General features: G+C 56.4%; 57 protein-coding genes and 1 tRNA gene (2 of these 58 only partly in view). 28 read left to right on the top strand and 30 right to left on the bottom strand.

Annotation, left to right across the window (positions count from 1 at the left end):
• From IEW66_RS04700 to IEW66_RS04750, 11 genes are all read left to right on the top strand, one after another.
• Positions 1 to 481, top strand: the 3' portion of a protein-coding gene (locus IEW66_RS04700; protein WP_188680724.1) for a gamma carbonic anhydrase family protein. Its footprint begins 32 nt before the window's first position; 481 of the gene's 513 nt are visible here — the last part of the coding sequence; its start codon lies beyond the left edge, outside the window; it ends in the stop codon at positions 479 to 481.
• Positions 482 to 571: 90 nt separating this feature from the next.
• Positions 572 to 1,333, top strand: coding sequence for a flagellin (locus tag IEW66_RS04705; RefSeq protein ID WP_188680726.1), 762 nt, complete (start codon positions 572 to 574; stop codon positions 1,331 to 1,333).
• Positions 1,334 to 1,363: 30 nt separating this feature from the next.
• On the top strand, positions 1,364 to 1,846 hold the full coding sequence (locus IEW66_RS04710) for a flagella accessory protein C (RefSeq protein WP_188680728.1): 483 nt from the start codon (positions 1,364 to 1,366) through the stop codon (positions 1,844 to 1,846).
• Entirely contained in the window at positions 1,836 to 2,528 is a 693-nt protein-coding gene (locus IEW66_RS04715; protein ID WP_075056378.1) for a FlaD/FlaE family flagellar protein, read from the top strand. Before IEW66_RS04710 ends, IEW66_RS04715 begins: the two co-directional genes overlap by 11 nt.
• 22 nt (positions 2,529 to 2,550) lie before the next feature.
• The gene (locus IEW66_RS04720) at positions 2,551 to 2,934 is read left to right on the top strand and encodes a hypothetical protein (RefSeq protein ID WP_188680729.1); all 384 of its coding nucleotides are present in this window, start codon (positions 2,551 to 2,553) and stop codon (positions 2,932 to 2,934) included.
• Between the two features lies 1 nt (position 2,935).
• Positions 2,936 to 3,379, top strand: coding sequence for a flagellar protein G (locus IEW66_RS04725; RefSeq protein WP_188680731.1), 444 nt, complete (start codon positions 2,936 to 2,938; stop codon positions 3,377 to 3,379).
• Positions 3,380 to 3,382: 3 nt separating this feature from the next.
• Complete coding sequence (locus IEW66_RS04730) at positions 3,383 to 4,054, top strand: ATPase domain-containing protein (protein ID WP_188680733.1); 672 nt, start codon at positions 3,383 to 3,385, stop codon at positions 4,052 to 4,054.
• A gap of 9 nt (positions 4,055 to 4,063) precedes the next feature.
• Entirely contained in the window at positions 4,064 to 5,683 is a 1,620-nt protein-coding gene (locus IEW66_RS04735) for a type II/IV secretion system ATPase subunit (protein WP_188680735.1), read from the top strand.
• Positions 5,684 to 5,689: 6 nt separating this feature from the next.
• On the top strand, positions 5,690 to 7,345 hold the full coding sequence (locus IEW66_RS04740; RefSeq protein ID WP_188680737.1) for a type II secretion system F family protein: 1,656 nt from the start codon (positions 5,690 to 5,692) through the stop codon (positions 7,343 to 7,345).
• Positions 7,346 to 7,463: 118 nt separating this feature from the next.
• Positions 7,464 to 11,003: a tetratricopeptide repeat protein gene (locus IEW66_RS04745; RefSeq protein ID WP_188680738.1), complete on the top strand. Its 3,540-nt coding sequence runs from the start codon at positions 7,464 to 7,466 to the stop codon at positions 11,001 to 11,003.
• The gene (locus IEW66_RS04750; RefSeq protein ID WP_188680740.1) at positions 11,003 to 11,599 is read left to right on the top strand and encodes a site-2 protease family protein; all 597 of its coding nucleotides are present in this window, start codon (positions 11,003 to 11,005) and stop codon (positions 11,597 to 11,599) included. Before IEW66_RS04745 ends, IEW66_RS04750 begins: the two co-directional genes overlap by 1 nt.
• Here the strand turns inward: IEW66_RS04750 and IEW66_RS04755 are convergent.
• On the bottom strand, positions 11,571 to 11,876 hold the full coding sequence (locus IEW66_RS04755) for a hypothetical protein (protein ID WP_188680742.1): 306 nt from the start codon (positions 11,874 to 11,876) through the stop codon (positions 11,571 to 11,573). The two genes, IEW66_RS04750 and IEW66_RS04755, sit on opposite strands and share 29 nt — an antisense overlap.
• Positions 11,877 to 11,940: 64 nt before the next feature.
• Between IEW66_RS04755 and IEW66_RS04760 the strand changes: the two genes are divergently transcribed.
• Genes IEW66_RS04760 through glmM form a run of 4 tightly spaced genes read left to right on the top strand, consistent with a single transcriptional unit; the run spans position 11,941 to position 14,865 of the window.
• Positions 11,941 to 12,108, top strand: a complete 168-nt coding sequence (locus IEW66_RS04760) for a zinc finger domain-containing protein (protein WP_075056388.1) — start codon at positions 11,941 to 11,943, stop codon at positions 12,106 to 12,108.
• 1 nt (position 12,109) lies between these two features.
• Positions 12,110 to 12,385, top strand: a complete 276-nt coding sequence (locus IEW66_RS04765) for an elongation factor 1-beta (RefSeq protein WP_229657493.1) — start codon at positions 12,110 to 12,112, stop codon at positions 12,383 to 12,385.
• 1 nt (position 12,386) lies between these two features.
• Positions 12,387 to 13,466: a glycosyltransferase gene (locus tag IEW66_RS04770; RefSeq protein WP_188680744.1), complete on the top strand. Its 1,080-nt coding sequence runs from the start codon at positions 12,387 to 12,389 to the stop codon at positions 13,464 to 13,466.
• 40 nt (positions 13,467 to 13,506) lie between these two features.
• Positions 13,507 to 14,865 carry a phosphoglucosamine mutase gene (glmM, locus tag IEW66_RS04775; protein WP_188680746.1) on the top strand — a complete coding sequence of 453 codons (1,359 nt, stop codon included), beginning with the start codon at positions 13,507 to 13,509 and terminating at the stop codon, positions 14,863 to 14,865.
• On the opposite strand, the gene IEW66_RS04780 is transcribed toward glmM, so the two are convergent.
• The 6 genes from IEW66_RS04780 to IEW66_RS04805 form a co-directional block, all read right to left on the bottom strand.
• Complete coding sequence (locus IEW66_RS04780) at positions 14,862 to 15,470, bottom strand: CDP-alcohol phosphatidyltransferase family protein (RefSeq protein WP_188680748.1); 609 nt, start codon at positions 15,468 to 15,470, stop codon at positions 14,862 to 14,864. The genes glmM and IEW66_RS04780 overlap by 4 nt on opposite strands.
• 24 nt (positions 15,471 to 15,494) lie before the next feature.
• The gene (locus IEW66_RS04785; protein ID WP_188680750.1) at positions 15,495 to 15,941 is read right to left on the bottom strand and encodes an AAA family ATPase; all 447 of its coding nucleotides are present in this window, start codon (positions 15,939 to 15,941) and stop codon (positions 15,495 to 15,497) included.
• A 101-nt stretch (positions 15,942 to 16,042) separates the two neighbouring features.
• Positions 16,043 to 17,320 (bottom strand): tRNA(Ile)(2)-agmatinylcytidine synthase, encoded by a 1,278-nt coding sequence (locus tag IEW66_RS04790; RefSeq protein WP_188680752.1) that lies wholly within the window; start codon positions 17,318 to 17,320, stop codon positions 16,043 to 16,045.
• A gap of 1 nt (position 17,321) precedes the next feature.
• A complete protein-coding gene (gene uppS / locus IEW66_RS04795; RefSeq protein ID WP_188681237.1) occupies positions 17,322 to 18,098 on the bottom strand; it encodes a polyprenyl diphosphate synthase in 777 nt (258 codons plus the stop codon).
• Between the two features lie 59 nt (positions 18,099 to 18,157).
• Positions 18,158 to 19,066 carry a class I SAM-dependent methyltransferase gene (locus IEW66_RS04800; protein ID WP_188681239.1) on the bottom strand — a complete coding sequence of 303 codons (909 nt, stop codon included), beginning with the start codon at positions 19,064 to 19,066 and terminating at the stop codon, positions 18,158 to 18,160.
• Positions 19,067 to 19,089: 23 nt separating this feature from the next.
• On the bottom strand, positions 19,090 to 21,144 hold the full coding sequence (locus tag IEW66_RS04805) for a DEAD/DEAH box helicase (protein ID WP_188680754.1): 2,055 nt from the start codon (positions 21,142 to 21,144) through the stop codon (positions 19,090 to 19,092).
• A gap of 67 nt (positions 21,145 to 21,211) precedes the next feature.
• On the opposite strand from IEW66_RS04805, the gene IEW66_RS04810 reads away from it, so the two are divergent.
• The 5 genes from IEW66_RS04810 to serS all read left to right on the top strand — a co-directional run bounded on the left by IEW66_RS04810 (position 21,212) and on the right by serS (position 26,400).
• Complete coding sequence (locus tag IEW66_RS04810) at positions 21,212 to 21,838, top strand: RibD family protein (protein ID WP_188680756.1); 627 nt, start codon at positions 21,212 to 21,214, stop codon at positions 21,836 to 21,838.
• Between the two features lie 69 nt (positions 21,839 to 21,907).
• A complete protein-coding gene (locus IEW66_RS04815; protein ID WP_188680758.1) occupies positions 21,908 to 23,164 on the top strand; it encodes an adenosylhomocysteinase in 1,257 nt (418 codons plus the stop codon).
• Positions 23,161 to 24,381, top strand: coding sequence for a 2,3-bisphosphoglycerate-independent phosphoglycerate mutase (locus IEW66_RS04820; protein WP_188680761.1), 1,221 nt, complete (start codon positions 23,161 to 23,163; stop codon positions 24,379 to 24,381). The genes IEW66_RS04815 and IEW66_RS04820 overlap by 4 nt, the downstream gene beginning before the upstream one ends.
• A 48-nt stretch (positions 24,382 to 24,429) precedes the next feature.
• A complete protein-coding gene (locus IEW66_RS04825) occupies positions 24,430 to 25,035 on the top strand; it encodes a hypothetical protein (protein ID WP_194446413.1) in 606 nt (201 codons plus the stop codon).
• A 39-nt stretch (positions 25,036 to 25,074) separates the two neighbouring features.
• A complete protein-coding gene (gene serS / locus IEW66_RS04830) occupies positions 25,075 to 26,400 on the top strand; it encodes a serine--tRNA ligase (protein WP_188680764.1) in 1,326 nt (441 codons plus the stop codon).
• Positions 26,401 to 26,488: 88 nt separating this feature from the next.
• Here the strand turns inward: serS and IEW66_RS04835 are convergent, their stop codons facing one another.
• From IEW66_RS04835 to IEW66_RS04845, 3 genes are read right to left on the bottom strand one after another with little or no spacing between them, the layout of a single operon-like run.
• Complete coding sequence (locus IEW66_RS04835; protein WP_188680767.1) at positions 26,489 to 27,943, bottom strand: FAD-dependent oxidoreductase; 1,455 nt, start codon at positions 27,941 to 27,943, stop codon at positions 26,489 to 26,491.
• Between the two features lie 47 nt (positions 27,944 to 27,990).
• The gene (locus tag IEW66_RS04840) at positions 27,991 to 28,374 is read right to left on the bottom strand and encodes a DUF1634 domain-containing protein (protein ID WP_188680769.1); all 384 of its coding nucleotides are present in this window, start codon (positions 28,372 to 28,374) and stop codon (positions 27,991 to 27,993) included.
• Positions 28,374 to 29,357 (bottom strand): sulfite exporter TauE/SafE family protein, encoded by a 984-nt coding sequence (locus tag IEW66_RS04845; protein WP_188680771.1) that lies wholly within the window; start codon positions 29,355 to 29,357, stop codon positions 28,374 to 28,376. The genes IEW66_RS04840 and IEW66_RS04845 overlap by 1 nt, the downstream gene beginning before the upstream one ends.
• A gap of 241 nt (positions 29,358 to 29,598) precedes the next feature.
• On the opposite strand from IEW66_RS04845, the gene pdxS reads away from it, so the two are divergent.
• Positions 29,599 to 30,609: a pyridoxal 5'-phosphate synthase lyase subunit PdxS gene (gene pdxS / locus IEW66_RS04850; RefSeq protein WP_188680773.1), complete on the top strand. Its 1,011-nt coding sequence runs from the start codon at positions 29,599 to 29,601 to the stop codon at positions 30,607 to 30,609.
• A gap of 51 nt (positions 30,610 to 30,660) precedes the next feature.
• The gene (locus tag IEW66_RS04855) at positions 30,661 to 31,329 is read left to right on the top strand and encodes a DUF92 domain-containing protein (protein ID WP_306789767.1); all 669 of its coding nucleotides are present in this window, start codon (positions 30,661 to 30,663) and stop codon (positions 31,327 to 31,329) included.
• Positions 31,330 to 31,331: 2 nt separating this feature from the next.
• Here the strand turns inward: IEW66_RS04855 and IEW66_RS04860 are convergent, their stop codons facing one another.
• The 3 genes from IEW66_RS04860 to IEW66_RS04870 are packed head-to-tail and all read right to left on the bottom strand — an operon-like array spanning position 31,332 to position 34,402.
• The gene (locus IEW66_RS04860; RefSeq protein WP_188680775.1) at positions 31,332 to 31,955 is read right to left on the bottom strand and encodes an enoyl-CoA hydratase/isomerase family protein; all 624 of its coding nucleotides are present in this window, start codon (positions 31,953 to 31,955) and stop codon (positions 31,332 to 31,334) included.
• The gene (locus tag IEW66_RS04865) at positions 31,948 to 33,621 is read right to left on the bottom strand and encodes a cytochrome b (protein WP_188680777.1); all 1,674 of its coding nucleotides are present in this window, start codon (positions 33,619 to 33,621) and stop codon (positions 31,948 to 31,950) included. The genes IEW66_RS04860 and IEW66_RS04865 overlap by 8 nt, the downstream gene beginning before the upstream one ends.
• Positions 33,622 to 33,634: 13 nt before the next feature.
• Positions 33,635 to 34,402, bottom strand: a complete 768-nt coding sequence (locus tag IEW66_RS04870; protein ID WP_188680779.1) for a Rieske 2Fe-2S domain-containing protein — start codon at positions 34,400 to 34,402, stop codon at positions 33,635 to 33,637.
• Positions 34,403 to 34,558: 156 nt separating this feature from the next.
• On the opposite strand from IEW66_RS04870, the gene IEW66_RS04875 reads away from it, so the two are divergent.
• Positions 34,559 to 34,631 (top strand) — tRNA-Val (locus IEW66_RS04875).
• A gap of 22 nt (positions 34,632 to 34,653) precedes the next feature.
• On the opposite strand, the gene IEW66_RS04880 is transcribed toward IEW66_RS04875, so the two are convergent.
• From IEW66_RS04880 to IEW66_RS04890, 3 genes are all read right to left on the bottom strand, one after another.
• Entirely contained in the window at positions 34,654 to 35,658 is a 1,005-nt protein-coding gene (locus IEW66_RS04880) for a BadF/BadG/BcrA/BcrD ATPase family protein (protein ID WP_188680781.1), read from the bottom strand.
• A gap of 33 nt (positions 35,659 to 35,691) precedes the next feature.
• The gene (locus tag IEW66_RS04885; protein WP_188680783.1) at positions 35,692 to 36,195 is read right to left on the bottom strand and encodes a hypothetical protein; all 504 of its coding nucleotides are present in this window, start codon (positions 36,193 to 36,195) and stop codon (positions 35,692 to 35,694) included.
• A gap of 94 nt (positions 36,196 to 36,289) precedes the next feature.
• Entirely contained in the window at positions 36,290 to 37,666 is a 1,377-nt protein-coding gene (locus IEW66_RS04890; RefSeq protein ID WP_188680785.1) for a glycosyltransferase family 2 protein, read from the bottom strand.
• Between the two features lie 200 nt (positions 37,667 to 37,866).
• Here IEW66_RS04890 and IEW66_RS04895 point away from each other — a divergent pair, with 200 nt between their 5' ends.
• Entirely contained in the window at positions 37,867 to 38,370 is a 504-nt protein-coding gene (locus IEW66_RS04895) for a deoxycytidylate deaminase (protein WP_188680788.1), read from the top strand.
• Positions 38,370 to 39,014 (top strand): DedA family protein, encoded by a 645-nt coding sequence (locus IEW66_RS04900; RefSeq protein WP_188680790.1) that lies wholly within the window; start codon positions 38,370 to 38,372, stop codon positions 39,012 to 39,014. Before IEW66_RS04895 ends, IEW66_RS04900 begins: the two co-directional genes overlap by 1 nt.
• Positions 39,015 to 39,323: 309 nt before the next feature.
• Here IEW66_RS04900 and IEW66_RS04905 read toward each other — a convergent pair whose 3' ends face one another.
• Genes IEW66_RS04905 through IEW66_RS04920 form a run of 4 tightly spaced genes read right to left on the bottom strand, consistent with a single transcriptional unit; the run spans position 39,324 to position 42,763 of the window.
• Entirely contained in the window at positions 39,324 to 39,494 is a 171-nt protein-coding gene (locus tag IEW66_RS04905; RefSeq protein WP_171823337.1) for a hypothetical protein, read from the bottom strand.
• A gap of 10 nt (positions 39,495 to 39,504) precedes the next feature.
• On the bottom strand, positions 39,505 to 40,263 hold the full coding sequence (locus IEW66_RS04910) for a hypothetical protein (protein ID WP_188680792.1): 759 nt from the start codon (positions 40,261 to 40,263) through the stop codon (positions 39,505 to 39,507).
• Positions 40,260 to 41,051 (bottom strand): succinate dehydrogenase/fumarate reductase iron-sulfur subunit, encoded by a 792-nt coding sequence (locus IEW66_RS04915; protein ID WP_188680794.1) that lies wholly within the window; start codon positions 41,049 to 41,051, stop codon positions 40,260 to 40,262. Before IEW66_RS04915 ends, IEW66_RS04910 begins: the two co-directional genes overlap by 4 nt.
• Positions 41,051 to 42,763 carry an FAD-binding protein gene (locus IEW66_RS04920; RefSeq protein ID WP_188680796.1) on the bottom strand — a complete coding sequence of 571 codons (1,713 nt, stop codon included), beginning with the start codon at positions 42,761 to 42,763 and terminating at the stop codon, positions 41,051 to 41,053. Before IEW66_RS04920 ends, IEW66_RS04915 begins: the two co-directional genes overlap by 1 nt.
• A gap of 237 nt (positions 42,764 to 43,000) precedes the next feature.
• Between IEW66_RS04920 and hsp20 the strand changes: the two genes are divergently transcribed.
• Positions 43,001 to 43,555, top strand: a complete 555-nt coding sequence (hsp20, locus tag IEW66_RS04925; protein WP_188680798.1) for an archaeal heat shock protein Hsp20 — start codon at positions 43,001 to 43,003, stop codon at positions 43,553 to 43,555.
• Positions 43,556 to 43,561: 6 nt separating this feature from the next.
• Positions 43,562 to 44,161 (top strand): ArsR/SmtB family transcription factor, encoded by a 600-nt coding sequence (locus IEW66_RS04930; RefSeq protein WP_188680800.1) that lies wholly within the window; start codon positions 43,562 to 43,564, stop codon positions 44,159 to 44,161.
• Here the strand turns inward: IEW66_RS04930 and dph5 are convergent.
• From dph5 to IEW66_RS04960, 6 genes are all read right to left on the bottom strand, one after another.
• A complete protein-coding gene (dph5, locus tag IEW66_RS04935; protein WP_188680802.1) occupies positions 44,153 to 44,923 on the bottom strand; it encodes a diphthine synthase in 771 nt (256 codons plus the stop codon). The genes IEW66_RS04930 and dph5 overlap by 9 nt on opposite strands.
• On the bottom strand, positions 44,920 to 46,134 hold the full coding sequence (gene eno, locus IEW66_RS04940; protein WP_188680804.1) for a phosphopyruvate hydratase: 1,215 nt from the start codon (positions 46,132 to 46,134) through the stop codon (positions 44,920 to 44,922). The genes dph5 and eno overlap by 4 nt, the downstream gene beginning before the upstream one ends.
• A 148-nt stretch (positions 46,135 to 46,282) precedes the next feature.
• The gene (locus tag IEW66_RS04945) at positions 46,283 to 47,161 is read right to left on the bottom strand and encodes a carbohydrate kinase family protein (protein WP_188680806.1); all 879 of its coding nucleotides are present in this window, start codon (positions 47,159 to 47,161) and stop codon (positions 46,283 to 46,285) included.
• Entirely contained in the window at positions 47,158 to 47,568 is a 411-nt protein-coding gene (locus IEW66_RS04950; protein ID WP_075056420.1) for a hypothetical protein, read from the bottom strand. Before IEW66_RS04950 ends, IEW66_RS04945 begins: the two co-directional genes overlap by 4 nt.
• Positions 47,561 to 49,528 carry an ATP-dependent protease LonB gene (lonB, locus tag IEW66_RS04955; protein ID WP_188680808.1) on the bottom strand — a complete coding sequence of 656 codons (1,968 nt, stop codon included), beginning with the start codon at positions 49,526 to 49,528 and terminating at the stop codon, positions 47,561 to 47,563. The genes IEW66_RS04950 and lonB overlap by 8 nt, the downstream gene beginning before the upstream one ends.
• 56 nt (positions 49,529 to 49,584) lie before the next feature.
• Positions 49,585 to 49,926 (bottom strand): putative transcriptional regulator, encoded by a 342-nt coding sequence (locus IEW66_RS04960; RefSeq protein WP_188680811.1) that lies wholly within the window; start codon positions 49,924 to 49,926, stop codon positions 49,585 to 49,587.
• A gap of 127 nt (positions 49,927 to 50,053) precedes the next feature.
• Here IEW66_RS04960 and aroC point away from each other — a divergent pair, with 127 nt between their 5' ends.
• On the top strand, positions 50,054 to 51,172 hold the full coding sequence (aroC, locus tag IEW66_RS04965; protein WP_188680813.1) for a chorismate synthase: 1,119 nt from the start codon (positions 50,054 to 50,056) through the stop codon (positions 51,170 to 51,172).
• Here aroC and IEW66_RS04970 read toward each other — a convergent pair.
• The 4 genes from IEW66_RS04970 to IEW66_RS04985 all read right to left on the bottom strand — a co-directional run.
• Positions 51,140 to 52,873, bottom strand: coding sequence for a DUF2070 family protein (locus IEW66_RS04970; protein WP_188680815.1), 1,734 nt, complete (start codon positions 52,871 to 52,873; stop codon positions 51,140 to 51,142). The genes aroC and IEW66_RS04970 overlap by 33 nt on opposite strands.
• Positions 52,874 to 52,954: 81 nt before the next feature.
• Complete coding sequence (locus IEW66_RS04975) at positions 52,955 to 54,061, bottom strand: glycosyltransferase (RefSeq protein WP_188680817.1); 1,107 nt, start codon at positions 54,059 to 54,061, stop codon at positions 52,955 to 52,957.
• A 1-nt stretch (position 54,062) separates the two neighbouring features.
• A complete protein-coding gene (locus IEW66_RS04980; protein WP_188680819.1) occupies positions 54,063 to 55,130 on the bottom strand; it encodes an ATP-NAD kinase family protein in 1,068 nt (355 codons plus the stop codon).
• Positions 55,131 to 55,170: 40 nt separating this feature from the next.
• A protein-coding gene (locus IEW66_RS04985) for a site-2 protease family protein (protein ID WP_188680821.1) crosses the window boundary here: on the bottom strand, positions 55,171 to 56,580 show its 3' portion. 303 nt of this gene lie beyond the right edge of the window; only the last 1,410 of its 1,713 coding nucleotides appear in the window; its start codon lies beyond the right edge, outside the window; the stop codon is at positions 55,171 to 55,173.

A 56,580-nucleotide genomic window follows, 5' to 3' on the forward strand; every position in this document is an offset into this window, starting at 1 on the left:
GGACACCGCGGTGCTGATAGGGGATGTGCAGATCGAGGACGGGGTCGCCATATTCGACCACGTCGTGATCAGGGGGGACCAGGCCACCATAAAGGTTGGGAAGAACTCGAACATCCAGGACAATGCGGTCATACATGCGGACGAGCACTTTCCCACGACCATCGGTCAGATGGTCTCTGTGGGGCACAACGCAATAGTCCACGGATCCAATGTGGGTGATGAGGTGATTGTAGGGATGGGTGCAATACTCCTCAACGGCTCAAAGATTGGGAGTGGCTCTGTTGTTGCGGCCGGTGCCGTTGTCACAGAGGGGTTCGAGGCGCCGGAGAACTCGCTGGTTGCAGGCGTCCCAGCAACTGTGAAGAGGGTGGACGGGAAGTTCAGGGAGTACGCCAGGAGGAATGCCCAGACCTACATGGCCCTGCGGGACCGCTACATATCTGGCTCGATCCAGAGGGTCAGGGGCCTGGACCTGAGGTGAGGTGCACTCATACCTACACAGGATCAGATATCATGTTGTGCAAAAAACCAATATAAGGATTCGGGGGGCTACGTGTGGCTGAGGTGTCTAATGAATAGAGCCATACGTAGAGGTGTAAAGGCCCTCCAGAGGGTTTTTAGCCTCAAGAGCGACAGCAAAGCGGAGACGGGTATCGGCACCCTGATTGTTTTTATAGCCATGGTGCTGGTAGCCGCAGTGGCCGCCACTGTGCTGATCCACACCGCTGGATCGCTGCAGCAGGCGGCACAGAGCACAGGCAGTGCGACACAGAAGCAGGTGGCCTCCGGCCTGTCAGTGCAGTCGATAGCAGGCCTGGACAGCAACGCATCGGACCCTGAGGCCGGCACGGTCATGTGGATAGCCATATACATTGTACCGAACTCCGGGAGCAGCGGCATAAACCTGGCCAATGTGACCCTTGACCTAGTCTACAACGGGTACTCCGCCTCTCTCAGGTACATAGGGCCCAGCGGATTCAACGTCGCAACCGGCGGAACGCAGAACGTGTTTGACAATTCCTACTTCAGCACGATAAACGCCGGACAGTATACAAAGAACACAGCACAGTACAACGATACACTGGCGAACAGCACTGACCACTTCGCCATACTGGACCTGCTCGACCCGAACCACTCAATGACGGGCAAGTACCCGGTGCTCACCGCCGGTGGGGAGGTTGCCCTGCTGGTTAACGTGACCGCTGTCTTCGGTACTGGCATATCCCAGGGTACTACCGTGACGGGAAGCGTGAACCCGACCGTTGGCTCACCTGGAGTGATAGACTTCACTGCTCCTCTGGCCTACACAACGAGAGTGGTACAGCTTCAATAAGCAGTATCACATGGTGAGGCAGTGAGAACAATGGGTCTCTTGGACAACATCGTGGGCAGGAGGAAGAAAGAGACCACAGTGAACGTAACTAACCCGCAGCCCGTTGCGCAGCAGGGGGTTCAGCCGCAACCCCCACAGTCATTTGACACGAAGTTCATCGACGGCGTCACGCAGAAGATGACAGCGCTGGAGAACGACATTAACAAGCTTAACATGGGACTGGAAAGCCTCAAAAGGAGCATGTCCGAGATGAAAACGGATCTTGACACGATCAGGGAGAACGTGAGGCTCGTTGTCTCACTCTACGAGATGGTGTCCAAGGAATTTAACCCCTTCATGGACACAACACCCGAGGAGATCAAGCAGATAACGGATTCCCTGAAGGAGGACATAGAGGAGCTGGGAAAGCTGGTCTCATCCGCTATATCGGACCTCAGAGAACTTTACGGCACTCCTGATATAGATTCGATAATCTCGGACGTGGAAAGGGAGGGAAGCAAGGATGATCAATGATTCACTCAAGGGTTTCCTGCAGAGCAAGATAGACTCTGCGGATAAGTCCATACCGAAGTTCGTACTGGAGGAGCTGAGGCAAAAGATCATAAACTCACCGACGAAGTTCTCCAAGTCAGACATAGAGACGCTGTTCAACAACCTGCAGCAGAGGTACGCCCAGAGCAAGGAAAACTCCCTGCTAGGCAAAGTTGACACCCTCTTCAAGGAAATATCGAACATGGAGAGAATGCTATCTGCTGGACAAGGCCAGGGACAGCAGAAGCCTGAACAGGAGGGAGATGAACAGCAGAGGAACCGGTATCCCTGGAAGCAGCACAAGAAGGCGAAGCTGGAGGCAATTGGAGATGACGTGATCTCTGTCATGGTTGCACTCCGCTGGCTCGAGTTCCTTCTTGACAACTACGGTCCTGAAAACACAATGGATGTCCTGGACTACTACGAGAGCATAGGCTGGATCTCGGCGCAGGTGAAGGAGCAGATGATGCGCTTCACCAAGATGACCGGGATGATAACGCCTGAACAGGAGTTCAAGGTGAAGCCGACGATACAGGACCACATCATCACCATGCTCTTCATAGAGAAGCTCAACGGCGGCGAGATAACAAGGGACCTCATAGAATCGCTAGAGAGGGAATTCAGGATGCTTAAGAAGGGAGTCGACGAGCTGTATGGGATTTAGTTACGTGGTGGCTGTGGCTATTTTGCTCAGCTCTTCCCTCATTTTTTTTGGCATGGTCTACAACGCTAACCTGCAGGCCGAACTGCAGATAAGGGAGGCCCAGCAGAGGGAAATAGAACACATAACTGAGGAGGTGGAAACGGCGCTCAACGTCACATCCTACGAGGTCAGGCAAAACGGTTCCGCTTACCAGGTCACAATGAACCTGACCAACACAGGGAGCGTGACTGTGGCGCTTGGTGAGAGCACGCTCCTCGTTAACGGGACGGTTGTGAATTTCACGTTCAGCGCCCCCTACCTGTTCCCGCAGGGCAGGGGGCACATCACATTCGACGCGCCATCCGTGCCATTCACATACGAGTTGGTGGCGCAGGATGGGTATTCAATTTACGGGGAGGTGGAATGAAATGGCATCAGCAGCGACATCGGAACTCATATTCTTCATCGCAACGCTCATAATCTCGGCATCCGTGGTCGGTGTCCTTGGGGCACAGACCTTTCACATAACAAGCAGCATACAGGAATCGTCCAGGAACACAGCCGGTGCCATAGGGACAAGTTTCGAGATAATAAACCAGCCTGACATGATACCCTATGATAACGGCTATGTCTTCTACATAAAGAACACAGGCTCGACACAGTTCTACTTCACGAACACCACGGTGAGCGTTGTCCTTAACGGCACCCTTCTCACCGGAAGCGAGGTCACCTTTTCTTCGCCCCAGCCCGGGTACCTGGCGCCAGGCCAGGTGGGGGAGATAACGGTCCACCTGAGCCTATCCCCGGGCTACTACACGCTATCGGTGACGCTCAGCACGGGGAACTCGCAGGAGCTTGAGTTCGAGGTGTGAGCGTTGTTCCTGAGTATCTCGATACCGGGGGACGAGCTGGACAGGAGGATGGGCGGAGGCCTTTACCTTGGCCAGATAGTCACGATACTGGGAGGCAACGGCGAGGGCAAGACTGTCGTATCCCTCCGCCTGGTCTACGGCCTGATAAAGAACGGCGCAACCATTGCGTATGTGTCTAGCCAGCTCCCGGTCAGGGAATTCGTCTCGGAGTGCGATTCCCTTGGCTATCCCCTGTTCAACGAGATACTCTCTGGAATAATGCACTACATACCCGCGGTCTTCATACTCAGGAAGAGCAGGAAGGCCAGCCTGGATGACCTCCTGAACAACGACACCATAAAGGACAAGAAGGTGCTGGTAATCGATTCGATGAACAGGAACATATTCCGGGACTTTGACGCCATTAATTATTATATGAAGCTGAGGAAGTTCTCGGAGGGCCGCCTCGTCATAGTGACGATGAACCCGGAGGAGCTGGGGCAGGACGAGCTTATGAAGATAAGCGAGCTCTCCACCACAGTTATACAGCTCCGTTCGAAGGAACTGGCGGGCGAGAGGAAGCACTCGATGGAGCTGAGCAAGTACCCCATGGTGTCCAAGAACTTCCAGCAGAACATACCCTTCAGGATCGAGCCCGGCAGGGGGTTCATTGTTGAGATAACGAGCGTATCGTGAGGTGAATGCATGGCTGAGACGGTGGTATCTGACACTCTGGAGGTGGCGATCTCCAGGAACCCGCACCTCGGGGAGTACCTCTCCAGGTACAGGATGGAGAGGCAGAGGACGCCCACCTTTGTGCCAGTCCCAACATCCCAGCTTAAGGAACTCACCGTTATCGATATAATCTACCCGGTGGGCGACCCGATATTCATACACGTCCACCCAGAGAACGACGGCCTCATCTACACGCCGGTGGAGCCCACAATGAGGCCGGAAGAGCTTGAGATAATGGACAGGGTGCTCGAAATAATCCTTGGCTACGCAGCAGATTACCCTCCACCTGAGAACGATGAGCAGCTGGAGAAGAACCTGGAGGAAATATACAGGAGGGTCGTCACACAGGGCAGCGCCAACAGGGTGAAGGGGAGGTCTGTCACGGTAACCCCTGACCTCTACAACAGGCTGCTCTACAACCTGAAGAGGGACATAATAGGCCTTGGACCCATAGAGCCCCTCATAAGGGATACGCACATAGAAGACATAAGTGGCATAGGGGCCAACGACGTGTTCATAGTGCACAAGATATTCGGCTCCATGAGGACAACCATTTCCTTCGGCGACAACGACCGCCTCTCAATGTACAGCAAGAGGCTCAGCGAGAGGGTGGGCAGGCCGGTAAGTGACAAGACTCCGATAGTGGACGCGACCCTCCCTGACGGCTCAAGGCTGTCGATAGTCTACAGCACGGACATATCCGCCAAGGGCCCGAGCTTCACCATCAGGAAGTTCGCGGACATACCGATAAGCATAGTTCAGCTAGTGAAGTTCAACACCTTGTCCGCGGAGGAGGCTGCTTACCTCTGGCTGGCACTTGAATACGGGCAGAGCGTGTTCGTCTGCGGCGAGACCGCCAGCGGGAAGACAACCGTGGTCAACGCCATCATACCTTTCATAAGGCCAGAGGCCAAGATATTCAGCGCGGAGGACACGCCGGAGATAAGGGCGCCTCACCCGGCGTGGCAGCAGCTCGTTACCAGGGAGAGGGGGTCGGAGGAGAGCAGGGTGACCCTCTACGACCTCCTCAGGACAGCACTGAGGTCCAGGCCCAACTATATCATAGTGGGCGAGATCAGGGGCGCAGAGGGCGCCATGGCCTTCCAGGCCATGCAGACCGGGCACCCTGTAATTTCCACGTTCCATGCCGCCTCTGTCAGGAAGATGATCCAGAGGTTCACCGGCAACCCGATCAACATACCTGTCACTTTCATGGACAACCTGAACATAGCGCTCATACAGCAGGCAGTCTATGTCAGGGGGAAGTTCCTCAGGAGGACGACCAGCATAAACGAGATAGAGGGGTACTTCGAGGAACTTGGCGGCGTCTCCACCAAGGCGGTCTTCCAGTGGGACCCCACCACGGACCAGCATATCTTCAGGGGGATGAACAACTCCTACATCCTGGAGAAGAGGATTGCGGCCACAGCCGGAATGCCGGACCCGAAGATGATCTACGAGGAGCTCTTCAAGAGGGCCAGGATAATAAATGCCATGGCCAAGGCAGGCATAACCTCTTACTTCCAGGTTTTCGAGATGATCAAGACGTTCTACCTCAAGGGAGAGAGCGCTCTCCCGCTGTTCGGGTGATGATGCTTGATTGAGGCAAAGAGGCTCAGGCTGTTCCAGGGCATCGAGTTCGGCAGGCGTGACGTGATCCTGATTCTCTCCTCTTTCCTGGTCTTTGGGATATTCATGCCCCTGTACTTTGAGACGGGCAGGTACGCCTACGTGGCGGTCGCTGGTGCTGGTGGGGCCTCTGCCCTTTTCCTGATACTCAGGCCGGTCATAGCGAGGGACGAGAGGAGGACAAACATAAACTCGAACATACCCCTGTTCATCACAGCCTTCGCAACCCTCTCAACGTCCGATGCAAACAGAGTCGACCTCCTAGAGATATTGTCCAGGAAGGACAAGATAGGGTACATAAGGGAGGACCTGGCGAGGCTTGTGAACCTGGTGAAGAGGTGGAAGAGGGGCCTGTCCGAGGCAGCCATGCTCCTCGCTTCCAGGACGCCAAGCGAGGTCTTCGCGGACTTCCTGGCCAGGTTCGGCCATGCCATAGACAGCGGCCAGGACTTCCAGGAATTCATTTTGAACGAATCGGACACAGTGATGAGTAACTTCGAGACAGCGTACATCTCGGCCCTCTACACCTTCGACCTCTACAAGGACATGTACGTGTCAATGCTCCTCTCCTTTGCATTCCTCGTGGCCTTCGTCATGATAATGCCCGTGCTTATCCCGATGAACGTCACTGTCGTTTTCGCCCTCAGCTTCCTGGCCATAATCCTGGGGGAAGCCGTATTGATGTACGGCATAAAGATAGTGCTCCCAAATGACCCCATATGGCACGACACCGGCCTCAGGACAGAGGTACAGGATCACATGAGGAGGATCCTGATGATGGCAGGGGCAGCCTGTGTGGCCATACTGGCGGTGCTCTTTGCCACAAGGCTGGTCTACAGGATACCATTTTACTTCTCTGTAGCAATGGTCATCACCCCGCTGGCCTGGCCCGGCATGGTTGGCTCGAGGTACGAGAGGGAGATAGCGAAGAAGGACGAGATGTTCGGCAGCTTCATAAGGTCGCTCTCCGGCTCTGCTGCAGCCAGGGGGAACATGGTCATAGATGCCCTCAAATCTATAGTGATGCACGACTTCGGCACGCTGACCAGGGACGTCAGGAACCTGTACAAGAGGCTCAGGTACAGGATAAACCCGGTGCAGGCCTGGCGCGCATTCTCCGCGGACACAGGCTCGCACCTGATAGAGGTCTTCTCGGAATCATATGTGGAGAGCGTTGAGCTGGGCGCAGACGCTGGGAAGTCGGGCAACATAGTTGCAAACAACTTCGACAGGGTTGTGAGGCTCAGGAAGAGGAGGCACTCCTCGGTCACGAGCTTTGTGGGCGTGATCTACGGGATAACCGGGGGCCTGGCCTTCTCCCTTGCCATATCCTACGGTGTCCTGGAGATCATAAACCAGGTCTTCAGGACATTCCCCCCATCGGAGATATCTGACTTCGGCATATTCATAGGCCAGCCCACAGCAGCACTGCTCACCATCCAGGTCTTCCTGATGGCAATGCTCATAGTCCACTCGTTCATAGCAGGCATAGCCCTGAAGGTGTCTGATGGTGGGAAGATGATACACGGCCTCCACCACGGGGTCTTCATGACCTGGATGATATCGTTCATAGTCTACGGCACCCTGATAATAACGAGGCTGATCCTAGGCACCGGGATTTAGGCCACTAGGCCATTGGGTGGCTCTCAGTCAGTGCTCGGAAGCCACTGCTGCTCTCTGGGGACCTTAAGGCACCACTCCATGCCTAAAGGTAATATATTTACGGTGAGGTACTGGAGGGATGTCCGACCCCTCTGAGGGTAATGGCAACACGGATGCATGCTTCAGGCTCCTGGGGGCTCTCAGGTCAAGGGGGCTTCTGGACAGCGAGGCAGAGAGGAGACTGGGGGAGATCTGCTCTTCCGGTGGGGATGCAGGGCGCCTGCTCCGTGAACTGAAGGCCATGAACATTTACGATGTTGAGGCCGGCAGGATCCTCGCCGATGGGGACCAGGGCGGGGCAGCCAGGCCATATCTCTTCATATCTGCCCTTAGGTCTGGGAACGCCGAACTCGCGTCCTCAGTTCTGAGGGAACACCCAGAGGTGCTAGAGGACCCGGATGCAGAGAAGGAGGCCGCTGAGCACGCCGGGCAGATCCCGGACCTCAGGAGGGTTCTGGTCATAGCCCTGGCCCGTGGGATGTATCCGGTCATCTTCATCGAGGGTGCCCTTATGTCCATGGACAGAGAGACGGTGAACGCACTGATCTCGGAGCTCTCTGCCAGGGGCCTGGACAGGCAGGCGGAGTATGTGATGCACCTAGCCGTTGGCCAGGGGAAATACTGGATCCTGGACAAATACCTGGAGAGGCTGGCGTCACAGGGCCGGATCAACGACATCACCATGACACTGTCAAGGGTCGACATCAGCAGGCTCGTGGACGGCGAGATGGCACTGAGGGCTGCGGAGCTGATGCACAGGTACGGACTGAACGACAGGGCACTAAAGGCACTTGCCATGGCTGGCAGGTCTCCGGGAGAAACCGTGCTCCGGGCAAGGATACTGTCTGCCCTTGGCCAGGGCCAGGAGGCACTGCAGGTGCTGAGGGAGGTGGTGCAGTCACAGGAAACAGATGACGAGACCAGGAGGCTTTACGCATCCCTCTCTCTGACAGCCGGCAAGCCGGAGGAAGCGTACAGGTGCCTGAACACCATAATATCGGGGGGAAGGGCCACAGAGGAAGACTTCATAATGGCTATACAGGCGTGCAAGAGGATAGCAGACTACGGTTCATGCCTCTCCATAATAAACAGGGCCATCGAGAGGTACGGGCAGAAGGTCAGCTTCCTACGGGAGAGGCTGGAGATAGATAAGACACTGGGGAGGACTGCAGAGGCGCTCTCTGTGGCCCAGCAGATCCTGGAGCAAGACCCCTCAGACAGCGGTGCCCTGGAATTCGCGGTGAGTGTCCTGTACTCCAATGGTGAGTACAGCAAGGTGATGGAGACCATCAGGAGGTCAGGCGAAGCTGCACTTCGAAAGCTCGGGAACTACTACCTGGCCTCCCTCATCAGGTCAGGCAGGGCAACTGAGGTCTATCCGGACAGCCCTGAGAAGGAGTTCATAACCGACCCCCTGTGCATGGACGCCATATTCTTCTCTGTCCGGGATGAGGAGTCTGTGGGCCACCTCCTGTCGCTCCTCAAGGGAATAAGGTCTGAGAGGAGGGAACTGGTGAAGAAGGTACTCGATGCACTGAGGGGGGAGGTGGCGCTGAAGGGTGGCGTGGAGGCTTACTCACATTACGGCTCTGAGGCGCTCGTCTGGCTCTCCATAGAGTCCACGGATGCGTTCAGGTCAGGGAAGCTGCCAGCCGGTGCAAGGGAGCAACTGGGAAACAGGTACAGGAGGATCCAGGCACTCTTGGAGAACCTCTCATCCATACAGTCCATGGGCGAAGGCCACGACTTGGCGGACACCCGGGAGTTTATGTACCCCGTATCCAGGTTCGCCATAAGGCAGGGCAGGTGGGACCTGGCGCTGGGCATACTGGAGAGGGAGCCAGAGAAGAACTACTCCGACCCCTGGTACATGGCCGTGGTGGCTAGGGCGCTCATGCTCAAGGGTGACCTAGATGGATCGGATAAGGTCAACAGGAAGTCGATGGAGAGGCTGGGGACCGTCTACTCGCACGAGACGCAGATAGGCATAGCGGTGGCCCTGGGAAAGCCCAGGGAGGTCATCGCAGCAGTAAGGGCAGCATCAGAGCGCGGGTTCCTCGCGCACGTGGACTGGTCTGTGCTCCACAGGGCCTGCCTCAGGATGGAGGGGCTCGCCGGGGATGTGCTTGCGGAGGCGGAGAAGGCAGGGGTGAAGAACATCTGGGTTGAGAGGATAAGGAGGGACTGCACGGACGCCGGGGCGAGCGTGGTATGCAGGCTGGCACTGGGCGTTCTGAGGGATGCCGAAACAGTATCTGAGGACGTCAGGGCTGCATGCAGGGCCTGCATGAGTGCCGGTCTGAACACGGAGCTCATGGAGGCCCTCGATGACCTTGAGCAGAGGCCCCACGACCCTGAGACCAGCCTTGCCCTGGGCGACGCATATTACGCCCTGGGGGACTTCAGGAAGGCACTGCTCAGCTATAGGGAAGCGATAACGCTCGGTGTGCAGCCTGACAAGATACGCAATTATGCAGACACGCTCATCGAGACAGGGCACCTTGAGGAGGCGGATGCCATAATCAGGAAGATGGAGGAGCCGGGAATACTGAAGATAAAGATGCTCTACAAGAAGGGGGACGTGCCTGGGATACTGCGCGCCCTCCACTCCCTCGGTAAGGTGAGCCCAGTGGAGCGGGAGTGGCTCCTCTACCTCATCAGGGTCCTGTGGAAGAACCAGGAGGTCAGGTCCGCCCTAATAGATATATACAGGCAGGGCGGGTACTCCTTCCTGGGCAAGGCCATCGCTCAGAAGTACCTGGAAGAGGGGAACATGAGGGAGGCCATATCGATACTGGAGAACATACAGGGCAATTTCCCCAGGGATGTGGACAACGCCAGGAGGCTTGCCTCGTGCTATGAGACCGCAGGTGACTCAGGTGCCGCGGTCTCACTGCTCACCAAGACGCTATCGCTCCTGGATGAGCCGGCCCAGAGGAGGCAGGTGGGGGACGAGCTGGCGAGGCTCCTGTACCAGTCGGGGGAGTACGACCAGCTCATAAAGATGTTCTCCAGGGACGCTGAACTGCAGGACCCGGTTGTCCTGGGCTACCTGGTGAGGTCGCACCTGAGGAGGGGTGACTTCCAGAGGGCCAGGGCTTTGATAGAGAGGAACAGGGATGCGCTGGGTCCTGAGGCCTGCAGCCTCCTTGAGAGGGAGATCAGGGCGGAGGAGTCCAGGGTGAACCTCCTCGGAGATGTGACGGAGATAATGAAGGCTGAGGCAAAGCTGGGCAGGAGGATGGGTGAGGCAGAGGCGCAGAAGAGGCTGGGCCTCAGCCAGGAGCGCGTCTCCAGGGCCTACGAGTTCCTGTACCCCAGGGACCCGCACCCCAGGTACGGCAGGGATGTGCTTGAGAGGGTCAGTGCAGACATCATCCCCAGGATACTGAAGGCGTACCGTGGGGTGACCTCAAGGGACCTGGAGATATACATGGTCTTCAGGGCCATGGGCTTCAGGGAGCCAGAACTGGCCAGGGACCTTTACTATTACATAAAGCAGGTTGCGGGCTCCGCTGCAGCAGGCCAGGACCCGCTCCACCTCTCGGCGCAGCTGGGAGTTGGGATCTCCGAGGCCGCGTCAGTTAGCACTCAGGTACAGAGAGGGGGAAGGGGCTGATGTATTACAGCTACAGGTACAGCAGGGAGCGCCAGGACATCATAGTAGCGGTGCTGGGACTCACCCTGGCCTTTTTCATCGTGATCGTGAGGTCATCACGTGTCTTCAGCGCAGCCGTTGCAGCCCTGGCCCTGGGGGAGAGCCTGCTGATCACCCTTACCGCCTTTCTCCTGCACGAGATGTCCCACAGGTACTTCGCCAGGAGCTACGGTGGCATCGCTTATTTCAGGCTCTGGCCACTTGGCCTTGTCCTGGCCCTGGTGACATCAGTCATTGGCATCATCTTCGCAGCGCCCGGAGCGGTGAACATTGGCGGCATATACAGGCGGGACCAGGTGGGCAAGGTGGCACTGGCAGGGCCAGGGGCAAACATTGCCATGTCTGTGGTGTTCCTGATGGCTTACCTGCTCGCCGGACACGCTGGTATCGTATCACCTATCCTGCAGGAACTTTCGGAGCTGAATGCGTGGTTCGCACTGTTCAACATGATACCGGTACCCCCGCTCGACGGCCAGAAGGTGCTCTCATGGGACATAAGGGCCTTCGGGGCCACCCTTGCGATCGCCCTCATCCTGTTCCTGATCTTGATCGTCTGACCGGAAATATCTGGTCCAGGACTGATCCGTCAACCTTAAGGAAGAGGACTTCGCTTGATCCCACGGTGAGCCTCATCTCCACTCTGGCCTCAGCAGCCTTCCTCCCCCACTCAAGCCTCACGGTCCTGGAGGTGTTCACCGCCCTGACATTGGATGGGGATGCGGGCAGGGAAACCATGAAATAGCCGTCCCTCCTTGAGACCGGAAATGCTGCTTCCGCACTCAGTTCAATGGCTCCCTCGTCCGAGAGCGCAACGTATTTCACCCTTGCGGACACGGGCCCGCCATTTGAGGTAGGGTTAAATATTTTTCATCAATATGAGGGGGAGAGGAAGAAGGCAATGAAGTTCAAGGAAAACTGTTCATCATGCGGTGTTGGACTCATAGAGGTCGGTTACTCCGTGTTCCCGTGTCCCAACTGCGGCGAGGAGCTCATAGGCAGGTGCAAGGAGTGCAGGGAACACTCCACGCAGTACGTTTGCCCGTCCTGTGGCTTCGTTGGTCCGTGAGGTGGTAGTTCTGGGCGAGGTCCTGGCAACCTTCAAGGTGCTCCCGGAGGACGTGTCCACAGACCTTAAGGGTATTGAGGAGAGCCTCAGGTCTTCACTTAAGGGAGTGTGCGACATAAACAGGATCGAGACTGAGGACATAGGTTTCGGGCTCAGGGCCCTCCGTGTGGAGGTCATTGTGGACGATTCCGAGGGAAAGATAGACAGTGTAGAGAGGATACTCTCGTCCACAAAGGGCGTTGGGCAGGTGGACAGCGAGGGCGTATCCCTGATATGATATGTCCCTCACCTATTATGAGATCGCGGTAATCGCCTTCACATCCCTGGTATTCCTGGGCCTCCTCCTTATAAGCGTCGTCAGGGGCAGGGATGACCACAGGCCAGGGAATTACAGCCCACACGTCACGGTCATAGTGCCGTGCAGGGGTAAGGACCTAACGCTGGAGAGAAACCTGAGGTCGCTCGTATCCCAGGACTACGGGGACTACAGGGTTATTGCCGTTGTGGACTCCCTGGATGACCCGGCTGTTGAGACGATAAGGAGGGTGGGCCTGGAACTCATGGTGTCGGATGCCAGGTGCGAGGCCTGCAGCGGGAAGGTCAGGGCAATAGCCACGGTTCTGGAGAGGGTGAGGTCAGAGGTTTATGTGTTCGCTGATTCAGATGCTGAGATGCCACCCAACTGGCTCCGGGACCTGGTGGCACCTCTGGGGGACAGTGAAACCGGCCTCTCAACCACTTTCCCCATCTTCTACCCTATGGGCGGCTTCTGGTCGCATGTGAAGATGGCCTGGGGCCTTGTGGGCATGGGCCTCATGGAATCCAGGATAACGAGGTTCGGATGGGGCGGTTCACTTGCGTTCAGGTCCGAGATAATGGGGCAGAGGGAGCTTGAGTTCTTCAAGTCAGGTGTCTCTGACGATATAGCGATAACGAAGATATGCAAGGCAAAGGGCCTGAAGTTGGCCTACGTTAAGTCCGCGACCCCCAGGGTGAACTCTGACGACGACTTCTCCACATTCATAGAGTGGTCGAACAGGGAGACGGCCCTATCGATATCTGCGAGCAGCAAGATATTCACCTACGGCATCACGTTCTACATTTCACACCTTTTCCTGATAGCCATGGCTGCGGTCCTCTCCATCTACATCTCCCCTGCCTTCGTTATCCTGCTCCTGCCCATTTCGATAACGATAGCGAGGAACTGCCAGAGGGCTGGGAGGAGGGACCCACTGTTCGTACTGTGCAACCTCCTCGTACTCCCTGTCTATACCTACAACCTCGTCAAGGGCAGGCTGATGAAGGAGATCGTGTGGAGGGGGAGGAAGTACAGGCTCATATCGCCGGACTTCCAGTGAACCTATCGAACCTATTTATATCGTGTGCAGATTCAAGGTTATGGAAAGAGGATCTGCACCCAGGCTCTTTGGCACAAACGGCATAAGAGGCGTACCGAACAGGGACCTCACGGTGGAGTTCGCGCAGAGCATCGGGAAGAGCATAGGCACGTTCTTCAGGGCACGGGAAGTGGCCATGGGCCGCGACACGAGGCTCTCAGGCCAAATGATCATGGGTGCAGTCCAGTCTGGCCTGAACTCAACGGGGACAGACACCGTGGACCTGGGCATCCTCCCGACACCAGCCCTGCAGTACTACTGCAAGAACACTGGCATGCCCGGCGTCATGATAACGGCCTCACACAACCCGCCGCAGTACAACGGGATAAAGTGCATAGATTCCGACGGCTCTGAACTGGCCAGGGAGAAGGAGAGGGAGATAGAGGTCATACACCACTCGGGCCAGTTCCACTCCGCAGACTGGAACTCTGTGGGGAGGAACAGGTGGGACAGCACGGCGGAGGAACTGTACGTGAGGGGGGTGGCGTCCAGGGTATCTGTGGACAGGATCAGGGCCTCTGCCTTCAGGGTGGCGCTGGACACGGGCAACGGTGCATCTTATAGGACGAGCCCTGAACTACTGTCCAGGTACGGGGCATCGGTCACGACCCTGAACTCCAACCCTGATGGCCTCTTCACGGCCAGGCCCTCGGAGCCAGTGGAGGCCAACCTGAAGGCCCTCATAAGCACCGTAAGGTCAGGCGGGTATGACCTCGGTGTGGCACATGACGGTGACGCTGACAGGTGCGTCTTCGTGGACGAGAGGGGGCAGTTCGTTGATGGCGACAGGTCACTTGCCCTCATCGTCAGGCACACAGCCAGGAACGGAGACGTCGTTGTGACGCCGGTCAGCACCTCTGATGCCATAGAGGAGGTCTGCTCCGAGGTGGGGGCCAGGGTTGTGAGGACGGTAGTTGGCGCTCCCGTGGTAATCAGGACGATGATCGAGACAGGTGCAAGGGTTGGTGGCGAGGAGAACGGTGGCGTCATATTCGGGCCGCACCAGTACTGCCGGGACGGTGCGATGACAATGTCGCTCGTCCTGGACCTGATGGCGCGCACCGGCAGGAAGCTGTCCGAGCTCCTGAAGGAGGTACCGGAGTACCACATGTTCAAGGCATCGGTCGAGAGGAAGAAGCCATGGGAGGAGGTCCTGCCACTGGTCCTGAAGTACGCAGAGGGCAGGAAGGTGGACAGGACAGACGGGGTGAAGGTTTTCCACGAGAACGGCTGGGTGCTGCTGAGGCCCTCTGGCACGGAGGCCATAATAAGGATCTACGCGCAGTCCAGGGACAGGGGATACGCCAGGGAGCTCGGGGAAGAATACAGGGAGTTCCTGGAGGGTGCACAGCTGCGCTAGCCCAGCGACCTCCAGGCATCTGAGAACCTCTTGACCGCTGTGTAGTTCCCGAGCACGCCGAATGCCAGGAGGAGGACTGTGACGGGCGTTATCTGGAAGTACCAGGCATACCGCACCGGGTACACTATCTCAACCACCGTCACCACAATTATTAAGACGAGCCTGTCAGCCCTCCCCATTATTCCAGAGTAGTTCCTGCCGAGGCCAAGGGCCTGGGACTGGGTGCCCATGTAGCTCGTCATCAGGACACCCTCCATCCCGAAGAGCCCGAGGGCAACGTTGCCGAGGGTGCTGAAGGCCAGGCCAGCCAGTATGAATATGTCGCTGAACCTGTCTATCACGTGGTCAAGGAGATCCCCTCTCTTCGATGCCACGCCCTTCATCCTGGCCAGTTTGCCGTCGAGGGCGTCGAACAGGGAGGCCAAGGCCACGGCCACAAGCGAAGCGATGAGGTATGGCCTCAGGGATAGGTAGTAGCAGGCCCCGGCAATTCCTGAGAGCGCCAGGGAAGAAACGGTGAGCTGCGATGGGCTGGCGCGGTAGAATGCCCTGGCTATTGGCTCGATGAACCTGTCGGCCTTCGGTCTGTACGTGTCTAGAGCCATCCGCTAAGGTATCTGTCCCTGTAATTAAGTGATTGCTAGCCTGGATGCGATGGAGAGTATCGTCCCAGCCACAGCGTCAGGGTCCTTGCCCTCGGCGTTTATCCTGAATATCCTTGTGGCCGGGAGGCGTTCCAGGGCCTCCTGGAAGTATATGTCTGCCCTCTGCGTCTCCAGGTTCTCCTCTATCTTCCCCTCTGAGTAGCCCCTCTCCTCCATCCTCCTCCTCAGGGTGTCTTCGCTCACCTCCAGGATGAAGACGGCGGAGCACGGCAGGAGGTGGGAGTAGTGCGACTCCACGAACCTGTAAGGCAGCCTGGCGCATGATAGGAGGTCGATGTCTACCTCGTCACCGTTCACGAACCCCATTTCCCGCGCAAGCTCGTTCAGGGATGCGCAGCTCACCCCCATAGAGAGCAGCACCCGGCATACCGTGGTCTTGCCGGCACCCGGGGGCCCTGTTATGCACATCATACCACTCCCTCCACCCCAGCGCTTTCCACCTCACCGTCTACCTTCCCTGGCATTGTGCCCGGCATGCACCCCATGGTTCCCGGGGCCACATTAGAGGGCACTCATACGAGTCCCTCGAGCTCCAGCGGTTCCGTGAGGTGCCTCCTGGCACACACGGGCACCTGGAAGCGTGTCCCTCTGAGATCTCTCTTCACCACCGCGTATTCCGGCAGGTCTGAACGGGTACCGCACTCCTGGCACCTGTAATCGAACCTCCCCTTGCTCTTCATTCTCCTCCCGCAAGATCTGCACGCAGGCGCCTCCCTCTCAAAGGTCAGTGCTGTAGCTTCTACGTATAATTTCTCAAGGTTGAGGGTGCCCCTGCTGAATGAGCCTGTGACCGTCACAGAGTCCCCTGGCATGAGGCCCCTTACAGTGTCCCTGAACTCCTTGGTGGGCTCATACGCGGCTAGGTCTATCTCCTGACCCCTGTAGACCGCCCTGACGAAAACGTGCGATCCCCTCTCTGTCCTTGGCCTTCCGGAGATGCGCACGGTGATCCTGTAGGAGTGCATGTCCTCCAGCCTCTCCGGCCCCTCTATGAGGTGGTCATCGGTACCCTGGTTGCTCATGAATGTCAGGTAGCCGTGCGCATCCAGCATCCCGGATGCCCTGCTGGCCAGCGAGGCAAGGGATTCCGGGTCCGTCCCCCTCACGCCCAGCACCACAGGGGTGATTGGGGCCGGGAACAGGGCCACGTGACCGTTCCTCCTGTCGATGTTGTTGAACGTCCCCCGGGTTCCCTCGGCCATCTCCCCTATCCGCCACATCACCCCCTTTGGCGTCTCTGGTGCCCTCGGCTCCCTGTACACGAGGGCCTCGAAGGTATGCCTCTCTCCCGGCCAGGCGATTGATGCAGACGCACCTATTATGCCCCTCCCGTTGCCGAACTCGGCCCACCGGGCCCCAAGGTGCCTGAGGTGGTTCCTGATCTCGTCGGTATCCACGACGTCCTTGACCGCCCTCCAGTACAGCTCCTCCGGGAGCCTGTCACTGGATATCACAATGCCGGGGTTTGTCCCCTCGTCCCTTTCATGCAGGCGCTCCACCACCTCAGCTGCCTCCTCCAGCACGCTTTCCCTGTACACCCTCTCACCATCAGGGTACATGATTATGGGCTCGCCCCTCCACGTCCCTATCAACTTGCCGCTGCCACCTGGCAGGCCGAGCTCCACCGAGAGTGCCCCGTTCCCCCTTGTCTTGTACGGTATCTCCGGGTTCAGCCGCACGAGCCTCGGGTACGAGAGGGGCACCAGGTCGACCTCCCTCAGCACGCTAAGGAGGGTAAAGGTGGTGCACATGCCCTTCCTGGAGTCCGTGTCGTCTATTCCGAGGTGCATCCTACCTCCCGAACCTCCTCTTCCTGGCCTGGTAGGAGAGTATGGCCCTCAGGAAGTCCGTCTTCTTGAACTCCGGCCAGTACACGTCGGAAAAGTACAGTTCGGAATATGCAGACTGCCACAGAAGGAAGTTGGAGATCCTCTCCTCGCCGCTGGTCCTGAGGATCAGGTCCGGGTCCGGTATGGACCCGTCGTAGAGGTACTGGCGGAACATCTCCTCGTTTATCTCATCCGGCTCCAGCTCGCCTTCCCTGACCTTCCTGGCTATCTTCCTTATGGCGTTTATGATCTCCTCCCTCCCACCATAGCCGATGGCAAGGTTGAACCTGAACTCATCGTACCCGTTCGTGGCCTCCTCCACCTTCCTGATGGTCTCCTGTAGGTACTCAGGCAGCCTCCTGATCTCACCTATGACCTTTACCCTGATCTTGTTCCTGTGGACGCGCTCATCCTTCATGAGGTCTATGAAGGCCCTGTTAATGAGGGAGAAGAGGAATTCCACCTCATCCGGGCTCCTGGCGAAGTTCTCAGTGGAAAAGCCGTAGACAGTCACGATCCTCACGCCCACCTCCATGCACCACTCAAGCACCTCCTCCAGCTTCTCCTTCCCCCTCAGGTGGCCCTCGTTCTCGGATATCCCCACGCTCCTGGCGTAGCGCCTGTTGCCGTCGGTTATGATGCCTATGTGCCTGGGTACAGGGTTCTTCCTGACGTCCTCCAGCAGGATCTTCTCGTAGATCTCGCTTGTAATGGAACCTATCCTCTCGGCTATTCCCATCTCATCCACTCTAGAACTCCTGCACTACCTATGGTTGAATGCAAGCCCTCTTAATAATTTCAACCTTTCCTCGCGAGTATGTGGTACATGTCCTCCCTGGGGGAGTACCCGTGCACCTTCCTCTTCTCCAGGATCTGGCAGCCGGCCTCCCTGAACCTCTCCATTGTAAGGTATAGTGTGTCCAGGTCGCATATCCTGTAATAGAACACCTTGCCACCTTCCCTGAGCACAGAGAGGCCAACGTCCAGGAACTCATCCGGGCTGTGGGGCAGGTTCATAATGACAGAGTCGAATGGCCCGCGCCCCGCCACAACTTCCCTTGCATCTCCCAGCACGGGCTCAACCCTTCCCAGGAGCCTGTTGGCCTCTATGTTCCTTCTCATGAGGCCAATGGCATCGCTGTTTATGTCCACAGCTGTGACGCTGCACCTCCTGTACCTGGCTATCGTTATGGAGAAAGGCCCGATGCCAGCGAACATGTCCAGCACCCTCTCGCCGTCGGCGACCCTGTTGCACACCCTCATCCTCTCCGTTGCAAGCCTTGGCGAGAAGTATACTTTCTCAACATCGACGAAGAGCCTTATCCCGTTCTCCCTGTGCTCTGTCAGCGTGTGGTAGCTGCCTGCCAGGAAGCTCAGCCTCCGCCTCCTCTCTGTGCCGGATATGCCAGCATCGTGGAAGACTGCGCTCACGTGGCTGTTTGAGGCCAGTATGGAGGAGGCGATCTCCCTGGCCCTCTCAACGTCCCTGACCTTCACTATGGCTATGTCCCCTACCACGTCAAACGATGACCTGAAGGGCCTGGGCCTCTCCCTGGCCTCCTCCTCCACTTCCCTCTCCACAACCTCTCCCGGGGGGTCATGGCCTGGCCTCAGAGGTATGAGGACAAAGTCTCCCTCGTGGGCCACCCTGTGTGTCCTGTCCATCCAACCCTGGCGCTTCCCCTCGGTTATCGCCTCCTGTGCCATTTGCTTTTGCACTTTTAGGAACCTCAAGTGCCCATCCTCCTGAGGATGATGGAAGCGTTCCTGATAGTATCGGCAGCCAGCCTTGTTGAGAACCCGGGTATTGTGGCTATCTTGTCTATGCCAGCCGAGGCTACCTTCTCAACCGTGTCAAGGCCCGCCATCTTGAGCCTCCTCGCCCTGACCCTGCCCACGCCCCTTATTACCGTGAGGGCAAGGATGTCCTCCCTAACGCCTTCGCTTATCCTCCTGTAGAGGACCTGGTGCTCGTGGGCACTCTCCCTCTTTATGATGGTGGAGAGTTTCCAGAGGGAGTAGGCCATCCACTCTGCGGAGGACGCACAGCTCTGCACATCGCCAGGCCCGATGGCGTAGGTGTTGCATATCTGCCTCATGGGGACCTCCTCTATCCAGTCCCTCAGCACCAGCGCGGTCTTGGCCGCCTTCAGCGCGGTATCATCGTACGACCTGTAACTGCACTCCTCGAGGAAGGACCAGAGCGTGTCGACCTCGCTTTCAAAGTACCTGAGGGTCTGCATGTCCCTCGTGAGCGAAATGGCCAGCAGGGCCCTGTCCACAGAGGTCGTGCCTGCAAGGTATTCCCTGAGCACCACAGCACTCTCCGGGTCAATGTAAAGGTCAGAGACCTCCTTTCCGAACTGGGTGGGCCTGTAGCCATCATCCCACTCCCTTATGAAGCCCTCCCTCTCTAGGAAGTCAAGGGCGGCCGGTATTATGGGCCTGACCCTTTCGATGCCGGACTGGAGTGAGTAAAGGGTTGAGGAGTAATAGGCCTCTATCTTTTCCAGTGTGTTGGCTAGGCGGCTGGAAACGAGGGCCAGGCAGTTGAACCTTACCCTCTCCGGGTCGCCGAAGGACGAGACCACTGGCTCTGTTTCCCCGGTCAGGTAGGCCCTGGCCCTGTCGTACCCGGCGGGAGTCGTGGCGAATATGATGGCGTATCCCTGTGTATCGTATCCTGGCCTGCCGGCCCTGCCCAGCATCTGCTGCACCTCGATCGATGGTATGTACTCCGTGTGACCATCGGTGAACCTCGTGGTATCCCTGACAATAACCGCCCTGGCCGGCAGGTTCACGCCTGCGGCGAGTGTTGGGGTGGCCACTATCACGTCCAGCTGCCTCTCCCTGAACATCTTCTCTATGAGTGCCCTCTGCTCCAGTGAGAGGCCGGCGTGGTGGTATGCCACCCCCTTCCTCATGAGGTCGAACAGGTCCTCCTGATACATGCCATCATCGTCGTAGTCCTCGTCTATTTCGGTCTCCCTGCTGCTGGCGTCGGCCAGCACCCTCGCAGTCTCCTCAGCCCGCCTCCTGGAGTTGACGAATATGAGCACCTGGCCGCCACCGCTCACGAACTTCCACACCAGCCCCCAGAGGTCGTTGCCCTTCGGCAGGTTCTCGATGGACTGGTCATCGTATATTATCCTTCCCCTGTAATATATGCCCCTCCTCAGCTTCACCGGACGGAAGTCACTCACAACGCTCCTGGCGCCGAGCCACTTCGCAATCTCCCCGTAATTGGAAACCGTTGCTGACAGGGCCACAACCCTCAGGTCAGGGTTCACCAGCCTTGCACCCGTGAGCACGTTCTCAAGTACCGGCCCCCTCTTCCTCTCGCCTATAAGGTGCACCTCGTCGGCCACGATCAGGCCCACGTCCTGGAAGACATCAGGGTCGTGGTGCAGGAACGAGTCTGCCTTCTCACCCGTCATCACGACAACATCGTTCTCCCTTATCACTGAGGGAGGGCTGTCGTAGTCCCCAACCGATATGCTCACCCTCATGCCCAGCGACCTCAAACGCTTCATCTCGTCGAACTTCTCCGAGGCCAGGGCCTTCAGAGGGACTATGTATATTGACTTCATCCCTCTGGCGAAGGTGTCGAGGATCGCTGAATAGGCCACCAGTGTCTTTCCCGCGGCGGTAGGAACGCTAAGGAGGACGTTGTGCCCACTGCGGAAATCCTCAATGGCCTCCTCCTGGTGCCCGTACAGTTCGAAGTCCCTGCCACCGAAGAGGTCTAGAAACTCACCGGGGTGGCCCAGATCGCTGACCCTCATCGAACGGTCAATGCTTGACTTTTCATAATGTTTGTGAGCCTTTTAAACAAGTTCAGCATCCACAAGCATGCCCTCCAGGCCTGCTGTGCACGTCAACATGGCGATGAGCCTCAACGGATACATATCCGGACCGGGAGGTAGGCGAGCAAACATATCAAGCGACGAGGACTGGAAGAGGGTTATGCAGCTCAGGGGGAGCGTTGATGCCATAATCGTGGGCGTGAACACAGTGATCTCGGACGACCCGGAGCTGGTGCCCAGGGGACAGGGTGTACCGAGGCTGCCGGTCAGGGCGGTGATCGATCCGCACCTGAGGACGCCGGCAGGCTCAAGGATCACCAGGGGCAGTGCCAGGACGATCATATTCTCAGAGAGGCCGGGTGAGGTGGAAGGGGCGACGGTGGTGCACATGCCTCAGGGTGTCAGTGTCCGCTCTGTCCTCTCCTTCATGCACTCGCAGGGATTCAGGTCAGTGCTCCTGGAGGGCGGCAGGAAGACCGTTTCGTCATTCCTGAGGGAAGGCGTGGTCGATACCTTCACACTCTTCCTCTCCTACCTGGTGCTCCCCGATGGTGGGACAAGGTTATTCTCGACGGACACTGAAATCTCCGGCCTTGTTACCTCATCACGGCTCATGGAGGGTGGCGTCCTGCTCCAGATAGACCCCGGGGCCGCTGCCAGGGCCATTCTGTGACCACGGTCCTGTGAATGGCGGACGGTGTGTGCATAAAGTTAAACAGAGCCAGAGACATGCGATACCAGCATGTCAGACGGTGCTTCTGCCGGGATAGACCAGAGGGAACGCGGTTTCCTGCGCCTTGAATGGGCCAGGGAACACATGCCTGTGATGGCGAAGGTCAGGGAATCGTTCCAGAGGGAAAGGCCCTTCAGGGGCATGAAGGTTGCAATGGCACTCCACGTGGAGGCCAAGACTGGAATACTTGCACTCCTCTTCAGGGAGGGGGGTGCGGACGTCAGGCTAGCATCCTGCAACCCACTGAGCACAGACGATTCCGTTGTGGCATCCCTGAAAGAGGACTTCGGCCTGTCAGTGTATGCCAGGAGAGGGGAGACGAACGAGGAGTACTACGATTACCTTAACAGGGTTCTCGACATAGGGCCAGACATAGTGGTGGACGACGGCGGTGACCTCGTCCGGCTGCTGCACACGGAAAGGAAGGACATTGATACCGTCATCGGAGGGAACGAGGAAACGACCACCGGAGTGGTGAGGCTCAGGGCCATGGAGAAGAACGGCGTCCTGAGGTTCCCCATGTTCGATGTGAACGACGCAATGATGAAGCACTTCTTCGACAACAGGTACGGAACTGGCCAGAGCACGCTGGACGGCATAATGAACGCCACGAACCTGGTCATAGCCGGGAAAGATGTGGTGGTGGCAGGCTATGGTTTCTGTGGCAAGGGCATTGCCATGAGGATGAGGGGCATGGGCGCCTCGGTGACCGTGACTGAGATAGACCCTGTCAAGGCCGTTGAGGCCATCATGGATGGGTTCAGGGTGGAGAGAATGTCACAGGCGCTGAGGCATGCTGACATTGTGGTTACCGCTACAGGTATGAAGAACGTTGTCCGCTACGACGACCTCCTCCAGGCCAAGCCAGGCCTCATACTTGCCAACTCAGGCCACTTCAACAACGAGATAGAGGTGGACGTCCTGGTGAGTAGGAGCATGGAGAGGAGGAGGGTGCGCGACCATGTTGACATGTTCAGGCTCGAGAACGGCAACAGGGTGTACCTGATATCTGAGGGCAGGCTAGTGAACCTGGCGGCGGGGCAGGGGCACCCCGCGGAGATCATGGACATGAGCTTCGCCATACAGGCCCTCACGGCCAGGTACCTTGCAGAGAACCACCACAGGCTGGAGAGGCGTGTCTACCCGGTGCCCAGGGAGATAGACATGGAGGTGGCCAGGCTCAAGCTGGAGAGCATGGGTGTTGAGATAGACAGGCTTGACAGTGAGCAGGAGAGGTACGCGGAGTCCTGGGAGGAGGGCACATGAGCACCGGCAGGTCTGTGATCCTCATAGTCTTTGACGGCCTTGGCGACAGGCCGAACCCTGCCCTGGGGAACAGGACAGCTCTCCAGGCCGCGTACAGGCCCAACCTGAACAGGATGGCAAGGCTCGGCATTACGGGTCTCCTTGACACAGTCTCTCCCGGAGTTGTGGCCGGTTCCGACACATCGCACCTCTCCCTGCTTGGCTACGACCCAAGGAGGTACTACACGGGCAGGGGCCCCTTCGAGGCCATGGGCCTCGGCATTGAGGTCAGGCCCGGTGACATTGCCTTCAGGGCCAACTTTGCCACAAGGGAAGGCGGCACGATCACGGACAGGAGGGCAGGTAGGATATCATCCGGCACAGAAGAGCTGTCGGAGGTGCTCAACAGGGAGATCGATGGCGTTGAGTTCATATTCCGCCCCGGTGTTGAGCACAGGGGCGCACTGGTCATGAGGGGTGAAGGCCTCTCAGACGCGCTTTCAGATTCAGACCCTCACGACGTGGGAAAGCCACCGAGGGAGGTGGTGGCCCTGGATAAGGGGGCGGAGAGGACGGCATCCGTCCTGAACAGGTACCTTAAGGAGGCCAGGGAGGCGCTCGAAAGGCATCCGGTGAATGTGAGGAGGAGGTCTGAGGGAAAGGGCCCCGCAAATGAACTGCTCGTCAGGGGAGCAGGGAGGGTGCCAGACCTGCCACCTTTCAGGCAGGTACACGGCTTCAGCGGGGCCTGCATCGCGGGCATACCCATGATCACGGGCATATGTGCACTCCTGGGCATGGAGGTCATAAAGGTGGAGGGCGCCACGGGTTCACTGTACACAAACGTGGACGGCAAGATCGCCGCAGCGGTGGAGGCCAGCAGGAGGCACAGGTTCGTGATAGTGAACATAAAGGGCACTGACGTCGCAGGCCATGACAGGAACCCTGTGGAGAAGAAGGGTGTCATCGAGAGGGCGGACAGGGCCATGGGCAGGATCCTGGAGGTGGCAGACAGGGCTGTCATAGCGGTCACAGGCGATCACAGCACACCGTGCAGCACAGGTGAGCACTCCGGGGACCCTGTGCCCCTCCTCGTTTTTTCCCCGGACGGGAGGAGGGACTCCGTGATGTCATTCGACGAGGTGTCCGTGGCAAGGGGTGCGCTGAGGCTAAGGGGCACGGAACTTATCGAGTACCTGAAGCAGGCCGCCGGGCTTTCCGAGAAGTACGGGGCCTGAGCGGGATACATTTAAATATTTTCAGCTTGTTATCTGTCTGACAAACGCATGACCATGGAGGACGGGAGGAAGAGGAGTCCGTATGGCCTCGGCAGGAGCATGAGATCGGGGCGCCAGTTCTCCGGGCTTGAGGCCCCCATGGTTTACTCCCAGGCACAGGGCATTGGCCTCTGCCTGCTCTTCACAGCCCTCCTCATATGGCTCCCGGTGGCGGGCCCGGCGCTGGCAGGCTACCTTTCGGGGCGGAAATCGGGCACAATGGGCAGGGCCCTGGTCTCTTCCCTCGTTACCACCGCGGTTTTTGAAATACTGGCCCTCTCCCTGGCGCCATTCAGGACGGGTGTCCTCCACGTTGCGGGAACATACATCGAAGGCACGCTACTCACACTCTCCACCTCGGGAGTGATCAACGCCTCATCTGTACTGTTTTCCATCCACACGGCCTATGGGCTCCTGAGGTCATTCACAATCTTCGTGCCCTCGGCCCTGATAATACTTAACACCTTCAGCCTCATCGGTGGCCACCACTCCTCGCAGATCAGGAAGGAGAGGATCTACCTCGGTGGGAGGCAGGCAACAACGGTTGCAGGGGAGGCCCCCAGGGAAGACACCGATGACTCCGGAGACAGCCCCTCCTGGTCTTACCTGGAATAACCAAGGCACTTTTAATACTACCCAGGGATAAGGGTCTGCATGATCGACGTCAGGAGCCTGAGGGAGGACCCAAAGCCTTTCTACGATTCCTGCAGGGCCAGGGGATTCGACGTCTCTGTCCTGGACAGCTTCTTCGACCTGGACAGGAGGTGGAGGGAGAACAGCAGGAGGCTTAACGAACTGAAGCACAGCAAGAACGTGATCACCGCGCAGGTGGCCCAGGCTGTGAAATCTGGTGGAGACGCGGAGGCCCTCAGGGAGAAGGTGAAGGGCATTAACGGTGAGATAGAGCAGCTTGAAAGGGAACAGGAGGCCATAGAGAGGGAGAGGGACAGGGTGCTGAGAATGATCCCGAACCTGATACACAGCTCTGTGCCCGTATGCTTCGGTGATGACAACAACGTGGTGGTGAGGAGCTGGGGAGTGGCGAAGGTGTGCAGGGAGGACGAGGGCTACATGAGGGCCAACGGTGGCGGGATGGAGTACGAGATCATAGAGAAGAGGCCCAGGAGCCACGTGGACATACTCCCTGAGCTCAACCTGGTCGACCTGGAGAGGGCAGCGAAGATAGCCGGCAGCCGGTTCTACTTCATAAAGAACAGGCTCCTGAAGCTTGAACTGGCTCTCATAAATTACGCCATTGACTTCCTGTCTGAGAGGGGCTTCAGTGTGGTGGAGCCACCATTCATGCTCAACCTCGAGAGCATGTCCGGCGCAACTGACATAGAGACATTCAGGGACACGCTGTACAAGATAGAGGGTGAAGATCTTTACCTGATATCGACGTCCGAGCATCCCATAGCCTCCATGTTCAGCGGGGAGTTCCTGGAGGAGAGGGACCTGCCCATGAGGGTGGCTGGCCTGTCCGCCTGCTTCAGGCGTGAAGCCGGTTCGCATGGCAAGGACACGAAGGGCATATTCAGGGTGCACCAGTTCAACAAAGTGGAGCAGTTCGTCTTCTGCAGGGAGGACCAGAGCTGGGAGTTCCTTGAGGAGATCCTGAACAACGCCGAGACGATATACAGGAACCTTGGCATACCGTACAGGGTTGTCAACGTCTGTTCCGGGGAGCTAGGAAGGCTGGCTGCAAAGAAGTACGACATAGAGGCCTGGTTCCCCGCGCAGGGCAGGTTCCGTGAGGTGGTCTCGGCCTCCAACGACACAGATTACCAGGCCAGGGCACTCTCCATAAAGTACCGCAGCAGCGAGGGAAACAAGTTCGTGCACACACTGAACAGCACGGCGGTGGCCACCACAAGGACGCTGGTTGCCATAGTCGAGAACTTCCAGCGCGATGACGGAAAGGTGATAGAAGTACCGAAGGTCCTGGTTCCATACACAGGCTTCGACCACATAGGTGAGTAGCTCAGGCTGGCCCAGTGTCTCACTGATTACGGGTAAAAATTCAACAGCATTTTCACTGAACCCAACCAGATCGGCATCCCGCTGCGTGTCACCTTGACCTCTCTGCGTACGCGTTCTTGGCAATGGTAGGTGAGTACTTCTTCCACCTGTCCACTATCGGCAGCTTCTCCTCCACCACCTGGTCCATGACGTTCAGGTACCTGAGAATGCCGACGACGGAGATATCAGCGTCCCTCACCGCTGAGATGAGATCCCTGTTGGTGTTCGTTGAATCTCCGCCGGAAAAGACGCCGGGTATGGACGTCATCCCGTACATGTCGAGTATTGGCTGTCCCTGTGGCGTGAGCCTGAGCTGCCTCATGTACTTCTCACCCATGAAGGAGTAATCGGTCTCCTGGCCCGTCGCCTCTATGACGTAGTCCGCCTTTATCTCAAGCACCTTGTCCTTCTTTGGCACCGGTTTGGCCCTGCCACGGCCCTCCATGACCATCTCGTTCTGCCAGTACCTCACCTTCACGACCCTGCCGTTCTCCTTCACGTACTCGAAGGGCGTGACTTCCCAGATGTAGTGGACACCCTCCTCCAACGACTCCTCCATCTCCTCGTCTGCATTGAGGGACGGGTAACCTGGCCTGTCCACCTCCCTCCTCCTGTACATTATGTAGACGTTCTTGGCCCCGAGCCTCAGGGAGGTCCTTGAGGCATCATTGGCAGTGAAGCCGCCACCGATTATCACCACATTCTCGCCAACATCCGGCCTCTCGCCGAAGCTGACCCTCCTCAGGAACTCTGTGGCGTGCACCACATTGGGCGCGTCGCTCCCTGGCGTGCCGGTCATCCTCGGTTTCTGGTTGCCGACGGCAAGGAATACGGCATCGTAGGTGTTCATTATCTCCTCGAAGGATATGTCCCTGCCCACCTCAGTGTTCAGCCTCACCTCCACGCCGTGAGAGAGGATGAAGCCTATTTCCTTGTCCAGGACGTCCTGTGGCAGCCTGTACCTCGGTATCCCGGTCTTCATGAAGCCGCCCAGTGCGGGCAGCTTCTCGAACACGGTCACCTTGACGCCCTGTATGGAGAGGTAGTATGCCGCAGTGAGGCCTGCCGGGCCTCCGCCTATGACGGCCACCCTTTTGTTTATGAACTTGCGCCTGGGCACATCTATTATCTTCGAGTAGTCGTCGAACTTGTCCGCCGCGTACCTCTTCAGGTGCCTTATCGCCAGCGGGCCGCCTGTGTCGAAGAGGACGCATATGTCCTCGCACATGTGCGTGCAGACCCTGCCTATCACAGCAGGGAATGGAAGGGTCTCGAATATTATCCTCACGGTCTCGGCCGGATCGCCAACTGAAACGTTCCTAATGTAAGCCCCTATATCCAGGCTTGCAGGGCATGCCTGCGTGCAGATGTTGCACCCGAGACACCTGGAAGCCTCGGCAACAGCCTCCTCATCTGTGTAGCCCCTGACTGGTTCAAGCGTGAAACCCTTGAGCCTCTCTGCCGGGTCTTCATGGGTGATCTTCACGCGCTCCAGGTTCAGCATAACTAATTCACCTCAGTAATTTCTCTTCCAGTATTAACATTTGCCCATCACCCAATGATCCTGGGCACCACGATCATTGCGAAGAACAGGTCGAAGAGCACCACCGCGGCTAGGCCTATGTAAAGCGAGTTCTTCTGCTCTATGAAGGTCGCCAGCGAGAACACAACCACGGTTATGGGGGTGAATATGAGCACCCAGAGGCCGAGGGTTATGAAGTAAACGCCGTCCAGGGAGGCTATGCCGGAGAGGATGTGGTTCAGGTATATGTACTTCGAATCAAGGGTGTTGTGGTAGGCTGCCAGCTGGAGGACGGAGAAGCCGTCCGCTCCGTGCCTCGCAAATATAAGGAGCACCCCGAGCAGGATGAGCGTCACGCTCGTTATCACTCCTGCCCTGAGGACGTAGGAGACCACAGTGTCCCTCTCAACCATCAGGTCGTCACCTCCTTCCTCTGGCCCCTCGTGTTTGATAGGTACAGGCCAAGTATCATCACAATCGCGAACACCACCGATATTATGAACTGGATTAATGTGGCTATGCTTATTATGTCCCTTATGTAAAGGCCCTTGAGTACCATCTCAACCCCGAGGAATGAAAGGACGCCGAAGAAGATCCACCTTATGTTCTTGTTCGTCATCCTCACCAGTATCTTTGCACCTATGAAGGCCCCGGTGAGGACGCCTATGGCAGTTGCAGCGGCTATGAAAACCTGTATGTAGCCCTCGTACCAGTATATTGAACTGCCTGTGGCGGCAGTTATGCCGATCATGAAGTTGCTTGTGGTTGTGGTCACCTTCATGGGCAGGTTCATGGCCCAGTCCATGCCCAGCACCTTGAGGGCCCCGCTCCCGATGCCCAGGAGGCCCGATATGGTGCCCGCGAAGAACATGATTATCTCGCCGAGCCACCATCTCACTCCATTGTAATCTACCCTCTTCTTGAGCCTCGCATCGTAGTAGGATCCAGAGAGCTGGAATACCCTCGTTGTCCAGTCAGGGTCCATCTTCTGGGGTATCTCGTACTTACCCTTCTTTATGGTGGGTATAAGGGAGAACAGGAGTACAATGCCAAACACTATGTATATGACCCACTGAAGCGAGTGCCTGTATATGTCAACAGCGAGTATTGAGCCGAAAATGGCGCCAAGCGTCGTTGCGACTTCAAGGCCAACACCCACCTTCACGTTTGTTATCCTGTCCCTGGTGTATGCGCTCGCTGAGCCCGCTGATGTGGCTATCGTCGACACAAGGCTTGCTCCGGTTGCAAAGATTATGGGAACGCCGTAGAAGATCGTGAGGAGAGGGACAAGCACTGTACCCCCTCCCAGGCCAGTGAGGGAACCGAGGAGACCAGCGAAAATACCACCTGCAACTATGCTGATGAACCTGATGATTGCGCCGATGTAAGTCAGCATCAACTGGGTATTCCCTGATTAGATAAATTACTTATTACCTGGTTCACACTTTATATGGACTACTGAAAGTTATTCAATACGCTCCCTGTGGCTGTGCACCCAGAGGTGTTTTTAATTGGATATATTGTAGTTCATTCAATCCTTGGAAGTATACCAACAAGAGAAGCGTTCCAACTTACTAAAACATTTGGGGGCCAGGGCACGTGTGAAATATAAATAGGGACAGTGGATTAACCACATCATGCCAGTAAACATTGAGGAACTGCGCCATGGCCAGGAGCTCCTCAAGAGGGGGTTTGCCAAGATGACCAAGGGTGGCGTCATAATGGACGTCACCAATGCGGAGCAGGCAAGGATAGCAGAGTCCGCAGGCGCTGTGGCGGTTATGGCCCTTGAAAAGGTGCCTGCCGACATAAGGGCGGCCGGCGGAGTGGCGAGGATGGCTGACCCGGAGAAGATAAAGGAGATTATGGACGCGGTTTCGATACCTGTGATGGCCAAGGTGAGAATAGGCCACCTGAGCGAGGGATACATCCTGGAGGCCCTCGGTGTGGACATGCTGGATGAGAGTGAGGTGCTGACCCCGGCTGACCCGTTCTTCCACCTGTACAAGAGGGAGCTGAAGGTGCCGGTTGTGTGTGGGGCCCGGACACTCTCAGAGGCAGTGAGGAGGATATTCGAGGGTGCCGCAATGATAAGGACGAAGGGGGAGGCAGGAACGGGCAACATAATTGAGGCAGTGAGGCACATACGCCTTGTCAACGAGGGAATATCCGTTCTTTCGGAGATGTCCAGTGATGAAATCTCCAGGGTGGCCGAGAACATTGCATCTTCTTACAGCAAGCTGCGCAGGGAGGTCTCGAAGGAGCTGCTGGGGGACGAGGACAAGCTATCCCTCTCCAGGGTCTATTACGGCCTTGACTACGACAGGATCGTGAAGGAAATCCTCTCCATACTGAAGGAGATAAAGAGGCTGAGGAGGTTGCCGGTGGTCAACTTCGCGGCTGGGGGCGTTGCAACGCCAGCGGACGGTGCCCTGATGATGAAGCTGGGCGTCGATGGCGTGTTCGTGGGGAGCGGTATATTCAAGAGCCCCAACCCGGAGAAGATGGCCAGCGCAATAGTGGAGGCTGTGGAGAACTTCGAGGACTACAAGATGATAGGCGAGGTCTCGAAGGGACTCTCCGGAATGCGTGGCACGGACATCTCCACAATACCGCAGGAAATGAGGTTGCAGGAGAGAGGATGGTAAACGACCCCTGATCTGCTCACATCCCTGGTCACCGTAGCGCTGCTCGCAGCGCTGTTCATACTGTCCCTGAAACTGAGCATCTTCGACCTCAAGGGTAGCGTTGCAGCGCTCCTGGTCGGCCTCATAGTCGGTTTCCTGGGATCAATAAGGTGGCTCATACTGCTGATAGTGTTCGCAGTGTCTTCTCACTTCGCTACCAGGGCTTACATGGAATACAAGACGAAGAATAACCTGCAGGAGGGCGCACATGGGGAGAGGAGGGGGTCAAACGTATTCTACGCAGCCCTGGTTGGAACGGTCTTAACACTCTTCAACTTCCTGAGGCCAGCCCACCTCCCCTATTTCACCCTCTTTGCCATCTCGCTGTCAGTGGTGAACGCTGATACGTTTGCAAGCGAAATAGGCGTTATAGACAGGAACGTCTACATGATAACGAACTTCAAGAGGACAGTGCCCGGCGTCAATGGCGGCGTATCCCTGACCGGGGAAATGGCAGCGCTCGGGGGTTCCCTCATTGTAGGCATAGCCTACCTCATCCTGGTTCCAGGCAGGCCAAACCCAGCTTACTTTGCGGCTGTTGTCCTGATGGGCTTCCTGGGGTGCCAGATAGACAGTGTCCTTGGAGCAACCCTGGAAAACCGTGAAAAGCTCACTAAGGGGGAGGTCAACCTTATATCCTCACTCCTCCCTGTCATCATATCTGCACTGATATTCTACTGAACTCAGGTCACCTGTGCCAGGTGTTCTGCATCCAGGGCTTCCCTGAAGTTGCTGAACCTGGCCCTCCTCATGAGGTGGAACTGGAAACCCTTGTTCTCCTCCATGATCGACCTGGCGTCCTCGAGGAACCTTTCCCTGGGCAGGACAATGTCGCAGTTCACGCCTGCCTCTGCCCTTGAGATCCAGAGCCTCCTGGACCTGGACATGGAGAGTGAGCCGCACATGCTGAACCTGTAGCCAGGTGAGAGCCCGAGCATGGAGCCCTCCGATGCGATCACCACGTCACCCAGCATGGCTATTTCGTAACCCTCGTTTATTGCGTCACCGTTGACAATGGTGAACACAGGTTTGTCAAGCCCTATCAGGAGAGATACGAAGGCCCTTATGGCACCCAGATCCACCGACTTCCCCCACTGTATGCCCCTCAAAAAGATGCTGTTCATTCCTGTAAGCGCAAGGGCCCTGACGTCACTGTCGACCGAAGCGATCCCGAGGACAGATATGGCCTCTTTTATTGCATTCTCACTTGCGATGCCTGCGGTATTGCTCCTGAAAACGACTATCCCGATGCTTCCCTCTCTCCAAAAAGAGATGTCGTGGTATCCCACGACCCTAACGTCACTCATGGTAGTTCGCAGCCCTGTAGATCCTGAGGACTATGCCCGCAAGTATCAGGAGCACGCCTAGTCCTATGCCAAACTCGGACTCGTTGGGGACATATGTCGGGTTCAGGCCTGATATGACGTAAGCTATGGCTATCATCGCTATCGCTATGATCGATGTGAGTGCGATGGCTGTGTTCTGGCTCATGTAGTGTACGTTCTTTGGCTTCTTTACGGTCTCCCCCATTGCCATCTCAATCTTCTGCGAGACGTCAGCGCTCTTCATCGTACCGACTGCTGCAAAGACGGTCACTCCGCCGGTGAAGATCGAGCTGACCAGGTTCAGGCCATCAGAGTGTGCGAGGAAAGCCGAGAAGTTCTGGGCGAACTCAAATATGCCCACAGACATGATCATTGCGAATATTATGAACGAGGCCAGCATGCTCCTGGCTCCTACCCTCAGCCTACCCTTCTTGTAGAGCCTGCCAAGGGCCAGCATTCCTCCAACGACTAGGACGAACGGAGGCACAACGACTGCGGCAGTCTCCCAGCCAGGGATCTCCACACCGGGCGCAAGAGCACCCCAGAGTGACAGTATCACAAGGTAGATGATACCTAGTATGCCGAAGGCTGTTACAACTGGCCTGGCAAGCGGGTGGAGGTCGTTGCTGTTGTCTATGAACGGTATTATTATGAAGTAGATGAGAGGGATCACTGCAAACGTGATCGTGGCAGCCAGGGCCTCAAGGCCACCGAATGCCGTGAACATCTCGAAGTCCACTGCCTTGTAGACGAATAGCAGGAACCATGGTGGGTACGGGGGCACGAAGGATGCGAGTGAACTGCTGGGCGATACCTGCGGGAATGGTGAAAAGAGTGCAGGTACATTTGGAAGCAGTGCCACAACTGATGGTATGAGGATTATGATGCCGAACGTCATCAGAGCAAGCTGCACAGTGAACGCCAGGTTGTAAGGGCTCCAGGGCTTGTATGTGGGCTTCTCCTCGTCTATGGCAGGTGCCCTGTACTTCGATTCCTTGTTGGAGGGCATCATTCCGTTTGCCTCTGCCATGAAGAAGTGGAAGCCAAACAGCAGGCCCACCAGAGCGGCCAAAATTATGTGCCATCCCAGCATCCTTATGAAGAGGCCTGTTGTGGTGCCGTTTCCAAAGAAGACGTTCTCAAGCCAGGGGCCTATGACTGGCACAGAGAGTGCAATGCCCCTGCCCACGTCCGTGGCATCCACTGAGAGCACGTCCCCCGTCATGGAGTAGCCGAAGTAACCCACGCCAACGGTCAGGAGGAGGAGTATGACGCCGGTGATCCACTGCAGCTGCCTTGGCTTCTTGTAGGCGCCCATGAAGTAGTTCCTGAACATGTGTATGTAGACAAGTGCTATCATCGCGTATGCACCGTAGAGGTGCGTTGTGAGGAGCAGGGACCCGAATGGCACCTCGTTTATGATCGTCTCAGTGGTAGCGTATGCGTTTGCCGGGTTATAGTAGAGAAGGAGGAGCAGGCCGGTTATGACTTGGTAAATGAAGGCGATCGAGACAAGCGCGCCTGTCCAGTAAAGGAAGCCCCCCTTCTTCCTCATGTAGTCAGGTACGCGCCTAAGCGGGAGGTCCTGTATGTGGAGCGGGTCCTTGCCAAGTATGGTTTCACTAATTCCTCTCTTGGGTATGTCCATCTATCGATTCACCTCACGAAGACGGGGTTCCCAGGTCAGTGACCGTTGTGGTTGTCGTACCCACCGGAAACGGAGTGCCGCCACTCAGGTCTGAGGGCTTGCCGTATATTGTTGGCCCAACCATTGATTTCACGTAAAGGGTATCACTCACAGGGTCCCACTCAAGCACTACGTTGGGCAAAGGCTTGGCCGTGGGCCCGGTCACCACGGCAAAGCCGTGCAGTGGGTCGTATGTGCTACCGTGGCAGTTGCAGTGTATCAGGCCGTTCTTGTATGTGTTCACCAGGCCGGGGTGTCCCGGGATGGGCGTACCCGGTGTGTAATAATGTATGATTGGTGGCACGCAGCCGAGGTGCTCGCAGATTGCACTTGATGCAACGATGTTCTGGTCTGGCCCCACGCCGGGTGCTGACATGAACTTCGCACCCGTCGCAGGTATGGTCACCTCCGTGCTCTCGATCTTTATGGGCTTCCCGCTGGCATCTGCCAGCTTAAGCAGGAAATTTGGCTCACCCTGGAGCGGGTAATCAAAGACGAATATGCTGGGTGAGTTTGTCGGGAAGTCTGCTGTCTTCAGAGGTACAGGGATGGAGCTGGTTGAATTCGGAGGCACCCAGTAGAGCTGCATCGTCGGGAACGAGGTTATGCCAGCCACCGGTGTCTTCACGTTCTGCAGCACTGCCTTAACAGCTCCGCCTGCCGCTGCAATCACGGATACAGCAACCATTACCTTGAGAAAATTCCTCTTGCCCTCGTCAACAGGTTCATCATCCGACGGCATCGTCTAGAGATTGTAACACTACTTATAATAATTTTCCAGATTGTGCCTTGCCCGACTATGGAGCGCAACGGGGGCAGGCCAGGGCTGGAGCACTTTCTCCCCTCCTATCACAGGCAAAGGTATTTTAAAAGCATAACTATGCAGCATCCAGGTAAAGGGCCTGTAGTCTAGTGGTCATGATGTCGCCCTTACAAGGCGGAGGTCACCGGTTCGAACCCGGTCAGGCCCATTGGGTTCACTGGTCTCAGTTTCTAATCAAAGGTACCGAACCTTCCAGGTGGCTTGGCGAAGAAGAGGTTCTCCATAACTGAATCCCTAGGCAGTGAGCTTATCCTGTCATCCAGTTCCCTAAGGAACCTGTCCCTGGTGGCTCTATCCACATCCAGGCCGAGGTTCTGCATCATCCTCATGAGACCACCAACGGCCACCTGGTAGCCGTAAAAGTAATGCAGTGCCCTTCCGACCCTCTTCCTTATCTTCTTCAGGTAGGCCTCTCCGGCAAGCATAGTACCGCCCAGGACACTCACGTCTCCGCTTCCTTGCACCCCGGAGGAGTGCAGTAGCGACGCTATGTATCCAGAGGCCTCCTCGAGCACCTTGTCAGCCTCCCTGTTCCCCATCCTGGCGATGTCCACAAGGCCCGGGGCAAGAGCAGCTATCCTTCTCTTAGAAAAGTTCCTCTGGGCCTCCGATATGGCGTCCCTCAGTGGCAGGCCATAGTGGCCCTCGACGAGCCTCACGAAGTCCCGGCTCTCCATTATCCCGTCTGCCTCCCTGGTCGCCAGGTTAAGTGCCCTCAGGCCGAACCAGTACCCGGAGGCCTCGTCACCGCACAGCCAGCCCCAACCTGCGAGCCTTTTGAGCTCCCCATCCTTTTGCACAAAGCAGACGCTGCCTGTGCCACCGGCGAAGACAAAACCGTCGCTGCTCATGTTGGCCAGGAAGTACGCGGCTGACCCGTCATTCTCGACAATGAAAGGCCTTCCTCCTGAGACCCTGCTGCATATCCTTTTCCCTGTCTCCGTGTCCTTCTGGGAATCACCAACACCCGCGAGGCCGAAATAAAAATGCCTGACCGGATTCGAACTAATACCGGCCATTTCCAGGGCCTTTAATATGTTCTGTACTGCAACCTCTTCCGGAACGCTCGTGAAGTTAGACGGCCCGGATACGCCGCATGAGACTATGCTGTCCTCAGATTCGTCATAGAGAATGGCAACGGTTTTTGTGGCCCCGCCATCCACAGAAACAAGCATGGGGTGGGTAAGGTATAGTGTTTATTGATTTTTTCACTTCTGGACAACGAGGCTCACATGGGTCAGTGCATTCAGGTTCGTGTACTCATTCTCAACCACAATGGTCAGGTTGTACGTCCCGTTGGAGGCAAAGGCGTAAGCCTCAGGGTTGACACTGAAAGTGAGTATGTACGAGTAGCTGTCTGGAGCCCTCAGTGGGACCGAGGAGGACTTGGGGTAGATCGTTGTGGATGTGGACGATGTCAGGTTTATCAGCTGAGTCACGGTGAAGTTTCCTGAGCCGTTTGCCTGCGCCTCTATCGCTGGCGGAAGGTCGTAGATGTAAACTGTTGCGTCGGTGGTCGTGAAGTTGACCGTTATGTTGAAAGTGTCCTTGTAGTCTGTGCTGTTGATCGTGATATTGGTGGGGCTAACTGCAGTGATGTTGAGCACTTGCTGCTGTGAGCTGTAGTTGATGGCTGAGGCAGCGGCATGCCCTATTCCTATACCCACGGCCACCACAACAATAGCCAGAATGGCAGCCAACCATCCCTTCAATCACACCACCTCAGCGTCTCATTCGGAATGCGGCCCTGCATCGTGATCTGGACATGATTGAAAAAGTGGTTAAAAAATTTCTCCACCCCGCATCTCACATAGGCTTCCTGATCACGTGGAAAGAATCCTTCTTCTTCACGAAGTCTGCGATTGCATGGGCAGCCGCCACCGCCTCGACGCCGCCGGATATGTATATGAGCGGAATCACCAGGGCGTTGTACCACCACTCTATCCTCATGTGCTTCGTGACGTACCTGTTGATCCTGAAGCCTTCCAGGTACATCCACAGCTGGTACGCCATAGTGAACGCCCACAGAGGCACGAGCCACGGTATGTCAGGCACAACCTGGACACCGAACAGCATGGAGGCCACAACCACTATGACCGCATACTGGAAAGGACTCACAGCGTAGGATATTGTGTAGAGCACCATGGGTATCTTGACCTTGGGCCTCAGCTTGTTCGAGAATACAAGCTGCAGGAAACCGGAGTACCAGCGCCTCCTCTGTTTTATGAAGTCGTAGATCGTTGGAGGCGAGGCCCCGTAGACAAAGGAGTTGAGGAACTTGCTCTTTCCAGGGTATAACTGTGAGAATACCAGGCCAAAGTAAGAGTCTTCGAGCCTGTTGACACCGAAGTCCCACCCGATCCTGTTCTCCACAGACGACCTCACAAGGAGGTGTTCACCGTGCAGTCCGGCCAGGGGCCTACCCAGTATGCCGGTGAAGAAGTGGAACCTGGTCAGGTCGTCAGAGGGCCTTATAGAATCAGCGACCCTTGCTATCCATGACTTTGAGAGGTCGTATGGGAAGCTCAGGACACCCTGTGCCAGGTGATAACTTACTCCGTCGTCCTCGCTTATGAACTGCGCTATGGACTTTATGGTATCTGCCCCAACAGCGGTGTCGTCGTCGAGGTGGTATATGAACACATCGTCCCTGGCCAGCCCCTCTCTTTCCCTTACAATCCTTGCGTATTCCAGTGCCCTGGCCTTATTCTTTGCCCCGTTCCTGCACCTGAACCCTGAAGGCACGGTGACAAGGTTGATCGAATCCCCGAAAGTCCTGAGGAGCGTCGGAATTCCCTCTGATCCCTCATCCACGACCACATCGATCCTGAACCTATCCAGGTGGAGCGGCGCGAATGTGAGGATCGACTGTATCACCCTGGAAAGTGCGGGGAGCACATCCATGCTCCCGACGGATGGTATGGTGAACACCACCAGTTTCGAGACCCTACCTTCGAACCTCGGTGTGGCATAGCGGCTCGCACCGAATGCCCCCACGGTTCCTATGACAGCGGCAGGGAAGTAGAGGGACCATATGAACCCTACAAAGTAGCTCCCCCTACCTATGAAAGCGTGCTGAACGGAGTAGTAGAGCACAGGGACACTTACCAGGAAGATTATGAGGAGGTGTAGCATGTTCCCCTTCTTGAAGTCCCTGTTCCCTCTCCTTCTATTACCAAACATCTCTCCGGTCGATGTCTTTGATTCGGAGGTTATTAATAACAATTTATGCCTAGGTGGTGATATAATCCAAACTGTGTATATGTCACGATAAATTATTTTTAGTTTAATTTTTATACATTTCCCGAGGTTACCACAGCCCTTCTCCTGTTTTTACACATTGAAAAAGTATTTTATTGGGAAGAATTACAGGCTAGATCGAGTTGCAACCGGACTGGGATACATATTTCATGAGGATGGCCTTCTTGGCCGCATCCAGGTCAAACTGTGTGCGGAGGAAGGTCGGGGCAGTGATCGTGAAGGACCGGAACGTTCTGGCCACAGGGTACAACGGGCCGCCATCAGGGTCTGCCCACTGCGATGTTGCTGGGTGTGTCAGGAACATAATGGACATAAAATCGGGGGAGCGGCATGAGCTCTGCCGCGGACTGCATGCAGAGCAGAACGCGATAATACAGGCTGCGGTGCATGGGGTGAGCATAAAGGATGCCGTGATATATGTCACCACGCATCCCTGCGTGGTATGTGCGAAGATGCTCATCAACGCCCACATCAGGGAGATCGTTTACGCTGAGGGGTACCCTGACGACCTCTCGGAGCTCATGCTGATAGAGAGCGATATGTCGACCAGGCAGTTCAGCCTTCCAAAGAGTGAAGTGCGTGCCATGCTGGGTGAGATCCCTCCAGAACTGAGTGGTGAGGACTGATGGGGATAGTCGTTGAGGTTGTGAACCTGATCCTCTCGATAATCCAGACGATAGGATACCCGGGGATATTTGGCCTGATGCTGCTCGAGGGCATGCTGCTCCCGATACCCTCGGAGGTTGTGATGCTATTCGGAGGCTACCTGGTGGTTTCGGGCGGGCTGCCCGCTTACATGAACGTGCCGGCCTTTGCCCTGCTTGTCCTTGCGGGTACTCTGGGCAACCTGGTGGGAGCCTACATAGCCTATGCCATCGGGAGGTACGGCGGGATACCTCTGATAATGAAGTTCGGAAAATACGTGGCGCTGGACGAGAAATCTGTAAGGAGGACGGAGGAGTGGTTCAGGAAGTACGGGCCTGCGTCTGTTTTCTTCACAAGGCTCGTGCCGGTGTTCAGGACATTCATATCCATACCTGCGGGAATAGGTGAGATGGATCTGAAGAAGTTCCTCGGGCTGAGCTTTGCCGGTTCACTCATCTGGGACATAGTGCTGGTATACCTGGGCATGAAGCTCGGGAGGAGCTGGGAAGTGGCTGTGAACTTCTTTGACAAGTACACATACGTTGCTGTGGTGGCAGCTGTCCTTGTGATACTCTATATAGCCTACACCAAGTACAGGTCTCTGAGGAGGGGTGCTGGAAACTAGTTCCAGTACCTTAAACAATGCTTCACCCGCTACTTTCTTCGCAGGAGTACCTGCTCCTCGCAGTTCCCTGGTATGTGAAACCAAAGCAACAGCGCACTTACTTCCTTTCCTGGCTTGCACCATCGTAGGTGGCTGCCACCCTGCAATTCCGAACCGGGCTTGCATGCCCGTGGTGCCCGGAAGGGAGACGCTATAATGGGCCAACCCTGCGCTTTCCACCGGTCAATTAGCCTACATTGCTATTTTTAGATCACGCCGAGGAGGCACATCAGGCAATTGGTGCCAAAATGTGGGTTTTTAAAATATGTTTTAGGGGACAATGAAGGAAAGCAGAAAGATTACGAAACCTATCCCGGCCATCACCTCAACGGTCAGTTCAGTTATGTGTGCAAACTTGAGGAGCAGGCCTGCGAGCTCTATGACAAAGAGGCCCGTGAAGAATAGTGGGTATCTTGCCCTGCTGTTCATTATGCTCTTCATTCACCTCACCTCAGTGTATCAGGATTATGTTGGGGAACATGTGGACGCCCAGTGCCCTTATGTAAAGGTCCACGAATATCAGGAGCGAAAGGCTCGTCCAGGCCAGTGCCTCGTGGTGCCTGTTGAGGGCTGACTGGAACCTGAAGAATCCCCACCTTGCGGAGCTCCTCGGCTGGGACTGGTTGAACACGCAACCGAAGCACTCAGCCCCTCCTGCAGTCACGTGCCTGAGAGAGTGGCAAGAGAACGTGTAGAGTGTGACGAAGATCGCGTTTATTAGCAGTATGATTGAGCCGAGGGACAGCTCTGCGAAGCCCTTGTAGGTTATCGATACGTAGACGTCGTAGAAGAAGAATGGTATTATGGGCCATGAGGCGTACATGAAATACCTGTGCACGTTCTCAACCCTGAAGAACCTGGTCTCCCCGTTGTACTTCCTCTTTGTGTTCTCGTGCCTCACGTCTGCCCTGCAGGCCATGGGGTGGCTGAATATGTGCCTGTGGTAGTCCTTCCTGTAAGCGTAGCATGTGAGCCTGAAGAGACCCACAATGGGGAGCACCAGAACGGTTGGGGAATAGAAGGGATCGATGAGGCCATCAGTCTCCCTTACGGGGAACTGCGTGAGCAGGTAAATGGCCAGTATGACGACAAGGATAAAGGACCATATCCTCCAGTTGGGCTCCCTGAATTCGGCAGGTATCAGGCTCGTGTCGTGGGTTTCAGCGTTTATCGTCACCACGCTTTCCTTTCCCTCTTTGTTGGCTATCATGCTACAGTCTCACCTCTCTTCTTCATCAACCTCCTCTTTATGGCGTGCATGAGGGGGTCATACTGCAGGTCCACTGCCCTCTCCTTCTCTGGTATTATTGCATTGTCGGTGATATGTATGTGCTCAGGGCACACCTCCTGGCAGCACTTTGTTATGTTGCAGTACCCCAGGCCTCCCTCCTCGTTCAGGAACTTCGCCCTGTTCACTATGTCAAGTGGGTGCATGTCAAGGGATGCCGCCTTCACTATGTGCCTGGGGCCGAAGTAGCCGGACTTGTGCTCCCTCACCACGTGGCAGACGTCCTGGCACAGGAAGCACTCTATGCACTTCTTGAACTCCTTTGCCCTCTCCACGTTGATCTGCTGTATCCTCCACACATCCTGGTGCTTCTTTCCCTCGGCCTCAGGGTTCATTAATTCCTTCCTGACGGTGAACTTCGGTATCTTGCTCATTATCCTGTAGTTCTCGTCCACGTCTGTAACGAGGTCTCTTATCACGGGAAACGCCCTCATGGGAGCAACGGTTATCCTGTCTCCGAGTGTGTCGATCCTGGTCTTGCACATGAGGGCGGGCCTGTTGTTGATCTCCGCAGAGCACGAGCCACACCTGGCCGCCTTGCAGTTCCACCTTATGGCCAGCGTTGTGTCTATCTTCTCCTGGACGTACCTGACAGCATCGAGGACAACCATCCCCTCAACCGTTGGCACCTTGTAGTCCACGAACCTGCCCTCTTTGTCCTTTTCAGGGTCGAACCTGAAAATGGACAGCGTCACCTCTCTGTCCGCCATTACTGGTACACCTCCGGCTTCACCAGCTTCTTCAGCTCCTCTGGCATTTCAGGAACCGGCACAGTGTCCATCTTCATGGTATCGCCCTCCTTCCACAGGATTATGTTCTTGAGCCAGTTCCTGTCCTTCTTCGGGTAGTCCTTCCTGGTGTGTGCGCCGCGGCTCTCTGTCCTCATTATTGCGCTCCTCACTATGGCCTCGGCAGCTATGAGCATGTTGCCTAACTCCAGGGCCGTGAAGAGACCGTGGTTGTACTTGCGCCCGCCTGGCACAGAGACCTTCTTGTACTCCTCCTTGAGCTCCAGTATCTTCTGGAGGGCACTTTCCAGGTCCGGCCCATTCCTCACTATGCCGACCTTGTTGGACATGGTCTCCGTGAGCTCGTCCACCAGGAGGTACGGGTTCACGCCTCCGGGCTTTAGGTAGGAGAGGACCCTGTTGATCTCCTCCTGCACCTCAGAGTCTTCTATTTCTGCAATCTTCTTGTCGCTTGCATACTTGGCCGCAGCCTCTCCGCTCCTTTTCCCGAAGACAAGGATATCGGCCAGTGAATTACCGCCGAGCCTGTTTGCCCCGTGCAGCCCGCATGCGACCTCTCCGGCAGCAAAGAGGCCAGGCACGTTGGTTGCGGTTGTGTCCGGGTCGACCCTTACACCCCCCATCTGGTAGTGCACCGTCGGCGCTACCTCCATCTTCTCCTTCGTTATGTCGACGCCGGCAAAGTCCAGGAACTGCTGGTACATTCCTGGGAGCTTCTGCTTTATGAACGCAGCGCCCTTGTAGGATATGTCCAGGTAGACGCCGCCGTGGGGTGTCCCCCTGCCCTCGATGATCTCGTTGTAATTTGCCCTGGCCACCACATCCCTGGCGTCCAGCTCTTTCTTCTCAGGCGAGTACCTGAGCATGAACCTCTCTCCCTTGGAGTTGTAGAGGATACCACCCTCTCCCCTGACACCCTCTGTGACCAGCAGTCCCCTAACGCCAGGGGGATAGACCATGCCTGTCGGGTGGAACTGTATCATCTCCATGTCCTGGAGTATGGCGCCTGCGTTGTAGGCCAGACCTATGCCATCGCCTGTGGACTCCCAGGAGTTGGAGGTGACCTTGTAGACCCTGCCACAGCCGCCCGTGGCCAGTATTGTGGCCTTGGCCCTGAAGAGTATGAACTCCCCTGTGTGCATCTCTATTCCTATCGCTCCCACCACAGCATTGTCCTTCTTCACAAGCTTCGTTATGTATATCTCGTCAAGCGCGGTGACGTCCCTGTGCAGTATCTGATCTTCCAGTGTCCTGAGCATCTCCAGGCCAGTCTTGTCACCCACGTGGCATAGCCTTCTCTTGCTGTGGCCTCCAAAGGCCCTTTGCAGTATCCTGCCATCAGGGGTCCTGTCGAAGAGCGCCCCGTAGCTCTCCAGCTCGTAGACCCTATCTGGCGCCTCCTTTGCCAGGATCTCTGCCATCCTCCAGTTCGACAGGTACACGCCCTCCTCTATTATGTCTGCGAAGTGCACCTGCCAGTTGTCGTCTGGATCGACGTTGCCCAGCGCAGCGGCAATGCCCCCCTCTGCCATCACCGTGTGGGCCTTGCCCAGCAGGGACTTGGACACCATTATGACCTTTGCGCCCATCTCACTGGCGGCAAGCGCTGCCCTCATTCCAGCGCCACCGGCACCTATTACAAGGACATCACAGTCCATCTTCTTGTAGTCCATAAAAAAGACCTCCAGCAACACACATCCGACCCGTCACCGGATGGATTGACCGGAACCCAAGGTGGGATCCATTCCAGGATCCGGATCCTGACTGTATCATTGACTGGTGGGTATCCCCCTATTTTTTAAAAAGTTTTCATGGACGGACATACGGGGTACATAAACATGAGAAATGTTTATATAGTGGTAGGCAATATCAGGTTGGTAACTGAAGGTTACCAACTGGAGGTGGTAAAGATGGTTGGAAGGAGGAACAGGGACATGGACGACTGGGACGACGACTTCTTCGACGACTTCTTCAGCGACTTCGGCATCGACATAAACAAGATAAATGAGAGGATGAAGAGGATATGGGACAGGCTGCTCAGGGACCCGGATGTCAGGACTTACGGCCCCTATGTGTACGGCTTCACGTACAAGGTAGGGCCAGACGGCAGGCCTGTGTTCGAGGAGTTCGGCAACCTCCCGGGGATGAGGGTACCTGGGCTAGGCCAGCCAGTTGAGAAGGACGTCAGGGAGCCTATAACTGACCTGAACGTGGACAGGGACAAGGTCTATGTGACTTACGAGCTGCCCGGGGTAGCCAAGGAGAACATCAAGCTCAATGTGACGGAGAACAACATAACGCTCGATGTCAGGGAGGGCCCGAGGAAGTACTTCAAGAGCATGGACTTCGACTTCAAGCTGAAGCCCAACACTGCCAGGGCAAAGTTCACCAACGGCATACTGGACGTGACTGTGGAGAAGGAAGGCGGCTCCACAGGCAGCGGCAGGACAGTGACCATAGAGTGATCCTGTATGATCGGTGACGGCGTGGACGACTTCATAGCCGCACTGGAGAACGAGACCAGGAGGCAGATAATAAAGCGCCTCCTGGAAACAGAGTCATACGCGCTCGAGATCAGCAGGATCGTTGGTGTGTCACAGCAGGCAATAATGAAGCATTTCGACATCCTGGAGAGGGCCAACCTGGTGATACCCGTGGGCGTAGTCCCAAGCCCCTCGGGTGCCCCCAGGAAGGTCTACAGGCCCACCGGGTTTTCAACCCTCGTCATCGATTACTCCAGGAGCTTCTTCGATATGAAGCGCTATCCACTGGAAAACGGAGAGGAGGTGGAGGGGGGAAGCATAGACGAACTCCTGGAGAGGCTCAGGGACGTGAACAGCAGGCTTGACAGCCTCATGAAGGAGAGGGAGAAGCTGATATCCCTCAAGGACTCGATAATCAGGAGGGCAAAAAGGCTGATAGAGGAGGATTTCCCAGATCCCTTCACCCGTGAAGTCCTGACCACATACATCTCCAGCATGGACGCCGAAACTGCTGCACAGGAGCTGGGGTTGCCCGTGGAGATCGTGAGGAGCATGGTGGGCCAGTATCTTGGCAAGCACTCAGACTGACTGGCAGAAGGCTGAAAGCATCTCCTCTTCGCTGAAGTCCAGGCTGGCTAATATGGCTATGCTCACCGGGCTCCTGAACCCGATCTCCGTTTGCAGGAGGTCGCTGATCTTCCCACAGACAACCTTCTCCCACGGCTGGCCGAGGCCGGATAGGACGCATGCCATGGTCCCTTCGTTAGGGTTATCGTAGTTTCTTCTCTGTGCCATGGCCAGGAGTGTCCTGAGCGCTGTGTGAGGGTCCAGGTTCTCCCTGTTGCGGTCCAGGTCCAGCAGAAGGAGTGTGTGGAGGCCATTCTCAAGGTTCCTCCTGACCTTGTCCGCAACACTCAGGGGAAAGAACCTCTCGTCGGTGAAGGGCATTGAGACCGGCGGGCCCACCTTGTAAGAAAGCAGGCCGAGCCTCCCGTGCCAGGTGTTCAGGATCGATGCGTTTTCTAGAACCTCTACATCCACGCCCGCCCTTACCGCGCTCATCCTGACCTGGTTGTGTGTGGTCGCTGACAGTGCGTCTCCTGGGACTAGGAGGCACACAAGCCTGTTTCTGCTCATCTCTATGAGCCATCCGTGCTCCTCAAGTTCTGTCCTTCCGCAGAGCCTCACCTCCTTGCCCGTGAGCTCCCTGATCCTTTCAACAGTCCCAGGGGGTATGAAGGAGGTGTATGTATCAAGGAGCACTTCGTCTGCTCTCCTAAGCCTCTCCACTTCCAGGAGGGTCAGTGAATCGGCCCCCCTGAGGCCCATGCCCATTATGCAGAGCGTCAATCTGTGCTCAGTTCCTCCTCTATCCTTATGAGTTCGTTCAGCTTTGCCAGCCTCTCGCCTCCGATCGTGCCCGACTTGATGAACCTGGAGCTGAACGCCACCCCCAGGTGTGCTATGAAGTCGTCTGTGGTCTCGCCGCTCCTGTGTGATATGGTGTTGAGCATTCCAGCCCTTGTTGCCAGCTTCACGGATTCCACTGTATCGGAGAGAGTGCCGATCTGGTTCACCTTTATCAGCACGCCGTTGGTGGCCTTCTTCTCTATGCCTTCCGCAATCCTCCTCGGGTTTGTGGTGTAGAGGTCATCACCCACGACAAGGGCAGAGCCGCCGACCTTTTTTGTTATTTCAGCAAAGCCCTCAAAGTCCCTCTCGTCCATTGGGTCCTCTATGTAGTAGAAGCCGTATTCCCTTGCGAGCGAAACAGCGAAGTCTATCTGCTCGTCCCTGCTCAGCTTCCTGTCCCTGTAAACGTAGTGCTTCCCATCAAAGAACTCGCTGGCGGCCAGGTCTGTCCCTGTCAGGATCCTGACGCCGCGCTCCTTCGAGACCTCATCCACGCTCTCCCTCAGTATTTCCATGGCCTTCTCGTCGGTGATGCTTGCAGTCCAGGCCTTTTCGTCCCCGAGACCAACACTGCACCCCGGCAGCTCCTGGCTCAGCTTCTCCCCTACCCTCCTGTGCACCATCGCGTTCGTGATCATGGATTCGAGGGTGCTCCCACCCTGGGCAGAGACCAGGAACTCCTGTATGGTAGTGCCGTTCCTGGTGTGCTTGCCACCACCTATGACGTTTCCAAGCGGGCTGGGCGGCCTCCCGTATGCCGTCCCCCCTACGTACCTGTAGAGCGGGATACCGAGGTACGAGGAAGCCAGCTTTGCCGCACATATTGATAGGGCAGTGGAGACGTTTCCGCCCATGTTGCTGAAGTTCTCAGTCCCATCTATCTCGTGGAGGAGGGAATCGAAGCCCCTCTGGTCCAGGGCATTGAAGCCGAGTATGTAGTTCTTCACCCTCCTGTTGAAGAAATCGAACGCTTCATCTATGCCTGACTTTGAGAAAGCCACAACCTCGGTCTCACCGGTGCTTGCGCCCGAGGGGGCCGATGCGGTTGCCCTTACCTTCCCGGAAACAAGCTCTGCCTCCACCGTGAGGTTTCCCCTGGAATCAAGTATCTTCCTCAACCTGGCCTGCTCGATGGGTAGCGATGGCATGGCGGAATATCTCCTCACACTGTTTAACTTTACCGTAAAGGCATGAGTGCGTGGCACAGCACCATATACCTGCATGCCTCTGGCAGCCCAGACATCTCCCATTGCATACAGTGACACCAGGGTGCCGAAACACCACTCTGAATATTCCTTACCTTGCCCCGCCATCCAGTATAGAGGCGATCCTGTCCATGTCACTACTGGTAACCTGGAACTCACCCTGCCTGTGAGAAACCCACTTGGATGCCACGTAGTTCCCCAGGAGGACCGAGGACTGGAGGCTTGCCCCCCTCTGCAGGCCCAGGTGGAATCCGGCACGGAAGGCGTCACCCGCGCCCACGGTGTCGAAGGGCCTTTCCACCGGAAATGCCCCAATATGTTCCCTCCGCCCGTCAGAGAGTATGGTCGCACCCCTATCGCCCTCGGTCACTATCACTGAGGTGACCTCCCTTGAGATCTCATCCTCGCTCATGCCAGATATACGCACCATGTGTGCGAGCTCGGCCCTGTTCACGAGCACGAAGGTCGAAAGCCCCAGGAATTCCCTGACGGTGTCCCTGTCGTAGCCGTACGATATCTCCTGCGAAGGGTCGAATATTATGGCCTTGCCACTCCAATTCCTCGCTATCTTCAGGTACTCCGCTGGGGGACCGGTTGTGAAGTGCAGGTATGCCTCCCCACCTTCACTGTACCTGGGTGCCCAGTTTGCCATTCCGCCCTGGTATATGTAGGCCACCTGCTTCTTACCGTCAGACGCTATGGTGCAGACGGGCCACTCACCGTCTGAGGCATCGACCCTTAGCTCCACACAGTCCCCCACCTTCTCCTTAAGCCTCCCCAGGACGCTGGACGAGCATGAAGAATATACTGTGGCCCTCAGGCCTATCCTCGAAGCTGCTATGGCAAAATTCCCTGCGGTGCCACCAACGGTCTCCCTAACACTGACCACCGGGACTGAACCCTCGTCAGGGATGAAGCCAACGCTCAGGACCCTGTCCAGGTTCACATGGCCGAAGTAAGCCACACTCATACCTGGAGATTCATCTCTGCCCTACATATCTTTGCAAATGCTTCCCTGTCCCTCTCCCTTGCGTCCTCCGGTATCTCAGCAATGGGCCTCAGGCACGGAAACTCCCTCAGGGCCTCTTCCCTCGAGGCATCGGTGAACACAACAGCCCTATCACCTGGTGGCCTAGCGGCTTCAAGGGCCACCCTTGCCTGCCTCTCGCCGGTCAGGAGTGCACAGAACAGTGCGTGCCTGTTCTTAATACGCGTGTTCTGGAACCTCGGGAGCAGGGAGAAAGCCACTTCGAGGTGGAACCTCGAGACGACGATGCCGGGATTCAGAAAAATTGTGAAGTGATTCAGTGAACCGGATCTCTGGACGAGATCCTCAAACCTGCACCCGGAGATGTCTGCCAGGAACGAATCAGGCAACGTTACCTCCAGCCCTGGCCTTCTTGTTGGGCATGACCGCCTTCGTCCCCTCGGCCACGGGCCCGCCCATCTTTGACAGGAGCTCTGTTTTCGCAGGGCAGTCGACAAGGGCGTTCTCCAGGACCTCCCTGATGGTCGTTACTGGCACGATCTCTATCCTGTCTTTGTGCGCGTGGTCAAGTACTATATCTCCAAAGTTGGAAGCAGGCACGATGACCTTCTTGAGGCCAGCGTCTATGGCAGCCTCCACCTTGGCTGTCACGCCACCCACAGGGAGCACCTGGCCCCTCACGCTGAGAGAACCTGTCATTGCAACGCTCTGGTCCACCGGAATGTTCTCCATGGCAGATATGACTGCAGTTGCGATGGAGACGCTTGCGGAGTCACCCTCAACACCCTCATAGGTGCCCACGAACTGTATGTGCACGTCCATATTGGTTATGTCCTTGCTGCTGCCGCTTATCTTCTTGAACACAGCAGAAACGTTCTGCACGGCCTCCTTTGCAATCTCTCCCAGTTTGCCTGTGGCTATGACCTCACCCCTGCCCTTCTGAATAGCCGGCGTGACCTCTGCCACTATGGGCATGACTATGCCTGAGAAGTCGGAGAGGCCATTGTTGGCACCAACAACGGCCAGACCGTTAACCGTGCCGACTGCCGATCCCTCGGTGAGGAATGTCTTGTACTGCTTCTTGACCTCTATGGACTTGTCAGCAACCTGCTGCTCCAGGGGCTTGCTGAGGCGCTTTGCCCTTATGACATGGTCTGCTGTCACGATGTCCGCCTTTTCGCTCACCGCTATGTCGCCTGCCACCCTGACAAGGCCGCCGAGCTCCCTGAGCCTCAGTGTGAGCTTGCCTTTCCTGCCTGAACGCCTCTGTGCCTCCTTAATGACTTCCACAATGGCGCCGGTGTCGAAGTGCGGTATCTTCTTGTCCTTAACCACCTCCTGGGCAATGAACTGCACCAGCTTCCTCCTGTTCTCGTCTGTATCGTCCATGACGGAGTTCATGTAAACTTCGTATCCGTAGCCCCTGATCCTTGACCTCAGTGCTGGGTGCATACCCTGTATGGCATCAAGGTTGCCTGCAGCCACCAGGATGAAATCGCATGGCACAGGCTCAGTCTGCACCATGGCTCCAGCACTCCTCTCGCTCTGGCCAGATATGGGGAACTTCTTCTCCTGCATTGCAGTGAGGAGCGCCTGCTGGCTCTCTGGCCTCAGCAGGTTTATCTCGTCTATGAACAGCACGCCCTTGTGGGCCTTGTGGATGTTGCCAGCCTCAACCCTCTCGTGTGCCGGCGTTTCCAGGCCACCGGACTGGAACGGGTCGTGCCTGACGTCACCCAGCAGCGCACCGGAGTGCGCTCCTGTCGAATCTACAAACGGGGGCTTGTCGTTGGGGGTGTGCGATACCAGGAGCTTCGGTATCATTGCCCTCTCTGTCCTCATGGCGGGGTTGAAGGCCAGAGCCATCCAGAGTATCGCGGCCGCTATGATGGCGAAGAATAGTATTGTCCAGTTGCTTATCACTATGGATATGATCAGGCCCAGGAACACCACAGAGAAGATGAGGAACAGAACTCCCCTGGACCTGTCCTTCTTTTCCCTCTCCGCCTTTATCTGGTACTGCCTAACAACCTCCTTGCCCTTGCCTGCAGGGAGTGTCTTTATTTTTGGCCTGTTGGAATCCTCAGGGTTTGGAAATACGAGTATATCTTCAAGCTCCTCCTTGGGGAGGAAATCAACCATTGACTGCGCAAGCATTGATTTCCCTGTACCAGGCTCACCTATGAGCAGGACGTGCCTCTTCTGTATGGCAGCCTTCTTGACGACCTCACCTGCCTCGTCCTGCCCGATTACCTGGTCGAAAAGGATCTTCGGAACCTGAACATCCTTCGTGGACTTGATGTTCAGCTTCTTGATCCATTCCTCAACGCTTTCTAGTTCTTCGTCCACAGTACACCATTAAAAATTAGTAATTAAGCCTTTGTATCAAAAATTCTCCCTTTTTTCTAGCCTATTTCGACTGCGAATACCTTCCTGTTGTTGAACATGGTCTTGAGCGCCTTTATGTCCTCTATGAGGTCCGGGTTCACTTTGAAGTACCTGAAGCCGTTCTTGGACTGTTCAACCACCACAAGGCCAAGGCCCACAAGGGACTCCTCTCCGGTGTACCTGACTCCCAGTCCCTCTAGGCACCCCTTGACGTTCGAAGGATCGGACCTCACTGCCCTGGATATCTCTGATAGGTATGACCTGTAAGGGTATATGGAGAGGAGGTAGAATAGGACTTTTCTCCTGAGTTCACTGCGGTTCAGTGAACGTATTACGTTTCCATCGGCTACAAGTTCCATAAAGTTCAAACCGGGAGGTTATATATAAATCTTCCCATGGCACCTATTACATGTGGTGTTTCTTGCACACCCACTAGCTGTATCACATACATAGTACCTCTTTATCCTCACTATACATCAGGTCAGCATGGGATTCAGCATAGGTCATCAGCTCAGGCTGACCCTCTTTGGTGAGTCTCACGGCCCAGCCATAGGGTTCGTGCTGGATGGCCTTCCAGCAGGCCTTAAGATCAGCAAAGAAGAGACTGCTGCCTGGATGGAGAGGAGGAGGCCGGCGCAGTCCATATTCACAACCCAGAGGAGGGAGAGGGACGATGTGATTTTCCTCTCTGGCCTGAGGGAGGATCATACAAACGGTGGTGCGGTATCCGGCGTGATATACAACCAGGACGTGATCAGTAAGCACTACGATGAGATCAGGGACAACCCGAGACCAGGCCACGGCGATCTCACCATGTTCCTGAAGTACGGGGAGTGGAGGCCATACGAGGGGGGCGGCTTCCTCTCTGGACGGATGACAGCACCCATCGTTGCTGCCGGGTCAATATGCCTCCAGGTGCTAAACAGAGCCGGCATAGAGATAGTGTCGTGGATAGAGCAGATAGGAGAGGTACGCTGCGATCACGGGCCTCCCCAGGGACAGGACGGCGCTTATGCCTTTGATACGAGGATGCCGGACGGGGAGTGCGATGCCAGGGCCTCACTCCTCCTGAGGGACACGCTATCTGAGGGTGACAGCCTGGGTGCAAGGATAGCCACGGAGGTCAGGGGCGTGCCCGCTGGAGTGGGCGATCCAATATTCGATTCTGTGGAGGGCGAGATCGCAAGGTTCATGTTCTCAATACCTGGCCTGAAGGGCATCGAGTTTGGCCGGGGCTTCGGGTTTGCGGGCTCCAAAGGCAGCGAGGTGGTGGACGAGATCTTCCTGGAGGATGGAATCTTCCGGACGAGATCGAACAACAATGGGGGCATACTGGGTGGCATAACCAACGGCATGCCCATCAGGTTCGATGTTGTGATGAAGCCCACATCCTCCATAAGGAAGCCCCTCAGGACGGTGAACCTCAAGACCGGTGAGGAGAAGACACTCAGGGTCGTGGGCAGGCACGACCCGTGCATAGGGATAAGGGCTGTACCGGTTGTCCAGACGGCAACGGCAATAGTGCTCCTAGACATCCTCCTCCGGGACCTAGGGCCAGGGTTCCTCAGGGCCTTAGAAGAAGGGCACGAGGAACCTGAAGATTAGGAGTGAGGCTAACACGCTGCTGGGCACGGTGATCATTATGTTTACCTTTGCCCTCTGGAGTGAGTAGAAAACTATGGACTTCAGGCTGTTGAAGGTGTTTTCGTCGCCCATCCTCACCTTCACTTCGGAAGATCCGGCCACGAACCTGCACTTCTCCAGGTTGGACGATGCCGTCCTTATGGCCTCCAGTATGCTCTCCACCACATCCTCAACCCTGTCCCTCATGCCCAGGGGGTTCATGTCAAGAGTGCTCGCGTTCACTATGTGGTTGTCGGTGGTGTAGACCTCTACGCTGTCAAGGCCAGAGCACCTTGCCCTCACGGCCTCTATTGCCTCCTTCACTATGTTGTTGGAATCTGTCAGGACGTAAGCGTTGCTCCGCCCACCTGTCCTTATGACCAGGGCCTGGATGCCCATCTTTCCCATGGCGCTGAACTTGGGGGAAACCCTGCAGTACCCCACCTCGGCTTCATACTTAGGCTGCAGCCTCTTGATCTCCCTCTCCAGGGGCTTCAGGACGCTGCTGCAATCCTCCAGTTCACGGGCCCCCTGTGAATAGTTGTTCTGCGCGTCAATCACAGCACTATCAGATAGTCCGGCCTTCTTCAGGTGCGACATGATCTTGAGGCCCTCTTTCAGGGATACGTCATCGAACGGCTCCCTCTCTGGTACCAGGGCCACCATCCCGAAGTCCCCGAACCTTTGCATCGCAACAGTGTACTTCCCGGCGCTGATCTTCTTGAACCTGGAAACGTTCCTGATCTCCACAGAGTTCTGGAGTGCCTCGCGCACGCCCATGGCTATGCTGTCTATGTCCTCCTCTCCTGCACAGTTGTTGCTGTTCGTGGTGGTGGTGTGAAAGACCATCAGGTCGGTGCCTATGTCAGGCAGCTTTTCCTGCAACCTCCTCGGGAGGTCGCTAGAACCGAGTATGCCGAACGGCCCAGGGTGCACGTAAGGGAACACAAGGGTGACCTTTGGCTCCCCGCTCTCCCTGAGGACCTGGAGCACCTTCACGGGCACCTTTCTCCAGCTCCTGTAGAGACGCTCCATGAACCTCTGGCCCACGGTCTGGTCCTTGTCTGGCCTGTAGTTCAGGAAGAAGTTGATTATCTTTATGGGGCTCTCGTTGTACTTCTGCTTGAAAGCCCTCACCGAGGCCCTTGCAAAGAGCACCCCACCGACGACGTAAATTATGGAGGAGAGCAGGAAGGGGATGACAGTTATCAGGTCACGGTAAACCAGGACCATGGTGAATATGGCGGCATATGTGTAGTTCAGGCTAGGTATTATTGCCCTCAGTGTTCTCTCTGAATAGTAGGTGTAGAACATCAGCGATCTCAGGAGGGCCACAGACGAGATGGAGAGCATGAAAGCGTACTCGGGGATCCTTATGAAGCCCGTCCCGTAGACGGCCCAGAAGAATATGTTCCATATGATGAGCGACAGGAAGTTCAGGGCAAATACCCTCCTGGCGGGGAACTCGAACTTCGTGATCCTGGCGAAGGCTATGTCTCCAAGGTTCACTATGACGTAGGAAAGGAGTATGACATCAACAGTGAAGACAAGGTTGCCCAGTGCATGGTAGTCAAGGGCCATTATTGCAGCCGCCGGTGCTGGATAGTAATACCACTGTGGCGATCTCCTTATGTATTTGGAAAGCTCCTCGAAGTTGCGGTGGTGCGCCTGCCTGTCCCTCAATGCAAGACGCATGCTGGGAGTTCTAAAATACTTTTCTACGGGGCGGGGCAGGAGGCCCTTCACTGCGTCAGTATAGGAAGCTCATTTCGTCTTTTGACGAATAGAGGAATATATTGAGAGGAGGCTCTCTATGTGGGCTTCGCTGGAAAAGTTACTCTCAACGAATTGCCTTGCTCCTTCCGAGAGCTGCATGTACGAGGATGGGTTCTCCAGCAGCGCCCTGATCCTTCCAGCGGTCTCAGGCGGTTCAGTATGCAGGATCGTGCAGTCCCCTGACCCCGTGAAATCAAGGAGTGGGAAGCCCGGTGTCACCACGGCTGGCAGGCCGGTCGCCATGGCCTCCAGCACGGATATGCCGAACGTGTCAGATGTGGACGGATAGACGAAGAAGTAGCTCTCTCGGAGTATCCTCTGCTTTTCCTCCTCGCTCACGTAGCCCAGGAACTCTATCTCTGCCTCTTTGTATTCAGGCACACTCTCTTTCAGCCTCTCCTCCTCAGGCCCCGTGCCCGCTATCATGAGCCTCGTGCCCCCCACACTCCTTCCCAGCTCCCGGGCTATTTCCACCGCCCTCCATACGCCCTTGTCTACAGTCAGCCTCCCGATATAAGCCAGAAAGGGCCTAACGCTTTCCCTCCTGCACCATGTGAATCTTGAAAGGTCTGTGAACAGCGGAAGGACACGGACGTTGCCGGCACCATTGGAACGCAGCAGTTCGGCCGCCTTCGGGCTCGGTGCCAGGACAGCATCGCACCTCCTGTAGAGGTACATGTTGTAGCGCCATGAGATCCTGAAGAGCGTCTCCTTCATGGGCAGGCTCACGGCATCCATCATCTTAGAGAAGTCCGTGTGGAACGTTGCTACAATGGGCCTCCTTAGCTCCCTTGCCAGCCTGTACCCGAGCGTCCCCATGTAGAAAGGGTCGTGGATGTGTATCACGTCGGGGTTCACATCCTTCATCTTCTTGTAGAGGATGAACGGGAAGAAGTTCACGGGCCAGCGGTACTGCCTGTACCAGAACATGGGCACCGAGAGTGGCCTCACAACGTTCCTCTCAAGCTGGCCCGTAAGTGTGAAGACGAAGACCTCGTGCCCCCTGGCCTCGAGGCCCCTCTTCACCTCGTGCAGGTAATGGGATACGCCGTCAGGCGTTGGGTAGTATGTTTCCGTGAAGAACGCGATCCTCATCTCATATCTCCGTTACCCTTAACATCCTGAAAAGCCCGTAACCGTAGAGTACCTTCGTGAAGCCATTGAACCCCGGGAGCCCGGCGTACTCCGAATCGATCCTGAGCTGGGGCGTGGAGAGGAGCTTCTGGAGGGTCGAGATCACCAGGACGTTGGGCCAGGTGACCTTCTCCATTACCCTCCTGCTGATCTGCCTGTTCCCCCTGCCGAGAATGAACCCCTGCCCGCCTATGGGTGAGAGTATGGCCACGCTCTCCCTCCTTGATACCTCGTTGAAGATCCGCTCCTCCGTTGCATCCCTGACTACGACCCTCCCACCTAGCACTATGTCCACACCGAACTCATTAGTCTCTTCGCCTAGTGCCCTGACCAGCGACTTGCACGTCCTTCCTGTACCGACAACGTATGCAACGCCATCCCTCATGTTGTCAATTATGTATTCCACTATGTCTGAGGAGTCCGGGCTCCCCATGTCGAACTTCGGGCACGCGACGACGCCACCCGAGCCCGGGACAAGGGCCTTTCCGTAGTTCACGAGCCTCAGGCTCCCCCTGCTCATCGATATTTCATCTGCATCCACCACATCGGCCTCCTCCAAAGATATCTGTGAGCTGCTGCCAAAACTGTCCAGCACAGCTGCCGCAGCTTCCGGGCTCGAGGCGAAGACCCCGCTGTACATCTTCATCCCTGCCGGTACGCCCAACACAGGTATGTTCCTGTCCACCACTCCGGTAACATCCCTTGCTGTCCCGTCCCCGCCAACGAAAACGATGATGTCAGCATCCTCCTCCAGCGCCTTTCTGCAGAATTCCTCGGTGTCCCTTGCACTCGTTGGGCTGCCCGGGGAGTGTATGACCTCGTAATCGCTCAGGCCGCACTCAACTATCTCTTGCTCCCCCATGGGGCCCGAGCACGTGAGGAGGTGGGGCCTCGACCTGAGGCTCCTGAGGAACGTCAATGCTCTGGTGTGGGCGTAATTGCCCACCTGCTCCCTCATTGTATCGGAACCCCTTAACGACCTGTACAGGCCAGAGCCAGCCACAGGGTTCACAAGGAAGCCCACGCGCATGCACCAACATGGAAAACCACTAACTTATTGTTTCCACTGTTCAGTAAGGAGTGATATCCACCGCTGCCAGTGCGCCCACCATGGTGGAGTTGAAGGCCACCACGTACATCATCCCGGGGTCGCTGAGGGCCTTCAGGTGCATGACAATCGAATCGCCAGCGCCGAGCTTCACCTGGCCTGAGAAGAACATGTGCGTCCCGTTCATGTCAATGGTCAGGTTGTCCGGCATGCCCACCTGGTAGTACATGCCGCTTGGGGCAACGATCATCAGGGAGAGGGTGTAGTTCATCCCACCCGCGTTCTCCAGCGTCATGTTCGTGTCTGTCCCGACTGATGCCTCTTCTGAAAGGGGGTTTCTGCCGTTGAACAGTATTTCCGGGGTCAGGTTCACCACAATGACCCTGACGCTGCACGCCACCGAGTAGGAGCCGGAATACACACCGATGGAGTATGAGTATTCGCCGGGGTGCGTTGTTGGCGGGAGGCCCAGGCTCAGCGTATAACTAGCTTCGCCCCCGGGCTCTATCGGGCTCCCACCGCCGTATACGTACATGGGAACACTCGGGCTCACGGAGAACGCGGGCACTATGGGCGCATCCCCAAGGTTGAAGACCGTCACGTTGTAGGAGGCGTTTCCTCCCATGCCGTACGCCATGACGTAGTACTCTTCATTTATGGTCACCCTGAACTGCGTGCTGCCCCCATGGTAGGGCAGTGGTACTATTCCGAGCACTATGAGCACGAGGACTACTACGACAGCTGCATCCCGTAGCCTGGGCAGTGGGGAGACGTTGTTCAGTGACGTCGGGCCCCTGATTCCGAACACTATTGCGAAGACAGCCAGCAGTATCCAGAACGGGTAGTAAAGGCCAAGCACGACCAGCAGGGCCACCGAGATGTAAGAGAGGTAAACGGACTTCCTGCCGAGTACGGCCGAGAATATCAGGCCGCCGTCAAGGTAGCCGAGGGGGAGCGCGTTGAACGCGGTGACAACGATGCCTACCCACCCCGCAAAGCCCAGGATGTTCGGCGCGCTCCCAAGGGGGAGGAAGTGGTCCAGTATCCCGGTATAGAGGAGGGGGAAAAGTAGTTTCCTGAAGGGCGTGTTTATTGCCCTTGAGTAGTCGATCTGCGGGAGGCCCTTCAGTGTGGAAATGGAAATGAAGAAGAGGGCGATGATGAAACCGGAGAGGAGTGATGAAAGGCCGGAATAGAGCATTACCTTCCTTGACGGGTATGGCCTGTTGGGCGCGTTCACGCTGCCAAGGGTGCCCAGGGTTATGGGGTCAGGTATGAAGATGGAGAGCCCGTACTCCATGCCGTTCATCTTAAGTATCATGGCCTTGGGTATTTCCCTGGCCAGGAGGAAGGTCAGGACAGGTATGAAGAAGAAGATGAGGGCATTCTGGAGGTTGCCCGCGAATGTGCTTGCCTCGTAAGTTGCGCTTGA

Source organism: Thermogymnomonas acidicola, from assembly GCF_014646795.1.
GTDB lineage: Archaea > Thermoplasmatota > Thermoplasmata > Thermoplasmatales > Thermoplasmataceae > Thermogymnomonas > Thermogymnomonas acidicola.

What these genes read in the sequence shown, in the direction of transcription:
- IEW66_RS04705 (WP_188680726.1), top strand. Translation starts at nt 572, where the DNA reads ATGAATAGAGCCATACGTAGAGGTGTAAAGGCCCTCCAGAGGGTTTTT.
- IEW66_RS04710 (WP_188680728.1), top strand. Translation starts at nt 1,364, where the DNA reads ATGGGTCTCTTGGACAACATCGTGGGCAGGAGGAAGAAAGAGACCACA.
- IEW66_RS04715 (WP_075056378.1), top strand. Translation starts at nt 1,836, where the DNA reads ATGATCAATGATTCACTCAAGGGTTTCCTGCAGAGCAAGATAGACTCT.
- IEW66_RS04725 (WP_188680731.1), top strand. Translation starts at nt 2,936, where the DNA reads ATGGCATCAGCAGCGACATCGGAACTCATATTCTTCATCGCAACGCTC.
- IEW66_RS04735 (WP_188680735.1), top strand. Translation starts at nt 4,064, where the DNA reads ATGGCTGAGACGGTGGTATCTGACACTCTGGAGGTGGCGATCTCCAGG.
- IEW66_RS04745 (WP_188680738.1), top strand. Translation starts at nt 7,464, where the DNA reads ATGTCCGACCCCTCTGAGGGTAATGGCAACACGGATGCATGCTTCAGG.
- IEW66_RS04750 (WP_188680740.1), top strand. Translation starts at nt 11,003, where the DNA reads ATGTATTACAGCTACAGGTACAGCAGGGAGCGCCAGGACATCATAGTA.
- IEW66_RS04760 (WP_075056388.1), top strand. Translation starts at nt 11,941, where the DNA reads ATGAAGTTCAAGGAAAACTGTTCATCATGCGGTGTTGGACTCATAGAG.
- IEW66_RS04770 (WP_188680744.1), top strand. Translation starts at nt 12,387, where the DNA reads ATGTCCCTCACCTATTATGAGATCGCGGTAATCGCCTTCACATCCCTG.
- glmM (WP_188680746.1), top strand. Translation starts at nt 13,507, where the DNA reads ATGGAAAGAGGATCTGCACCCAGGCTCTTTGGCACAAACGGCATAAGA.
- IEW66_RS04780 (WP_188680748.1), bottom strand. Translation starts at nt 15,470, where the DNA reads ATGGCTCTAGACACGTACAGACCGAAGGCCGACAGGTTCATCGAGCCA.
- IEW66_RS04785 (WP_188680750.1), bottom strand. Translation starts at nt 15,941, where the DNA reads ATGATGTGCATAACAGGGCCCCCGGGTGCCGGCAAGACCACGGTATGC.
- IEW66_RS04790 (WP_188680752.1), bottom strand. Translation starts at nt 17,320, where the DNA reads ATGCACCTCGGAATAGACGACACGGACTCCAGGAAGGGCATGTGCACC.
- uppS (WP_188681237.1), bottom strand. Translation starts at nt 18,098, where the DNA reads ATGGGAATAGCCGAGAGGATAGGTTCCATTACAAGCGAGATCTACGAG.
- IEW66_RS04800 (WP_188681239.1), bottom strand. Translation starts at nt 19,066, where the DNA reads ATGGCACAGGAGGCGATAACCGAGGGGAAGCGCCAGGGTTGGATGGAC.
- IEW66_RS04805 (WP_188680754.1), bottom strand. Translation starts at nt 21,144, where the DNA reads ATGAGGGTCAGCGATCTGGGCCACCCCGGTGAGTTTCTAGACCTCTTC.
- IEW66_RS04810 (WP_188680756.1), top strand. Translation starts at nt 21,212, where the DNA reads ATGCCCTCCAGGCCTGCTGTGCACGTCAACATGGCGATGAGCCTCAAC.
- IEW66_RS04815 (WP_188680758.1), top strand. Translation starts at nt 21,908, where the DNA reads ATGTCAGACGGTGCTTCTGCCGGGATAGACCAGAGGGAACGCGGTTTC.
- IEW66_RS04820 (WP_188680761.1), top strand. Translation starts at nt 23,161, where the DNA reads ATGAGCACCGGCAGGTCTGTGATCCTCATAGTCTTTGACGGCCTTGGC.
- IEW66_RS04825 (WP_194446413.1), top strand. Translation starts at nt 24,430, where the DNA reads ATGACCATGGAGGACGGGAGGAAGAGGAGTCCGTATGGCCTCGGCAGG.
- serS (WP_188680764.1), top strand. Translation starts at nt 25,075, where the DNA reads ATGATCGACGTCAGGAGCCTGAGGGAGGACCCAAAGCCTTTCTACGAT.
- IEW66_RS04835 (WP_188680767.1), bottom strand. Translation starts at nt 27,943, where the DNA reads ATGCTGAACCTGGAGCGCGTGAAGATCACCCATGAAGACCCGGCAGAG.
- IEW66_RS04840 (WP_188680769.1), bottom strand. Translation starts at nt 28,374, where the DNA reads ATGGTTGAGAGGGACACTGTGGTCTCCTACGTCCTCAGGGCAGGAGTG.
- IEW66_RS04845 (WP_188680771.1), bottom strand. Translation starts at nt 29,357, where the DNA reads ATGCTGACTTACATCGGCGCAATCATCAGGTTCATCAGCATAGTTGCA.
- pdxS (WP_188680773.1), top strand. Translation starts at nt 29,599, where the DNA reads ATGCCAGTAAACATTGAGGAACTGCGCCATGGCCAGGAGCTCCTCAAG.
- IEW66_RS04860 (WP_188680775.1), bottom strand. Translation starts at nt 31,955, where the DNA reads ATGAGTGACGTTAGGGTCGTGGGATACCACGACATCTCTTTTTGGAGA.
- IEW66_RS04865 (WP_188680777.1), bottom strand. Translation starts at nt 33,621, where the DNA reads ATGGACATACCCAAGAGAGGAATTAGTGAAACCATACTTGGCAAGGAC.
- IEW66_RS04870 (WP_188680779.1), bottom strand. Translation starts at nt 34,402, where the DNA reads ATGCCGTCGGATGATGAACCTGTTGACGAGGGCAAGAGGAATTTTCTC.
- IEW66_RS04880 (WP_188680781.1), bottom strand. Translation starts at nt 35,658, where the DNA reads ATGCTTGTTTCTGTGGATGGCGGGGCCACAAAAACCGTTGCCATTCTC.
- IEW66_RS04890 (WP_188680785.1), bottom strand. Translation starts at nt 37,666, where the DNA reads ATGTTTGGTAATAGAAGGAGAGGGAACAGGGACTTCAAGAAGGGGAAC.
- IEW66_RS04900 (WP_188680790.1), top strand. Translation starts at nt 38,370, where the DNA reads ATGGGGATAGTCGTTGAGGTTGTGAACCTGATCCTCTCGATAATCCAG.
- IEW66_RS04905 (WP_171823337.1), bottom strand. Translation starts at nt 39,494, where the DNA reads ATGAAGAGCATAATGAACAGCAGGGCAAGATACCCACTATTCTTCACG.
- IEW66_RS04910 (WP_188680792.1), bottom strand. Translation starts at nt 40,263, where the DNA reads ATGATAGCCAACAAAGAGGGAAAGGAAAGCGTGGTGACGATAAACGCT.
- IEW66_RS04915 (WP_188680794.1), bottom strand. Translation starts at nt 41,051, where the DNA reads ATGGCGGACAGAGAGGTGACGCTGTCCATTTTCAGGTTCGACCCTGAA.
- IEW66_RS04920 (WP_188680796.1), bottom strand. Translation starts at nt 42,763, where the DNA reads ATGGACTACAAGAAGATGGACTGTGATGTCCTTGTAATAGGTGCCGGT.
- hsp20 (WP_188680798.1), top strand. Translation starts at nt 43,001, where the DNA reads ATGGTTGGAAGGAGGAACAGGGACATGGACGACTGGGACGACGACTTC.
- IEW66_RS04930 (WP_188680800.1), top strand. Translation starts at nt 43,562, where the DNA reads ATGATCGGTGACGGCGTGGACGACTTCATAGCCGCACTGGAGAACGAG.
- eno (WP_188680804.1), bottom strand. Translation starts at nt 46,134, where the DNA reads ATGCCATCGCTACCCATCGAGCAGGCCAGGTTGAGGAAGATACTTGAT.
- IEW66_RS04945 (WP_188680806.1), bottom strand. Translation starts at nt 47,161, where the DNA reads ATGAGTGTGGCTTACTTCGGCCATGTGAACCTGGACAGGGTCCTGAGC.
- IEW66_RS04960 (WP_188680811.1), bottom strand. Translation starts at nt 49,926, where the DNA reads ATGGAACTTGTAGCCGATGGAAACGTAATACGTTCACTGAACCGCAGT.
- aroC (WP_188680813.1), top strand. Translation starts at nt 50,054, where the DNA reads ATGGGATTCAGCATAGGTCATCAGCTCAGGCTGACCCTCTTTGGTGAG.
- IEW66_RS04975 (WP_188680817.1), bottom strand. Translation starts at nt 54,061, where the DNA reads ATGAGGATCGCGTTCTTCACGGAAACATACTACCCAACGCCTGACGGC.
- IEW66_RS04980 (WP_188680819.1), bottom strand. Translation starts at nt 55,130, where the DNA reads ATGCGCGTGGGCTTCCTTGTGAACCCTGTGGCTGGCTCTGGCCTGTAC.